We start from the raw sequence: 57,671 nt of genomic DNA, 5'->3' as shown, positions 1-57,671 counted from the left end.
TCCGTCCGCGTCAGGCTCATCTACAACGGCGCACCTGCCGCTGGTCGTCTATGTTCTGACAGTAGGCACGTTTCTCATGGGAACGTCCGAGTTCATCGTCGCCGGCTTGTTGCCCGAGATCGCTGCCGACTACAACGTGTCGGTCGCTCAGGTAGGCATGGCGATTACGCTGTTTGCCATCGGAATGATCTTCGGCGCTCCAACGGTGGCGTTGTTCACCTTGCGGATGCCGAAGCGGATCATATTGATGCTTTCCCTCGTCGTATTCGCGATAGGGCATTTGATTGCAGCGTTCACGACAGACTTCACGGTACTGCTTGTCAGTCGCGTGGTCAGCGCTGTTGCTACGAGTTCGTTCTGGACCGTCGCCGCTGTTGTTGCATCCAAGGCTGCGGGCTCCAAGGCTAGTGGACGGGCGTTAGGCATCGTGATCGGTGGCGGCATGCTTGCTAACGTCTTGGGCGTACCTCTCGGCTCGATCGCCGGGCAGATCGCTGGGTGGCGGGGTCCGTTTTGGGCGCTCGCGATCATTGCCGTCGTCCTTGCCATCGCTATCGTCAAACTCGTTCCCGCAGAGGTGCCGGGGCGGACGATTCCGCGAATCCGCGACGAATTCGCAGGACTGCGCTCGATTCGGCTATGGCTCTCGCTGCTGGGGTGTGTCACCGTCAACGCTGGCGCGCTCTCTGTCTACAGCTTTATCGCTCCTTTGCTGACCGAGCACACGGGTCTGGCAAGCCAGTTCATCCCCATCGCACTGGCCCTGTTCGGTGTGGCCTCGTTGATCGGGTCGATCTTCGGCGGCCGGATTGGCGACCGCCATCCGCACACGATGCCGATGTTCACTGCAGGCATCTCGGCGCTTGCCTCGGCAGGCCTGCTCGCATTTTCATCGATCCCCGCCGCAGCACTGATCATGTTCACGTTGCTAGGCTTGGTTGGTCTGGCAGCAAACCCGGTGCTTACCAGCTTGGCCGTCGGCTACGGCGGAAATTCCCCTACTCTGGCATCGTCGATGGTGGTGTCCTTCTTCAATGTGGGCACCGCCTTGGGCACTTGGATTACCGGCATGCTTATCGAAACGCAGCTTGGCGTGCTCGCCCCTCCGCTGGTGGGTGTCATTTTCGGCGTGCTCACATTCGTGCCGGTGGTGATAATTGCTGTGCTGGAACGCCGCCATCCGATTCTGCGCAACACGATCATGGCTCCCAGCGAAGTCATCTAAAGAGCATTTCTGTCTTGGGTGTCAGCGGCTGCCGGGCACCTACGTCGCGTCCCATATTGCTGTTGCTTCTGGTGATATACGTCAGCATAATTCGGCATTATGGAATCAACGACATCGTCCGGCCGCATAATTCAGTCTGTACAGCGGGCCTTCGACCTGCTGGAGTGCATCGCCAAGCAACCGGAGGGCGTGCGATTGAGCGAACTCGCGGATGGCATCGGTCTTAACCGCAGCACTGCTCATAATCTGCTCGCATCCCTTGAAGAGCTCGGATACATCACGCAGGACAAGAAGGGCGCGGCTTATCGCCTGACCGGAAAACTCAATGGACTCCTGCGGCCGGATGCAGAGGTCGAGCACGCGTTGCGCGCCCGCATTCGGCCCGTCCTGCAGGCCGTAAGCGCTGCATCCGGCGAGTCGGCGTTTTTAGGCTTGGTCAGCGGCAGCGACTACGTGTGCGTGGATGCCGTGCAGTCGGACAAGCCGCTGCACCTAGCCGTCAAACCCGGAGAGCGAGCCGCGCTGCTCGGGCAGGCGCTCGGCCATGCACTGCTGGCGGCCGACACCGACCTTGCTCATTCCATCCGTGGCCACGATCCTGCCGGGTGGAAACACCATGCCAAGGAGATCGACGGAGCGCAGCGCAGAGGTTTCGCACTCGACTTGGACAGCGAGAACGCGGGAATCTCTTGCGTCGCGGTCGCGGTCACTCCACGCGCCGCCATCGCCATAGCAGGGCCGACGAACCGCTTGCCGGAATTGCGTCTGATCGAGATCGCCCAGCAAATCCGTGAGGAACTGGACAAGGTGCGCCCGATGGGACAAGGCTGGTTCTAAGTCCGGCATACCCCACGGCCTGCCACAACCAAAGGCTAAGAGGCTCTGCCGTTGCGCTTGGTTGGGCTGGGCGGGTCCATTGCACGTAACGCTGCAATATCGCGTTTTGGCGGCGCTCCAAACAAGCGGCTGTACTCGCGGCTGAACTGCGAAGGGCTTTCGTAGCCCACCTTGAACGCGGCACTTGCACCATCCATGTGCTCATTCAGCATCAATCGTTTGGCCTCGTTCAATCGTAGCAACTTCTGGTATTGCAATGGACTCATCGCGGTCAGATGGCGAAAGTGATGATGAAAGGTCGGCGTGCTCATCTGCACGCGGGCAGCGAGCTCTTCAACGCTGAACGGTTCGGCATAGTGCAATTTCAGCCAGTCGATGGCTTTTGCGATGCGATGACCTTGGCCGTCGATAGACACCACTTGACGCAAGAGAGAAGCCTGATCACTTGTCAGTAGCCGGTAGTGGATTTCGCGTTGGATGAGCGGCGCGAGCGCTGGGATTGCCTCGGGTTCTTCCAGCAACGCTAAAAGGCGAGCAAACGGTGCCAAGAGGCTCGACGTTGCTTCGCCGATACCGAGCCCTGCGCCACTGGGCCGATCGCGACGGGTCGGTAGATGACCTTGAGCGATCAACTCGGCCACGGTCCGCAAGTCAATTTTCAAGGTCAATCCAAGGCACGGTCGATCCGGACTGGCGTCCATGACCTCGGAATTGGCGGGGACGTCCAATGAAGTGAGCAGGAAGCGAGAGGTGTTGTAGTGATAAGCCTCGCCGCCCACCCACATACGTTTCTCTCCCTGGGCCACCAAGACGACGCTGGGCTCGACCATGCAAATGGATGGCGGTGACGGCAAGTCGCGACGGAAGAAGGTAAGGCCACTGATCGGCGTTGCCACATCGCCCGTTGCAACGGTGGCGTAAGCGCCAATGGCCGTCGCCAGCGTTGCAACGATGGATTCGTGTTGAGTTGTCATTTGCGATTCGTTGCCATAGCTGTTGTAGGCCAGTCTACCGAATGGATATCCTTCCTACCACTTAAAATACGCAACATCCATACTAATAGGCAAGAAAACCAGCGAATTGCTCTATCGGTTGTATGGGGGTCGAGGCGAAGATGCCTTCTATCGCAAGAAAGAAGGAATCCCCATGCTGATTCAAGCCTATGGCGCCCATGCAGGTGACAAACCCTTGGAGCCGCTGCAAATAAACCGCCGCTCGCCTGGCGCGCACGATGTGCAAATCGACATTGCCTTTTGCGGTGTCTGCCATTCAGATCTGCACCAGGTGCGCGCTGAATGGGCAGGCACCCAGTTCCCCTGCGTGCCAGGTCACGAAATCGTCGGACGCGTGACGGCTGTCGGCGCGCATGTATCCGATACCAGCATCGGCGATCTCGTTGGCGTCGGCTGCATCGTCGATAGCTGCAGGCATTGCAACGACTGCGACGCCGGTTTAGAAAATTACTGTGACGGACTGATCGGCACCTACAACTTTCCGACCCCGGACGCACCCGGTCATACCCTGGGCGGTTACTCGCAGCAAATCGTCGTCCATGAGCACTACGTACTGCGTATCCGTCATCCCGAAGAACAACTGGCGGCAGTGGCCCCGTTGTTGTGCGCCGGTATCACCACGTATTCGCCGCTGCGTCACTGGAAGGCGGGGCCTGGAAAGAAGGTCGGCGTCGTGGGCATCGGTGGTTTGGGACACATGGGCATCAAGCTGGCTCACGCGATGGGTGCGCATGTCGTGGCGCTGACCACGTCTGAGTCCAAACGCGAAGAAGCCAAAGCACTGGGTGCCAACGAGGTCGTGGTTTCCCGCAACGCAGAGGAGATGGCCTCGCATGCCAAAAGTTTCGATTTGATCCTCAATACGGTGGCGGCGCCGCACGATCTCGATGCACTGCTGGTGCTGCTCAAACGCGACGGCACGATGGTCCTGGTAGGCGCTCCGGCGACGCCGCATCCGTCTCCCAATGTGTTCAACCTGATCATGAAGCGTCGCTCCATCACCGGCTCGATGATTGGCGGTATTCCGGAAACGCAGGAGATGCTGGATTTCTGCGCAAAGCACGGCATCGTCGCCGACATCGAAATGATCCGCGCCGATGAAATCAACAATGCCTACGAACGGATGTTGAAAGGAGACGTCAAGTACCGCTTCGTAATCGACAACGCCACACTTTCCGCCTGACTTTTTCGGGCTAATTTATGAGGACATATGTATGAGGAAGATCGTTCTTATGCTGGCCCTACTGGCCAGTTCGTTCACCGCTATGGGGCAAGACATGTCCCATGGTGCAGACAACTTCTACAAGAGTGACAAGGTGACTGTTGAGAAAGTCACATTCAAGAATCAGTACCAGATGGATATCGTGGCGAATCTGTTTGTGCCGAAAGGACTGGATCGCAGCAAGAAATATCCGGCCGTTATCGTGGGCCATCCCAATGGCGCAGTGAAGGAGCAGAGCGCGAATCTGTATGCGCAGAAGCTTGCCGAGCAAGGATTCGTGACATTGGCACCTGATCTGTCGTTCTGGGGCGAAAGTTCGGGTACGCGTAATGCGGTTTCGTCCGACATCTACACCGAGGTTTTCATGGCCTCGACGGATTTTATGGGCACGCGGTCATTCATCGACAGGAACCGGATCGGTATTCTTGGCATCTGCGGCAGCGGCGGCTATGCCATCAGTGCAGCCAAGATCGACCCTCGCTTGAAGGCGATCGCCACGGTCAGCATGTACGACATGGGTAGCGTAACCCGCAACGGCCTCAATCACTCTCAATCGATTGAGCAGCGCAAGCAATTCATTGCCGCAGCCGCGGAACAGCGCTACGTGGAGTTCCTGGGCGGTAAGAAGAAGTATTCCGACGGTATGCTCGAAACGCTGCGCCCGGACGCTGGCGCGATCGAGCGCGAGTTCTTCGACTTCTATCGCACCAAGCGCGGCGCATACGTCCCGAAGGGTTCTTCGCTGTATCTCACGACCAATCGCCCGATCACCGCGGAAGTGAAGCAAATGAACTTCTACCCGTTCAACGACATCGAGACGATCTCACCCCGTCCGATGCTGTTTATCACAGGGTCCGAAGCGCACTCCCGAGAGTTCAGCGAAGCCGCTTACAAGCTGGCTGGCCAACCTAAGGAACTGGTCGTCATTCCGAACGCAGGGCATGTTGATCTCTACGATCGCACTGACCTTATTCCGTTCGCCAAGCTGACGGACTTTTTCCAGAAGAACCTGAAGTAAGCAAGCAAGGTCATGACGGTTCATGTCGTCATGACCTTTGCGAGACACCGGCTTCTCAGTGCCTCGCATGGCTCACTTTCCGATAGACAGCGTAGGCATTCTCAATGTCCAGGGGAATGCCTGGTTCGACATTGCATGATCAAGCTATTCAGATGGCTTCTAAGTGCGCCGGAACGTCTTCGAGATCCAATCGCTCCTTGTGAGCTTCACTATTGGGTGAAAATTAAATATGAATAGATTAATCATTGGGATCGCTTTTTCTTTGGCTTCGTTGGCATCGCAAGCGCAAGACTTCAAGCTCTCAAGCAGTGACATAAAGCATGGCGAACAGATTGGTAATGCCTATGTGCAGAATGGATCAGGCTGCTCCGGCGCTGACATTTCACCAGCGCTTGCATGGTCTGGAGCGCCAGAAGGCACCAAGAGCTTCGCTGTGACCATGTTTGATCCCGATGCTCCAACAGGCAGCGGCTGGTGGCACTGGACGGTCGTGAATATACCTAAGGGAATTCATGGCCTTCCAGCGGACGCTGGAAACAGGAATGGATCAAAAGTCCCTTCGGGGGCCGTACAAGGCAGGACTGATTTCGGCAACCCAGGCTACGGTGGTCCATGCCCTCCGCTCGGAGACAAGTCCCATCATTACCATTTCAAAGTTTGGGCCCTCAAGGTGGAAAAGTTACCCATTGATCGCGAGTCTAGTGGCGCACTGGTAGGCTACATGCTCAATGTAAACAGCATTGCAACTGCCGAGCTAATTCCAATTTCGACGCGATAAATAGTAAAACGTCGCCCATGTGTGTCGCTGGAGTTTTACTAAAGTAAATGGTCGTCATACTGATCTTTTCTGTCGGAGTAGTTTCATCCTGTTCCATGCCCTGACGGGTTTTTAGCGTCGCGGGCAAAGGAGCTGATTAGGACACTAGGCGACGGCCAAACAATGGAGGTGGTCTATGGAGTTGCGCCATCTGCGCTGTTTTTTGGCCGTTGCTGAAGAACTTCATTTCGCCCGTGCTGCCGAGCGGCTGCACATCGAGCAGTCGCCACTGTCGCGCGCTATTAAGGAGCTGGAAGAAGAGCTCAGTACCCAGCTATTTGCGCGAACTACACGTAGCACCCGCCTGACTCGTGCAGGCAAGCTATTTCTGGAGCATGTTCCGCGTGTCTTCACTTCATTACAGCAAGCACGCGATAGCGTAAAGGCAGCAGCGAACGGGTTTCACGGGCAGTTGCGTATCGCCTTGTCCGACGGCATCACGCCGTCGCGCCTACCGGCTTTGCTTGCACTCTGCCGGCAGGAAGAGCCCGAGGTCGAAATTCGATTCTTTGAGGTGCCTTTGTCGCAACAAATCAAAGGACTGCATGATGACCTGTACGACGTAGGCTTTGCCCGATCAGATGAGGTCGGGGATGGCATTTCGGCCTTTTCCGTTTGGGACGACCCGATGATGGTAGCCGTTCCGGCGCGACATCCCTTGTTGGCGCATAAGCGCATTCCCTTGGAAGAGCTGCTGCGTTACCCACTGGTGCTGTGCGATCCGCAGGCGTGCGAAGGACATGCAAGGCAAGTGGAGCGGGTATTGCGCAAGGTGCAAATGGAACCGCTGATTGCCGAACGGGTGACATCCTGCGACTTGATGATGGTCCTGGTATCGGCAGGGTTCGCCTTGGGCCTGACCGGTGCCGCGCACATCGCAGCCAGCCGGGAACAAGGCGTTGTCGCGCGTCCACTGACCGGCCGATCGCCGATGCTCACGACCTACCTTTTGCACTCGGCAGGCGAGCCTTCGGAAACACTGGCGCGGTTCATCGAGCGGGTACAGGCCATCGACTCACCTGAAGCCAATAGGTCTGCGCCGGACCTTGATTCCCTTCTAGCGGAGGAACCGAAGTCATGAAGAACGCGGTCCCTTTCGTACTGGCCGTAATGTTGGCAGCCTGCGGCCAGTCCGAAGCACCTCAAAAGACTATCCTGCCGACCGTCGAGGAACTCGCTTCCAACCCCGAACCACTGAAAGAAATGCGTCAGCAGTGCAAGCTGGAACGCGCCAAGCTGGGCGATGAACTCTGCAATCGGGTTGCCGAAGCCACTCGCAAGCGCTTCTATGGTGATGGCAAGGTGCCCTATACGCCGCCGGAGAACCCACCCAAGTTCTAGTCGCGAATGTATTGCCACAGAATTTCCTCTTGATTTCCAAACGCGTCTCAACGCGTCATCGCTTGCGGCGTTCTTATTGGATTCGTCTCCATACGTACCTTGCTTTCTCCGCTGAGTTTCTGCCGATATCGGTCTTTGACCCACCCGTGACCTGACTCCGATCCTCACGGCTACGGCACGACGTTGTGCCGCGTGTCGTGCTGGAGAAATAGGAGGCGACTAACAGAGCGAGGTTGGGGCCACGTTCAACGAAATTTGGTGGCGCTGATTGAGTGACTTATGGCGCAGTTTGCATGCTGCTGGCAGGCTACGGTCTATATACTGAACCTTCTATTTCAGTGTTGAAGAGCCCAGCCGGGAGTATCCCAGTGACACGCAATCAAACCTTCTCGGTGGATATCGGGTGGAAAGCCTTGCTTAAGGACTTCGGTATCCAGCCCAGCCATGTGCTGCGTAGGGCTGGCCTTCCTGAAGACCTGTTCTCGCGTGAGGGACATGGGCTAACTACGGAGGAGTACTTCCGTTTTTGGCGGTCCTTGGAGGCGGAGGCCGGTGATGTCATGTTTCCGTTGCGCATCGTTGAGACCGTCTCGGTGGAATCTTTCGATCCGCCTCTGTTCGCAGCGCTATGCAGCACCAACCTGATGCAAGCGGTGCAGCGCCTGGCGAAATACAAGCAGCTTTTGGCGCCCATGAGTCTCGAAGTCGAGGTAGGCAATGGCGGGGAATTGACGGTTTTGCCTCGCTGGCTGACCGTACAGATGCAGGTGCCGTTTTCATTGCAAGTGGCCGAAATCGCGTTCTACGTGCGGCTCGCTCGGCTCGCTACCCGCGAGCCGGTCAAGGCGTTGCGCGTAGCGCTTCCAGAACTTCCTCCGAGCGCTTATTCGCGGCGCTACGAGAAATTCTTCGGCGTCCCCGTGCAACAGGGGACTGCGCCGAGCATCACCTTTTCGGCCGCGGATATGTTACGCCCGTTCCTCACCGTCAACGCAGGCATGTGGCGCGTTTTCGAGCCCGACTTGCGCCGCAGGCTTAGCGAACTGGATGCGACTTCCACGACAGCCGAACGCGTGCGTGCAGTTCTGCTGGAGCTGCTGCCAAGCAATGCGGCCACCATCGAGAAGGCCGCGGAACGCCTTGGCATGAGCAAGCGCACGCTGCAGCGTCGCCTGGAAGATGAGGGGGAGAACTTCCGCGCCATGGTCAATGCCACCCGAGAAAACCTGGCACGCCATTACTTGACTAACACCAAGATGTCCGGTGGCGAGATCGCCTTCCTGTTGGGCTTCGAGGATCCCAATTCCTTTTATCGCGCATTCCAGGACTGGACTGGGCAGACGCCCGACAGTGCCCGCAACGCCATGCATTTGAACTGAGAAAATCGACCATGGCCACGCATGTTCAACAACGGACGGTGTTGCTCAGTGTGGCCGCAGTCAACGCGAGATCCTCCATGTTCTACAACCGTGTCAAGGCCGAGTTGGATGATGCGCTTAAGGCGATGGATCTCTCGGCGTTGGTGATTGCTCAACCTTCTCTGCTGCTGGACCACCGGGACGGCCTGGGGCAACCGCCGCGCATCGGGGAGATCATTTCGATCCCGATCGCAAAGGTGCTCGCTTCTATTCTTCCCGGCGCCTACCGGCCGGTACACGCGCGCGCTGTGGCGCGGTCTTTGGTCAAGACTGTTCCGACGGCGCAAGGCGTGGTAGTACTCGCATCGAATGTGCTTGCCAAGGTCGGCAGTGAGCATTGAACCGGCCAATTCGTCGATGAAGCGGGTGCCGCGCCGCTTGCTCCCACTGCTGCTGACGGTAGTGCTGCTTGCCGCTTGCGCGGGGACGCCTGAACGGGGCGAGGCCTTGAAAGGGGTATGGCTGGTGGCGTGAATGTTACCTATCAGATGCATGCCTCCCCGGGCGGCTCGATCCCCAAATGGTTGGCCAATCAGATGGTGGTAGATACGCCCTATGGAACGCTCAAGGCCTTGCGAAGCTATTTGCAAGATGCCCGCTGACGTTAGCAACTGACTTTGGCGTGGTTTGCTTGGAGACTGGCGCGAATCGCTAGGGAGCTGACGCCGCCCACTGCGTACTGTGGAGCACAGAAGGCGAACCAAACCCCAAAGCGCCATGCACATCAAATTCTCGAGCCAAGGATTTTAGACATGAATACGAAAGTTGCTCTCGTCACAGGCGCATCGTCCGGCATCGGCGAAGCCACCGCCCTCAAGTTGAAGGCCCTTGGCTACACAGTTTACGCCGCAGCGCGCCGCGTAGACCGGATGCGTGCCCTGGCGGGCGCTGGCATCAACATCTTGGCTATGGACGTGACGGATGACGCCTCGATGCAGGCGGGCCTCCAGGAAATCATCGACAAGTCCGGCCGTATCGACGTCCTGATCAACAACGCCGGTTATGGCTCCTACGGTGCCGTAGAGGACGTACCCTTCGATGAGGCCCGCGCACAGTTCGACGTCAACGTGTTCGGTGCCGTGCGCCTTATTCAGTTGGCCTTGCCGCACATGCGCAAGCGGCGCTCGGGAACCATCGTTAACATCACCTCGATGGGCGGCAAGGTCCATACGCCGCTGGGCGCCTGGTACCACGGCACTAAGTTTGCGCTCGAGGCGATCAGCGACTGCCTGCGCCTGGAGGTGCAGCCTCTCGGCATCGACGTGGTGGTCATTGAACCGGGCGGCATCAATACCGAGTGGGCCGGAATTGCTGCGGACAAGCTGCGCGAGACTTCTAGCGAGGGCGCTTATGCCGGACAGGCCAATGCCTTGTTCAAGACGATGGTGAGCGAAGCCAACCGCAAGCGCATGTCACCGCCTGATTTGATCGCGGATACGATCGGCAAGGCACTCAGCGCCCGCCGTCCAAAAACGCGCTATGCCGTCGGCTTCGGTGCCAAACCCATGATCTTTCTACGCCGCATGCTCTCCGACCGGGCCTTCGACAGTTTCATTCGCATGGCTACGGGGATTCCGCGTAAAGGCGTTTAAAAACGATTCTTGATGAGCAGTTCCCGGGCATCGGGAACGGGTTGCCGTTGGAAACCGGAGGCTCGCCTGCCTCCACGCAGTTCCGGTCCTCGCTGCATCGAGAGGACAAGTTATCTCGATGCTCCTGCGGCGAAAGCACCGATTGCACTGTCTGACCTCGATGTTTCGGAGGAGCGCGAGCAATGAACAAGATCATGCTATTTCTGCTCGTCGTAATACTGACGGCGTGCGGCAAATCCCAACCGAGCGAGACGGTGGAGTCTCTCGCAGGCAATCCCGAACGGTTGAAGGAACTGCGCGAGCAGTGAAAAACAGATCGCGCCAAGCTGGGCGACGAACTCTGTAGCCGCGTAGCCGAGGCAACAAATAGGCGCTTTTTCGGCGGTGGCAAGATGTCCTACAACCCGTCAAAGGGATTCCCAAAGTTCTGATCGTTGGCACTTCAACACGAAGTGCAGATTTTCTGCACGCTATGCCGCAACGCGCCTGCGTTTGCAGTGCATTCCATTGAGTTGCCCTTGCGCGAATTCTTGCTTTTTTCTCGATATTTCTTCCGATAACGGTCTTTGACCGCCTCTTGACCTAGCCCGAATCTCTCGGCTACGGCACGTCCTTGTGCCGCATGTCGTTCAGGAGAAATCGGAGGCCGGGATGCAAGTTCAAGGTGTTCTGCTCGGGCAGGTCGGTGTCGTCTTCGGCATAGTTATCACCGGTGTGTGGGTCGCCACACAATGGACAGCCGCCGCCCTGGGCTATCAGGTACGCCTGGGTTCGCCCTGGTTCGATGTTCTGGGCACGCCGGTCTATCACCCCTGGCGCTTGTTCGAGTGGTGGTTCTTCTTCGACGCCTACGCACCGCGTGTCTTCGACACCGGCGGCATCATCGCGGGCGGCAGCGGCCTAGTAGCCGTGGTGGTCGCCATCGCCATGTCGGTGTGGCGCTCACGCCAATCAAGACTGGTCACGACCTACGGCTCCGCACGTTGGGCCGATGCCACCGACATTCGCAAGGCCGGCCTCACTGGCTCCGCAGGCATCTTCCTTGGACGGCATGAGCGTCAGTATCTGCGCCATGAAGGCCCGGAACACGTCCTGACCTTCGCACCCACGCGGTCCGGCAAAGGTGTGGGCCTGGTAGTGCCTACCTTGCTGTCATGGCCCGCGTCCACTGTGATCCACGACATCAAGGGCGAGAACTGGGCCGTCACTGCGGGTTGGCGTTCGCGCTTTTCACACTGTCTGCTGTTCAACCCCACCGACGCCAAGTCGGTCGCGTACAACCCGCTACTGGAAGTGCGGCGCGGTGCGTACGAAGTACGCGACGTTCAGAACATCGCTGACATTCTGGTCGATCCAGAAGGCGCGCTGGAGAAGCGCAATCACTGGGAGAAGACCTCGCACGCGCTGCTGGTCGGGGCCATCCTGCATGTGCTCTACGCGGGCGAAGACAAGACGCTGCGCGGCGTCGCCAACTTTCTCTCCGATCCGGGGTGCCCGTTCGAGCTGACGCTGCATCGGATGATGACGACGCGCCATCTCGATGACGCGCCGCATCCTGTTGTCGCATCCGCCGCGCGTGAAGTGCTCAACAAGTCGGACAACGAGCGGTCGGGCGTGCTCTCCACCGCGATGAGCTTCTTGGGCTTGTACCGCGACCCCACGGTGGCCGAGGTCACGTCACGCTGCGACTGGCGCATCGCCGACCTGATCGCGTCCGAATCACCAGTGTCGCTATATCTGGTGGTGCCGCCCTCGGACATCAGCCGCACCAAACCGCTGATCCGGCTCATCCTGAACCAGATCGGGCGGCGGCTCACTGAATCGCTCGACGGCAGCGATGGCATCGAACGCCGCCACAAGCTGCTGCTGATGCTCGATGAGTTTCCGGCGCTGGGCCGGCTCGACTTTTTCGAGACGGCGCTTGCCTTCATGGCCGGCTATGGCATCCGCAGTTTCCTCATCGCGCAGTCGCTCAATCAGATCGACAAAGCCTATGGTCAGAACCATTCGATTCTGGACAACTGCCACGTCCGGGTGACGTTCGCCACCAACGACGAACGCACCGCCAAGCGCATTTCCGAAACGCTGGGCACCGCCACCGAGCTGCGTGCGCAGCGTAACTACGCCGGCCACCGGCTCGCGCCGTGGCTTGGGCATCTCATGGTGTCGCGGCAGGAGACGGCCCGGCCGCTGCTGACTCCGGGCGAAGTGATGCAACTCCCGCCCGATGAATCCGTAGTAATGGTGTCCAGCGTCGCGCCGATCAAGGCGAAGAAGCTGCGCTACTACGCCGATGCCAATTTCAAGCAGCGCGTGCTGCCGCCGCCCGCGCTCGCGGTCGGGCAGTACGCCGACGTGCCTCCGGCCCGCGCCGACGACTGGAGCGGCCTGGCGATTCCGGCCGTGCCCGCGGCATCAGCCACAGCCTCCGCCGATGAGCTGAGCGGCTCCGATGGCGGCGGCCCGCGCCGCCAGCCCGAACTCTCCGAAGCCGTCGCCTACGACCCCGAGTTGGATGCGCCCGATGACCTGGCACTGCTCGATGACGACGACCCGCCGCTGCCGCTCCCAGGCCAGCTTGACCCGGCCATGCAGCGCACGGCGCGGCTGGCCTCCCTCGACCCCAACGACGGAATCGACCTATGAGCCAATACCGCCTCAATCTGTTCATCCAACACGAGCACGCCAAGCGGCTAGAAGAACTGGCCGCCAAGAAAGGCGTCTCGAAATCCAGCATCGTCGCGGCGGCGCTTGCGTCTTGGCTGTCACCGGACGCGGGCGACCAGCGCGAAGCCGCCATTGCCAAGCGCCTCGATCGCCTGTCGCGGCAGGCCGAACGCCTGGAGCGCGACCAGAACATCCAGATCGAAACGCTGGCGCTGTTCATCCGCTACTTCCTAACCGTCAGCACGCCGGTGCCCGAGGCGCATCAGGACGCGGCCCGTGCCCACGGCAAGGCGCGTTTCGAGCAGTTCATCAAACAGCTCGGCAGGCACCTGCTGCGCGGCCGCAGTCTGGTGCGCGACGTGGTGGAAGAACTGCACCCGGACACCGCGCGCATGGATGACGCGGCGGCGCTGGCCGAAGCCCATGAACGTGCCGCGGAGCGTGCCTCATGAGCGCCGTTCCACAGATTCCACCCGAACCACGCTCGTCGGCCAGCACTTCACAGGATCGCCGCATCCAGATGCTGCGTACGGCAATGGGGCCGTTGATCGCCGCCGCGCTGGAAGACCCGGACGTGGTGGAAATCATGCTCAACCCTGATCGCACCCTCTGGGTGGATCGGCTGTCGTCGGGCCGTGCGCCGTTGGGCGTCGAACTGCTCGAAGCCGACGGCGAACGCATCATCCGGCTTGTTGCCGCGCACGTCGGCGCGGAGGTACATCGTGGCCAACCGCTCTTGACCGCCGAGTTGCCCGAGACGGGCGAGCGTTTCGAGGGCATCTTGCCGCCCGCCGCACCGGGGCCAGCCTTCGCGCTGCGCAAGCGGGCCGTGAGCATCATCGGCCTGGATCGCTATGTGGCCGACGGCATCCTGACCGCCGGCCAGGCGGACTTCCTGCGCCGCGCCGTGCGCGAGCGCCAGAACATCCTGATCGCCGGCGGCACCAGTACCGGCAAGACCACGCTCGCCAATGCGTTGCTCGCGGAAATCGCGGCCACAGGCGACCGCGTGCTGGTGCTCGAAGACACCATCGAGCTGCAATGCGCCGCTCGTGACCATGTGCCGCTGCGCACGCGCGCGGGCGTGGTGTCGATGCAGGAGCTGGTGCGCGCCACGATGCGTCTGCGCCCTGATCGCGTGATCGTCGGCGAGGTGCGCGGCGGCGAGGCGCTTGATCTCATCAAGGTGTGGGGCACCGGCCACCCCGGCGGCATCGCCACGATTCACGCCGGTTCCGCCTTGGGCGCGCTGCTGCGCCTGGAGCAACTGATTCTCGAAGTGGCGGTGAATCCGCCGCGCGCATTGATCGCCGAGGCCATCAACATCGTCATCCACATCGCCGAGCGTGGCCGCAAGCGCCACGTCGAAAGCATCGCACGCGTCGTCGGTTTCGACGGCGCGGGCTATCGCATGGCGGATGCGCTGGAAACGCCGTTTCCCGAGCTGCCGCCAGTTTCTTCCCCGTCCCCTGAACCCTCTGGAGAACTGCCATGACGCAGATGCACATTCATGCTTTCCGCATTTCCGTAAATCCGGCTTCGGCCTTCGCACGCCTGCGGCACCTGGCCGCGCCGGCGCAGCACGGCCTGCTGCTGGCCGCGGTCATGCTGGTGACGGCTGGCACCGCGCAGGCCGCCGGTTCCTCGATGCCCTGGGAAGGGCCACTGACCTCCATCCTCGAATCCATCCAGGGGCCGGTGGCACGCATCGTCGCGGTCATCATCATCATTTCCACCGGCCTGGCGCTGGCCTTCGGCGATACCAGCGGCGGCTTCCGCAAGCTGATCCAGATCGTGTTCGGCCTGTCCATTGCATTCGCGGCGTCCTCGTTCTTCCTGTCGTTCTTCTCGTTCTCCGGCGGGGCCGTCGTATGAGTGCCCCGGACGCCTTCGCGGCAGGCTTCGAGGTGCCGCTGCATCGCTCACTGACCGAGCCGATCCTGCTGGGCGGTGCGCCGCGCACCGTGGCGATCGCCAACGGCACGCTGGCCGCCGCCGTCGGGCTGGGCCTGCAACTGTGGATTCCCGGTGCGGTGCTCTGGATCGTCGGCCATTCGCTGGCGGTCTGGGGCGCGCGCGTCGATCCGCAGTTCATGCAGGTCTTCGCCCGGCACATCAAGCACAAACCGCTGCTGGACGTGTAGGGGGACGCCGCCATGCTGAACCTTGCCGAATACCGCCAGCGCCCGGCCTTGCTCGCCGACTGGCTTCCGTGGGCGGGGCTGATCGCGCCGGGCGTCGTCTTGAACAAGGACGGCAGTTTCCAGCGCACGGCGCGCTTTCGCGGGCCTGATCTGGACAGCGCGACGCAGGGCGAACTGATCGCCACGTCGGCGCGGCTCAACAACGCGCTGCGCCGATTGGGTTCGGGCTGGGCGCTGTTCATCGAAGCCGAGCGCCGACCGGCGGCGGACTACCCACACTCCGACTTTCCCGAACCGCTGTCCTGGCTCGTGGACGAGGAACGCCGCGCCGCCTTCGAGGAATCGGGGCATCACTTCGAGAGCGGCTATCACCTGACGCTGGCTTACCTGCCGCCGGAGGAATCCCGCGCCCGCGCGGCCAAGCTGCTCTATGAGAACTCGCCGGGCGACGGCGTGGACTGGCGCGGCCGGCTCGATGCCTTCGTGGCGGAAACCGATCGTGTCTTCGACTTGCTCGATGGCGTGATGCCGGAGATCGCCTGGCTCGATGACGCCGAGACGCTAACCTACCTGCACGCCACGGTGTCCACGCGGCGCTATCCGCTGGCGGTGCCCGAAGTGCCGTTCCATATCGACGCGCTGCTGGCCGACTCCGCGCTGGTCGGCGGCCTGGCACCGATGCTGGGCGACCAGCACCTGCGCGTGGTGTCGGTGCGGGGCTTTCCGACCTCGACTTGGCCGGGCCTGCTGGACGACCTCAACCGCCTGGGCTTCGCCTACCGCTGGAGTACGCGCTTTCTCTGCCTCGATAAAGCCGAAGCGGAAAAGGAGCTGGGCCGCCTGCGCCGCCAATGGTTCGCCAAGCGCAAGAACGTGGTGGCGTTGCTGCGCGAAACCATCTTCCAGCAGGAAAGCCCGCTGGTTGATACCGACGCAAGCAACAAGGCGGCCGACGCGGATGCCGCCATGCAGGAGCTGGGTGGCGATCAGGTGGCCTTCGGCCACTTCACTGCAACGGTGACGGTGCTTGATGCCGACCCGGCCGCGGCCGACGAAAAGCTGCGCATGGTTGAGCGCGTCATCCAGGGGCGCGGGTTCGTCACCATTCCCGAAACGCTCAACGCCGTGGATGCGTGGCTGTCGTCCATTCCGGGCAACGCCTATGCGAACGTGCGCCAGCCCATCATCTCGACGCTGAACCTGGCGCACATGATGCCTCTGTCGGCGGTGTGGGCCGGGCCGGAGAAGAACGACCACCTCGACAGCCCGCCGCTGATCGTCACCCGCACCGATGGCGCCACGCCGTTCCGGCTGGTGACGCACATCGGCGACGTGGGGCACACGCTGGTCGCCGGGCCAACCGGCATGGGAAAGTCGGTGTTGCTTGCCATTCTGGTGCAGCAATTCCGCCGCTATCGCGGCTCGCGCGTGTTCGCCTTCGATATGGGCCGCTCGATGCGCGCCACCATCCTGGGCCTGGGCGGCGAGCACTACGACTTGGGTGCCGATGGCGGCATTGCCTTCCAGCCACTCGCGCAGATCGACCGGGAAAGCTATCGCTCCTGGGCGGGGGAATGGGTGGAAGGCCGTCTGCTGCATGAGGGCGTGACGATCGGCCCGGACGAGAAGGCGGTCATCTGGTCGGCGCTGGGCAGCTTGGCTGGGGTGCCTGTTGACCAGCGCACGCTCACCGGGCTTTCGGTGCTGCTGCAATCGAACGCGCTACGGCAGGCACTCGCGCCCTACGTGCTCGGCGGCGCGCACGGCAAGCTGCTGGACGCGGACACCGATCGTCTCGGCTTCGGTGACGTGCAGGGCTTCGAGATGGAAGAACTGATGCACAGCCCCGCCGCCGTGCAAGCGGTGCTGCGCTACCTGTTCGCCCGCTTCGATGAACGGTTCGACGGTGCGCCCACGCTGCTGATTCTGGATGAGGCGTGGTTGTTCCTCGATGAGCCGTCTTTCGCCGCGCGCATTCGCCAATGGTTGAAGACGCTGCGCAAGAAAAACGTGTCCGTGATCTTCGCCACGCAGAGTCTGGCGGACATCAAGGAATCGAGCATTGCGCCCGCAATCATCGAGAGCTGCCCGAGTCGGATTTTCTTACCCAACCCGCAGGCGACCGAACCGCAGATTCGCACAATCTACGAGGGCTTCGGCCTCAACAGCCGGCAAATCGAGATCGTCGCCACCGCCCAGCCCAAGCGCGACTACTACTACCAATCGCGCCTGGGAAATCGCCTGTTCGACCTCGATCTGGGGCCGGCCGCGCTCGCCTTCGCGGGCGCTTCCACACCACAAGACCAACGCGACATTGACCGCGTACTGACGCAGGCCGGCGCTCCCGGCTTCGCCGGCGCGTGGCTGCGCCATCGCGGCCTCGACTGGGCCGCCGACCTGCTGCCGTCCTCGCCGGCGGCGGCTTCGTTCCTCGCTTCTCAACCGCTGGAGGTTTCGCCATGAAGACCCGTGCTCTTTCTGTATCCCTGGCCACCGTGCTGTCGGTGACGCTGCTGACCGCGCAGCCCGCATCGGCGCTCACGTTCATCGACCCCGCCAACCTTGTGCAGAACACGCTGACAGCAATCCGCACGATGGAGCAGATCAACAACCAGATCAATCAACTGCAAAACGAGGCGCAGATGTTGATAAACCAGGCCCGCAATCTGGCGAGCCTCGATTTCAACATCGTCAACCGCCTGCGCTCCACGCTCGCCACCACCGAACGCCTGATCGCCGAGGCGCAGGGACTGGCCTACGACGTGCAGAGCATGGATGCCACGTTTGCCCGTCTGTACCCGGAGCAGTACGCCGCGACCATCAGCGGCGACCGCATGGCGCAAGACGCCCGCGAGCGCTGGAAGAACACGCTCGATGGTTTGCATACCGCGATGCGGATGCAAGCGCAGGTGTCGCAGAACCTGGCCCAAGACGAAAGCGCGCTGGCCGACCTCGTGAGCCAGAGCCAGTCGGCCACCGGCGCCTTGCAGGCGCAGCAGGCGACCAACCAGCTTCTGGCCTTGCAGGCCAAGCAGTCGATCCAGTCCCAGCAGCTCCAGATCACGCAAGACCGGGCGGCCTCGCTGGAACTGGCGCGGCAGGCGGCGGCCACCGAGCGCGCCCGCGAAGTGCGGCGGCGCTTCCTTGGTAGCGGCACGCCGTACACGCCGCAGTCCGTCAATTTCTACAACAACTGACGGAGGCGGCCATGCGATGCGCTCTCGTCTTGTCGGTTTCGCTGCTGGCCGTGCTGCTGACCGCGTGCGGCCAGCAGTCGGCCGAGAACCTGGCCGACGCCTTGACCGCCGATCCCTTGCGGCTCAAGGCGTTGCGTGCGCAGTGCGCGGACAACCGGCAGGCCGTGGGCGAAGACGACTGCCGCGCCGCCGCCGAAGCCTTCCGGCGGCGCTTCTTCTCCGGCAAGGCCGGGCCGGACGAGTACCGGACGCTGGGCGAGCTGCCGCCGATTCCGGCGAGCTTCGATGAACCCCTTGGAGAGGACGCGCCATGAACGACGTGACCATCATTGACCGCTTCCTCGATACGTTCTCGCGCTACATCGACTCCGGTTTCGGGCTGCTGCAAGGTGAAGTGGCGTTCCTGACGGCCACGCTGATCGTCATCGACATGACCATCGCCGGCTTGTATTGGGCCATGAGCCACGCCACCGGCCAGGGCGAGGACGTGATCGCCAAGCTGCTGCGCAAGGTGCTCTACGTCGGTGCCTTCGCCTACATCATCGGCAACTTCAACTGGCTGGCCGGCATCGTCTTCCGCTCGTTCGCCGGGCTGGGCCTGACGGCCACCGGCTCGACCATGACGATGGAGAACTTCCTGCAACCGGGGCGGCTGGCCAAGACCGGCATCGACGCCGGTGCGCCGATCCTCGACCAGATCGGCGACATGGCGGGCTTCCCCGAAGTGTTCGTAAACATCGACCCCATCGTGGTGATGTTCCTTGCCTGGCTCACCGTCATCTTGTGTTTCTTCGTGCTGGCGATCCAGCTATTCATCACACTGATCGAGTTCAAGCTGACCACGCTGGCCGGCTTCGTCCTGGTGCCGTTCGCGCTTTGGAACAAGACCTCGTTCCTCGCCGAAAAGGTGCTCGGCAACGTGGTGTCGTCGGGCATCAAGGTCTTGGTGCTGGCCGTCATCGTCGGCATCGGCTCGGGCCTGTTCGCGGAGTTCCAGATGCATCCCGACGAACCCTCCATCGACCATGCGCTGGTCGTGATGCTGGCCTCTCTCGCCTTACTGGCACTCGGCATCTTCGGCCCAGGCATCGCTACCGGCCTGGTGTCCGGTGCGCCGCAGCTCGGCGCAGGCGCGATGGCCGGTGCCGCGGTCGGTGCCGCCGGCACGGCCGTTGCCATCGGCGCCGCTGCGACCGGCGTCGGCGGCGCCGTGGCGGCCGGAGCACGCATGGCGCCAGCCGCCGCCAAGCTGGCCGGCGCCGGTGCCCGTGCCGCCACCTCAGCGGCCGGCAGCGCCAAGTCGGCATTCCAAGCGGGTGCCGCCGCTGCGGGCGGCAGCGCCAAGGGCGCGATCGCCGGCTTGGGCAATGTCGCCAAGACCGGCGCGCAGGCTGCCGGGCGCAGCGCCGCATCAGGGGCTTCCGGCGCTGCGCACAAGATGACCGGCTCTTTCCGCGCTGGATGGAACGGCACAGAGGCCGGTGGCGGCGCTGCGCCCGGTGCGGCTGGCTCCGGCCAGGCGGCCGCAGGCGAAGCCGCAGACAGCGCTGCCAGCTCGCAGAAGCAAGAGCAGCCCGCATGGGCCAAGCGGATGCACCGCCGCCAGCAGATCACCCATGCCGCGACCACTGCTGCACACACGTTGCGCGGTGGCGACGGTGGCGGCTCCGGGCAAGGCCCGAGCCTGCGTGGCTCCGACGACTAAAGCGATTCACAAGGAGAACTGACCATGCGATTCAAGCGACCGCAGGTGCGCTATGCAGATACGCCGCAGCCTGCCACTCCGTATCAAGCCGCCGCCCAGGTATGGGACGAGCGTATCGGCTCGGCCCGCGTGCAGGCGAAGAATTGGCGGCTGATGGCCTTCGGCTGCCTGGTGCTGGCTTTACTGATGGCCGGCGGCCTGGTGTGGCGCTCGGCGCAGTCCATCGTGACGCCCTACGTCATCGAAGTCGATCAGTCCGGCCAGGTGCGTACCGTGGGTGAGGCCGCCACGCCGTACCGACCCGCCGATGCGCAGATCGCGCATCACCTGGCGCGCTTCGTGACGCTGGTGCGCTCGCTGTCCATCGACCCCATCGTGGTGCGGCAGAACTGGCTCGACGCCTACGACTACACCACCGATCGCGGCGCGGCCGTGCTCAACGACTACGCGAGCAAGAACGATCCGTTCGCCCGCGTCGGCCGCGAGTCGGTGACGGTGCAGATCACCAGCGTCACGCGCGCCAGCGATGCCTCGTTCAACGTCCGCTGGACGGAACAACGGTTCATCAATGGCGCGCCCGCTGGTACTGAACGCTGGAACGCCGTGCTTTCTACCGTCCTGCAAACCCCGCGCACCGAACAGCGCCTGCGCAAGAACCCGCTGGGGATCTACGTCAACGGCCTGTCGTGGAGCCGCGAACTGGATTCTTCCGAAGGAGCCAAACCATGAACGTGCCTTTCCGCTTTTACGCTTTCGTGCTGATGTTCGCGGCCACCACGTCGTCATTGCTGGGCTGCGCCTCGCAAGGCAAGCCGCCGCCGACCATCTCGCTCGATGAGCCGGTGCAGGCGCAGCCGCTGTCCGAGCCGCCCAAGCCGGTCGAAGTCGTCGCGGTGCCCGAGCCGCTGGCGCTGCCGGCGCAGTTGAAGCCGCTGCCGGAGCTGGACGAGGCAGCGACCGTGCCGGAGCCGGCCGACGAGAAGGTACGCGTCTCGCGCGCCAATGCCGAGGCGCGTATCGCGCCGACCCGCGAGGGCTACGTCAATGCGATCCAAGTGTGGCCGTACAGCGACGGCGCGTTGTATCAGGTCTATGCGGCACCGGGGCGCGTCACCGTGGTTTCGCTCCAGCCCGGCGAGGAACTCGTGACGGTCGCCGCTGGCGATACCGTGCGCTGGATCGTCGGTGACACGTCCAGCGGCAGCGGCGAGGCGCTGCGCGTCAATGTGCTAGTCAAGCCCACCCGCTCGGGCCTGAAAACCAATCTGGTCATCACCACCAGCCGGCGGACGTACCTGCTGGAACTGACCTCGACCGAAAAGGCATGGATGGCCTCGGTGTCATGGGACTACCCGAAAGATCGGATGCTGGCCTTGCAACGCCAGTCGCAGGCCGCACAGACAGCCGCGCCGGTCGATACCGGCCTGGCGCTGGAGAAGATCCGTTTCCGCTACGCGGTGTCAGGGAGCAATCCGCCGTGGAAGCCATTGCGGGCGTTTGACGACGGCGAGAAGGTCTATATCCAGTTCCCGCCGGGTATCGCCCAAGGCGAACTGCCGCCGCTGTTCGTCATCGGCGCGCAGGGTGACGGTCAGCTCGTCAATTACCGTTTCCGTTCGCCGTACTACATCGTGGATCGCCTCTTTGGCGCGGCCGAACTGCGCCTGGGCGGCGATGGCGGCGACGTGGTGCGGATCGAGCGCACTGACGGCGTGGCGCGGAGGAACTGACCATGAGCCAGGACGACACTTCCGACCTCGCCGCGCCGCAGGCAGCAGGCAAGATCGCGCCCGAGGCGGTGGCGCTGCGCGCCCAGCCGCGCCCGGTCACGCGCCTGAACCGGCGCACGCTGGCCATTCTCGCCGGCGGCCTGTCGGTCGCCGTACTCGGCGCGCTGATGTGGTCGCTGCAACCGCAGCGGCGCGGGGCCAACGAGCAGACCGAGCTTTACAACGTCGATCGCGTCTCCAAGTCGGAAGGACTGGACGCGTTGCCGGCGGACTACTCCAAGCTGCCGCCGACCTTGCCGCCCACGGTGCCCGAACTGGGGCCGCCGCTGCCGGGTGATCTTGGCCCGGCAATCGTCAAGTCGCAGCAGCCGGTGACGGCCGCCTATGCGGCTCCTGGCCACGACCCGAACGACGCGCTGCGCAAGGAAGCCGAAGCGGCTGCGGCATCGTCCGTGTTCTTCCGCTCTGGCACGCAGAAGGCCGCGCCGGTGACGCAGTCGCAGGCCGCCGCGCCGAGCTTCGCCGCCAATGCGGCGTTCGACCCGATGGCTGCCGGGCCAGCCTCAACGGCGGCGCAGCCTGCCGACCCGACAGCGGTACAGAACCGGCAAGACCAGAAAGAGGCGTTCCAGAAAGCTGGAACCACGGAAACCCGTAATTCCGGCAACCTGACGCTGCCGGCTTCGCCGTACCAGGTGATGGCCGGGACGGTGATCGCTGGCGCGCTGGTGACGGGCATCAAGTCGGATTTGCCGGGCGATGTGATCGCCACGGTGACGGAGCCGGTCTATGACACGGCTACGGGGCGCTTTCTGCTGATCCCGCAGGGTTCGCGCATCCTGGGCAAATACAACAGCCAGGTCAGCTACGGACAAAGCCGCGTTCAAGTCGTCTGGAACCGGATCATCCTGCCCGACACGTCTTCGCTGACGCTCGACAACCTCGCGGGCTCCGACCCGGCCGGCTATGTCGGGCTGGAAGACGACGTGGACTACCACTGGGGCCGCATCTTCGCCGGCGCGGCGTTGACCACGCTGCTGGGCGTCGGCGCCGAGCTGGCCGCGCCGGAGAACCGCCAGGATGGCGACCGTATCGTCATCGCCGGGCGCGACAGCGCGCAGGACAGCATCAATCAGGTCGGCCAGGAGATGACCCGGCGCAACATGAACATCCAGCCGACGCTGACCGAGCGGCCGGGCCTGCCGGTTCGCATCATCGCCAACCGCGATCTGGTGCTGCGACCCTACCAGCCGTTGTTCTTCAACAAGGGGACTTCACGATGACGACGCGCAAGCTGCGGCTCGGGCCGCTGCCGAAAACCGAATCGACGAAGCTGACCTTTGCCTGCCCGGCCAGCCTGAAAGCCGACCTCGATCACTACGCCGCGCTGCACGCGCAGGCGTATGGCGAGGCCGTCGATGCCGTGACGCTGATCCCGCACATGCTGGAGGCGTTCATGGCTGGGGATCGGGGATTCAGGAAGGGAGGGGCGAGCAAGGCGCCGCCGCCGAAGCCAAGTTGATGATGCGGACGCATCCCTCCACCGCCCGGAAGTCGAAAGCGCAGCCCACCGGCTGCGCTTTCGATTTGAGAGGTCGCTTGCGACAAGCCAGGGCTATCATGACGGTACGACCTTGCCCGCTGTTCCGCCCTTGGGCTTGCTACCGCGAAGCGCCTATGCGGCACCTAGCCTGGAAAGCAGCAAGAGCACTCGATGGCCGAAATCTGGCCTAACCTGTTGCCCCATAAGACCTTTGATGCCGCTGCATGATCTCGCAGAAGACTTGACGGCGGCCATTTTTTATCATTGCGCGCCTTGATCAAGGCAAGGCGCTCATCCACGATCCATTGGCTCAGCGCCCTGAAGTGGTGACTTTCGAGGCCTTGCAGGCGCGTTGGACTGGGCAATTGTTGCTCATCCGTTCTGAAGCTGGCACGCCGGGCGAGTCCTCTAGTTTCGATTTCACCTGGTTCATTCCCGCCATTGTCAAATACCGGAAGTTGTTAGGCGAAGTGATGCTGGTCTCTTTTGTCCTGCAGATTTTCTCGCTGATCACTCCGCTGTTCTTTCAAGTTGTCATGGACAAGGTACTTGTCCACCACGGCCTGACCACCCTCGATGTTATCGCTATCGGCCTTGCCGGGGTCATGCTGTTCGAGTCAGCGTTGTCCGGCCTGCGTACTTACATCTTCGCGCACACGGCCAGCCGAATTGACGTTGAACTGGGCTCCAAACTGTTCCGCCATCTGATTACCTTGCCGCTGTCGTACTTTCAGGCCCGCCGCGTGGGTGATTCAGTGGCGCGGGTGCGTGAGCTGGAAAACATCCGCAACTTCCTGACTGGCAACGCCATTACCTTGCTGCTGGATGTGCTGTTCTCGGTGGTGTTCATTGCTGTGATGTTTTATTACAGCGGCTGGCTGACCTTGATCGTATTGTTGTCGCTACCGTTGTACATTCTGGTGTCAGTGCTCATTACTCCGGTTCTGCGCAAACGCCTTAACGACAGCTTTGCCCGAGGCGCTGAGAACCAAGCGTTTCTGGTCGAAACGGTTAACGGCATCGACACCCTCAAATCCATGGCGGTGGAGCCCCAAGCCATACGCAAGTGGGATAACCAGTTGGCGGGTTATGTCGCTGCCGGCTTCAAAACCCAGAACCTGTCGACCATTGCCAACGAAAGTGTCTCTCTTATTGGCAAGCTGGTTACTGTCGCGACGCTATGGTTCGGCGCACGTCTGGTGATTGACGGCCAGCTTTCGGTGGGGCAGTTGATTGCGTTCAACATGCTCGCCGGGCGCGTTGCGCAACCGATTATGCGCCTTGCGCAGCTGTGGACCAACTTCCAGCAGACCGGTGTGTCGGTCCAGCGTCTGGGCGACATCCTCAATACCCGCAACGAACTCTCGCAAGTCAACCGCAGTGCATTGCCGCCGATCAAGGGGCGCATAGAGTTCGATCAGGTGCATTTCCGCTATCGACCGGATGGCTCGGAAATCCTGCGTGGCATCAATCTGGTTATCACGCCAGGCCAGGTCATCGGTGTAGTGGGCCGCTCCGGCTCTGGCAAAAGCACATTGACGCGTCTATTACAGCGCCTCTATGTACCAGAGCGCGGTCGGGTGCTGGTCGACGGCATGGACCTGGCGTTGGCAGACGTGTCTTCCCTGCGCCGCCAGATCGGCGTAGTACTACAGGACAACATGCTGTTCAACCGCAGCATCCGCGAAAACATCGCCTTGAGTGACGCTGGCGCACCTTTGGAAGCCGTGATGCAAATGGCCAAACTGGCAGGCGCCCACGACTTCATCCTTGAGCTGCCGGAAGGCTACGACACAATGGTCGGCGAGCACGGCGCGTCGTTATCCGGTGGTCAGCGCCAACGTATCGCCATTGCCCGCGCCCTGATGGGCAATCCGCGCATCCTGATCTTCGACGAGGCCACCAGTGCGCTGGACTATGAGTCCGAGCGCATTGTTCAGCAGAACATGCAGGCGATTTGCAAAGGGCGCACGGTGATCATCATCGCGCATCGGCTGTCTGCCGTTCGCGACGCCAACCGCATCGTCGTCGTGGATCGCGGGCAAATCGTGGAGCAGGGCACGCATGCCGAGTTGCTGACCCATCAAGCCGGTCATTACTCGCGCCTTCATCGCTTGCAGCAAGGAGGCAGTCATGTCTAACGCCGAATCTACTGGACTGTTGCAGCGCTATCGCCGTGTCTGGCGGCAATCCTGGCGTCAACGTCGCGAAATGGATGCGCCCAAGCGCCTGCCCCACGAAGTGCAGTTTCTGCCCGCTGCGCTGGAGTTGCAGGACAAACCCAGCCACCCCGCACCGCGTATTTTCATATGGGCGATCATGGCGTTCGCGGCACTGGCGCTGCTGTGGGCCTGCCTGGGCAAGATCGATGTAGTCGCCACCGCCAGCGGCAAGATCATCCCCAGCGGCAAGACCAAAACCATTCAGTCCAGTGAAACGGCGGTGGTCAAGGCGATTCATGTGCGTGACGGGCAATCGGTCAAGGTGGGTCAGTTGCTTCTGGAGCTGGACTCCACATCAGCCGATGCCGATGTCGGGCGTGTTCGCAGTGACCTATTGGCTGCACGCGTCGACAGTGCTCGGGCGGCGGCCATGCTCGATGCAATCAACCAGCGCAAACCACCTCGGGATCTGACCGGCACCATCGTCGATGCCGACCCGATGCATGTAATGGCGGCCGAGCGCTGGCTGCAGGGCCAGTATCAGGAATACCGCAGCAGCCTGGACCTGGTCGATGCCGAAATTCAGCAACGTCAGGCCGATATTCAGGCCGCGCGTATTCAAGTCACGAGCCTGCAGAAAACCCTGCCTATCGCCACCAAACTGGCCAGCGACTACGAAAACCTGCTGAAAAAGCAGTACATCGCCCGCCACGCTTATCTGGAAAAGGAACAGGCCCGCCTGGACCTTGAACGCCAACTGAGCGTGCAGCAGGCCAGCGTTCTGCAATCGACAGCCGCTCGCCATGAGGCAGAACGCCGCCGCGAAGGCGTGGTCGCCCAGACCCGCCGCGCCATGCTCGACCTGCTGCAGCAAGCCGATCAGAAGATTGCGTCTTTCAATCAGGACCTGACCAAGGCTCGCTACCAGGAAGACCTCACCACCCTCGAAGCGCCCGTAGACGGCACCGTCCAGCAACTGGCCGTGCACACCGTCGGCGGCGTCGTCACCCCCGCGCAACCGCTGATGGTATTGGTCCCCGACGGCCAGCCGGTGGAAGTAGAAGCTATGCTGGAAAACAAGGACATCGGTTTCGTCCGCGCCGGTCAGCCTGTCACCGTCAAGGTCGAGACCTTCACCTTCACCAAGTACGGCACAATCGAAGGCGAAGTCATCAGCGTCTCCAACGACGCCATCGAAGATGAAAAACACGGGTTGATCTACAGCAGCAAGATCCGCCTTAACAGCGACACGTTGAATGTGAATGGTGTGGACATCAAGTTGTCGCCGGGCATGGCAGTAACGGCGGAAGTGAAGACCAATAAGCGGCGTGTGATCGAGTATTTCCTGAGCCCGTTGCAGCAGCATGCGCAAGAGAGTTTGAGGGAGCGTTAAAGCTGTAGATTCATTTTTAATATTGTTGAGCGGTTTATCTGAATATTTCTGTTTATAGATGTGTTTAAGGAGGGATGATGTTTTTTTTGGGTCTGACGATTTATGCTGTTGGTGGCGCCTCTCTATATTTTTTTGTCGATAATTTAGCAGGCTTAGGCAGTGGGGTTAGCCATATATATTCTTATTTTTTTCTTGTTTTGGATGCTCGAATTTCCACCTATAGTATCATGGGTTTTTTTTGGTCGACGTTTTGTCATGCAGTTTGGATTATATTATTCTCGGAAAAAACTGAAGGTTGGGTAAGCGAAGTTAGGCTGTCGAATGTTATGTATTTATTTGTTAGAGTGCTCGTCTTTTTGTTTTTTAGCTTTGTAATTCTCGGCGTGGTTGGGATCGGAGTGGCAAAAAAACCATTTTCCGATTTCCATCAGTTTTTTTCTATATTGGTGCCTTGTTTACTGTTGGGCGGATGGGTTTGGTCTGTCCGAGATTTTTTGATTGCAGCATTTAACTACGGAAAAGGAAACGTTGTATGAATGTGCCAACATCGGTTTTAAAGAAAGCTGGTCTCGGAACTTATCTATATGAAAAAATTGACAATGCAATAAAGTGGTATGGTATTGCTAAAGATGCTATTGATCCTGCTACTAGAGAAAACGCTTATTATAAAGTGGCAGAAGAGCTTTCAAAGGCTGCAGGCGTGGGTGCTGCAACTTTTTTATTTGAAAAGGCTACTGAGAGAACTGGCTTGGATCGAGTGTTTGACTCAATGCAAAATAACCAGACGCTTCAGGAATATCTCAAACGCCAAGGTTTTAAAACCGAGCTGATGAAATTTGGTTTTGCTAAGATGCTTGAAGGAGGTATTGATTGGTCAGCAGGGGAGATATCAAAGAGAGGTTGGCTGGATCCGATATTTGACGCGGTAAACGGAAAGTTTTCGTCTGCCCGAAACTTTGTGCCACGTGGAGATCCTCTCGCCCTGGATCTTGATAATGATGGGATAGAAACAGTTGGTGTTGCAGCAGGCGTGAAGTTTGATTTTAACGGTGACGGGGTAAAAACTGGTACTGGCTGGGTAGGTAAGGATGATGGCTTTTTAGTGCTGGATAAAAATGAAGATGGTCTGATCGGCAGCGGCGCAGAGCTATTTGGCGTAGATACAATAAAAGCGGACGGAACCAAGGCTGTAAATGGTTTTGACGCGCTTTCAGATTTGGATTCAAATAAAGACGGTGTTTTCGATAGAAGAGATACTCTTTTTGATAGTGTTAAGGTGTGGCAGGATTTTAATCAAGACGGTATTTCTCAGGTAAATGAGCTTAAAGGCCTTAAGGACCTAAATGTTAAGTCTATAAGTTTGAATGCAAGCGCCTCTAATGAGATGCAAAACGGTAACGTAATTTCAGCTATCGGAAAGTTTACTTATGAAGATGGTCATGTTGGTCAGTTAAATGGTAACCAAAGCTCGGCGGCAAATTTGGATCTGGTTTCAAATCCATTTTACAGTGAGTTTGCAGATATCTACGTTAGCGATTCTGCTGCGCAATTAGTAAATATGTCAGGTTCAGGTGCAGTTAGGGACTTGGCAGCTGCTGCAACTATGAGTCAGGAACTTTACCAGTTACTTGAGACGTACTCAAAGGCAAACACGCGGGCGCAGCAGTTGTCCATGTTGGATGATCTTTTAAATGTTTGGAGTTCGACGTCAAGCTTTGATACGTTCAAAGAACGTATTGGAGATCTGGTTGTAGGTAATAATAGCTTTAAATTTGAGTACTCATGGGATGTTAAAGAGGGTGTCGTCGCTTCGGAAAATGGTGGTGGCGAAGGAGGAAGCGGCGGCTCAAGAGATTCAACTCCTACTTCTGAACAGCTGGAGCAGATGAGGATTTTGGAGCGTATCTCCATATTGGAGATTTTCAATGGTCAGGTTTTTTTTGATTTTTCTTCATCTACGGACGCGTCGAAAAACTCTTCGGTTAGCTTAATAGTAGGTAGCATTAATACTTCTAAGTCACTAGGGTTGTTGCTTGGCGGTCAAGTTATAACTTTGACTGAAAAAGACTTTATATTAAACTCTACTCAGGTTGCGCTTCTGAATGAATCATATGCTGAGCTTCTTGATTCGGTCTATCAAGGGTTGTTGTTGCAGACGCGGCTAAAATCCTACTACGATGCTGTGGTTCTGTCTGAAGACTTGGAGTATTTAGATTATAGTAAGGTTTTTGAGCTGATCGATAGTAGGTTTTTGTTTTCTAAGGTTGACGCTTTAGTTGATTTGGTTGAGCTTATGGGTACATCGTTGGGGCGCGAGATACCCACCGAGTTAGCGGCTGAGTTTAATTCATATTATGAGTCTCTCACACAGTCTGAGCAAAAGCTTCTTAAGCTGGAGCTGTCGGGTCTGTTTATAGGTTCTAGCAGTAACGATACATTGCAGGTCCAGTTGGAAAAAGCCTATATTTTTGGTCAGGCGGGTAATGACTATCTTTATGGGGGGGAACGCAATGATGTATTAAATGGCGGTGAAGGCACTGACTACCTGAGTGGTGCTGGCGGTAATGATGTACTCATAGGTGAAATTGGTAATGACACTATTTCTGGTGGTTTAGGTGATGACTTCATTGAGGGCGGGCAGGGTAATGATCAACTTGATGGAGGGGCTGGTTCTGACAGTTATCGTTTTAGCCGTGGCTGGGGTCAGGACTCGATAAATAATTATGACTCAAGCGCGGGAAAGCTCGATATTATTGAGTTTGCTGCAGATATTCTTCCTATAGATATAGTTGTTACTCGCGCATATGCCGATTTAGTTCTGTCGCTAAAGAGCTCATCTGACAAGATTACTATTTATGGGTATTTTCAGAACGACGGCATTACCCCATATATATTGGAGCAAATCCGCTTTGCTGATGGCACCACTTGGACCCTAGACCAAATCAAAACCATGGCTGTTGTCACCACAGATGGCAATGACAATGTCTGGGGCTACGCCACCGACGACATCCTGAATGGCGGTCTGGGCGATGACAGTCTTTATGGCCAAGCTGGCAATGACATCCTTGTGGGCGGAGCCGGCGCTGATAGCCTCTCGGGTGAAAGTGGTGACGACACTCTGCTCGGCGATGCCGGAAATGACTACCTGTATGGTGGCGCAGGCACCGACCAACTAGCCGGTGGCGACGGTTCGGATTACCTAATGGGTGGCGAGGGTAATGACACACTGCTAGGCGATGCAGGCAACGACACTCTGTACGGCGATTCAGGTAACGATCAACTGGATGGCGGTACCGGAAACGATTACCTCACGGGTGGCGATGGCTCTGACGTCTATCACTTCAGTCGTGGTTGGGGCCAGGACTCGATCAATAACTATGACTCAAGTGCAGGCAAATCGGATTCGATCGAATTTGCAGCAGACATCCTTCCAGCCGATGTCATCGTCACCCGTTCGTACACTGACCTGATCCTGTCGCTGAAAAACTCTGCTGATCGAATCACGATTTCTGGCTATTTCCAGAATGATGGTGTTACCCCTTATGCGTTGGAGCAGATCCGATTTGCTGATGGCACCACTTGGGCTCTCGACCAAATCAAAACCATGGCTGTTGTCACCACAGATGGCAATGACAATGTTTGGGGTTACGCCACCAACGACGCTCTGAGCGGCGGTTCAGGCGATGACAGTCTTAATGGTCAGGGGGGTAACGATACTCTTGAGGGCGGAGTCGGTGATGACAGTCTCTCGGGTGAAAGTGGTGACGACACTCTGCTCGGCGATGCCGGAAATGACTACCTTTACGGCGGTTCCGGCATCGATCAGTTGTCAGGTGCTGAGGGCGCGGACTATCTGGCTGGCGGTGAGGGCAATGACACCCTGGCAGGCGATGCAGGCAACGACACTCTGTACGGCGATTCAGGTAACGATCTGCTGGACGGTGGTACTGGCAATGACTACCTGACGGGTGGCGATGGCTCTGACGTCTATCGCTTCAGTCGTGGCTGGGGTCAGGACTCGATCAATAACTATGACACCAGTGCCGGAAAGGTAGACGCTATCGAGTTCGCGGCGGATATTCTTCCGGCCGATATCATTGTTACCCGTTCGAACTCTGAACTGATCCTGTCGCTTAAAAATTCGACTGACAAAATCACTATTGCTGGCTATTTCCAGAATGACGGCATTACTCCTTATGCTCTGGATCAGATCCGATTTGCTGACGGCTCCATCTGGGGGCTTGATCAGATCAAGACATCCTCCGTTATTACCACAGAGGGTAATGACAATATCTGGGGTTACGCCACCGACGACTCTCTAAACGGCGGTTCAGGCGATGACAGTTTGTATGGTCAGGCGGGCAACGACGTTCTTGTGGGTGGGGCCGGAGCTGATAGCCTTTCGGGTGAAAGTGGTGACGACACTCTGCTCGGCGATGCCGGAAATGACTACCTTTACGGCGGTTCCGGCATCGATCAGTTGTCTGGCGGGGAGGGCGCGGACTACCTGACGGGTGGAGAAGGCAATGACAGACTGCTAGGTGATGCAGGCAACGATACTCTGTACGGTGATTCAGGTAACGATCAACTGGATGGCGGTACTGGCAACGACTACCTCACGGGTGGCGAGGGTTCTGACATCTATCGCTTCAGTCGAGGGTGGGGTCAGGACTCGATCAATAACTACGATTCGAGCGCTGGAAAGACAGACGCTATAGAGTTCGCGACGGATATTCTTCCGGCCGATATCACTGTCACCCGCTCATACAATGATCTGGTCTTGTCACTTAAAAACTCCACGGACAAGGTAACGATTTCCGGCTATTTCCAGAATGACGGCGACACCCCCTATACCGTAGAGCAGATTCGATTCGCTGACGGTACTCAGTGGAACGTTGAACAAATCAAGAACATGGCGGCCTTTACCTTCACCGATGGTAATGATGCCCTTACCGGTTACGCGTCCGACGACCGTATTGTTGGTGGTATGGGGGATGACGTCCTCAATGGCCTTGCCGGCAACGACGTTCTGAATGGCGATGAAGGCAACGACAACTTGTACGGTGGCACTGGCCAGGACACATTGAGCGGTGGTTCCGGCTCAGACTACTTGTATGGCGAGGAAGGGAACGACGTGCTGGCTGGCAACGCCGGTAGCGATACTCTCTATGGTGGTGATGGTAACGACATTCTGGATGGCGGCACCGGCAACGATACGCTCGATGGTGGTCGTGGCTCTGATACTTACCGCTTTGCAAAAGGGTATGGTCAGGACAGCATCAACAACAGCTCTTACGGAGAAACAGCTGCCGATAAGGTTGATGTCATTCAGATGGATGGCTTGAATCCGGCCGACCTGCGCTTTTCTCGGTCGGGTGACGATCTTGTCATTCAGATCAAGGCAACAGGTGACACCCTTACTGTGCGTTCGCATTTCAGCCAGGATGGCGTCACCGCCTACGCGATTGATCAACTGAAATTCGCCGACGGCTCCGTATGGGATGGCGCACAGGTCAAAGCTGCCGTTGTTCTGCCATCGGAAGGGGCCGACACTCTCACTGGTTATGCCACGGCAGATAGCCTGTCTGGCCTGGATGGAAACGATTCGCTCAGTGGCCATGCAGGCGATGATGTGCTCGACGGCGGCAATGGTGCGGACACGTTATACGGTGAGGAGGGCAATGACACTTTGCTGGGGCGCGCAGGCAATGACTCGCTCAGTGGTGGCTATGGCGATGACGTGCTGGATGGTGGTTCGGGCAACGATAGCCTTGATGGTGGTTATGGTTCTGACACCTACGTTTTTCGTAAGGGCTCTGGCCAGGACACCATCAGCAACGGTGTCTATAGCGAGGGTACGGTTGGCAAGCAAGATGTCATTCGCCTTGAAGGGCTTACCCTTAGCGACATCAGCCTGCGTCGGGAATACAGTGATCTGATTATCCAGATCAAGGAAACCGGCGATACCCTGCGTGTTTCCTCGCACTTCTCTCCTTCCAGCACCTACTACAACTACGCCATTGATCAACTGCAGTTTGCTGACGGCACAGTCTGGGGTGTGGATCAAATCAAGGAGTCGTTGCTGACAGGTGGCGAGTTCAACGACACGCTTACCGGTTATGACACCGACGATGTCCTTGAAGGTTTGGCCGGCAATGACACGCTTTCTGGCGGTCTTGGCAACGATACTCTTCGCGGAGGCACGGGCCGCGACACTTTATATGGCGATGATGGTGCCGATATGCTGCTCGGGGGGGCCGACAACGACAGCCTGTCGGGTGGTAACGGTGATGATGTCCTGGATGGCGGTACCGGAAACGACACGCTGGAGGGCGGCAAGGGGTCGGACACCTATATCTTTGCTAAAGGCTCTGGCTCCGACGCAATCGATAACTCCAGTTACAACGATACAACCGCCAACAAACTAGACATTGTACGTCTCGATGGCCTGAACGGTGATGACGTCAGTCTGCGCCGGGAGTCCGACGACCTGATTGTGCAGATTCGTCAGACCGGCGAGTCTCTGAGAATCCGTTCGCATTTCACCTCTGAATCCGGCAGTTGGAGTTATGCCATCGATCAGTTGAAGTTTGCCGATGGCACTGTCTGGGATCGCGCAAGCATCACTGCTGCGCTTCTTGATGGTACCGACGGCAACGACACTATCACGGGCTACGACACTGCCGACACGCTCTTGGGGCTGGCGGGCAATGACACACTTAACGGCCGCAATGGCAATGATCTGCTTGATGGTGGCGACGGCAAGGACAGTCTCAACGGAGAGGCTGGCGATGATTCGCTTTTGGGGGGCGCGGGCAATGACACCCTCTCCGGTGGCGAAGGTAACGACACTCTCGACGGTGGCACCGGTAACGATTCGCTTGAGGGTGGTAAAGGCTCAGATACTTATATCTTCCGCAAGGGCTCGGGGCAGGACATCGTCTACAACTATGCTTACAACGAAAGTACTCCGAACAAGCTTGATGTGGTGCGCCTGGAAGGTTTGACCGCTGAAGAAGTCAGTATCCGTCGCGAGTCCGATGACCTTGTCATTCAGATTCGTCAGACGGGCGAAGCCCTACGGGTCAGCTCACATTTTGCAGTTGATCAAACGTATGGTTATGCAATCAATCAGTTGCAGTTTGCTGACGGTACTGTCTGGGACCGGGCCAAAATCACTTCGGCGCTTTTGATAGGCACTGAAGGCAGCGACAGTATTATCGGTTATGCCACTGCCGATGAGCTGGCAGGGCTTGAGGGTGACGATGTACTCAATGGTCGTGCTGGCGATGATCTTCTCAGTGGTGGTGAAGGCCGCGATACGCTCAACGGTGAGGACGGTGATGACGCCCTGCTCGGTGGTCTCGGCAACGATACCCTGAACGGTGGCGCGGGCAACGATACCCTTGATGGCGGTGCTGGTAATGATTCGTTGGAGGGTGGCAAGGGCTCGGATACTTATATTTACCGAAAGGGTTCTGGGCAGGACACCATCAGCAACTACTCCTATAACGACCTCACAGCCAACAAGCTGGACGTCGTTCGTCTGGAGGGACTGAATACCAGCGATGTGAGTATTCGTCGTGAATCCGATGACTTGCTTATTCAGATTCGTCAGACGGGCGAGACGCTGCGTATCAGTTCGCATTTTTCCGTGGATCAGTCCTACGGTTATGCAATCAACCAGCTGCAATTTGCCGATGGCACCCTTTGGGACGAGGCGCAGATTACGGCTGCCTTGTTGATCGGTACTGAAAGTGACGACAGCATCACGGGTTATGCCAGCGGCGATAAACTGTCAGGTCTGGTCGGTAATGACATTCTCAGCGGCCGCGGCGGCGATGACGTACTCGACGGGGGCGATGGCAAGGACACGCTCAATGGTGAGGACGGAAACGACACGCTGCTGGGCGGTGCAGGAAACGATTCGCTTAGTGGCGGCGCTGGCAACGATGTTCTTGATGGGGGTACCGGTAACGATACGCTCGATGGCGGAAAAGGCTCCGACACGTATGTGTTCGGCAAGGGCTATGGCCGAGATACCATCAGTAACTATGCCTACAACGACACCACTGTCGACAAACTCGATGTTATTCGGCTTGAGGGGCTGACCTCAGAGGATGTCAGTATTCGCCGTGAGTCTGATGACCTGGTTATTCAGATCAATCAGACGGGCGAAACAATAAGGGTCAATTCGCACTTCTACGCAGACCAGAGCTATGGATATGCGATCAATCAGTTGCAGTTCGCCAATGGCATCGTTTGGGACCAAGCGCAGATCACAGCGGCATTGCTGATAGGCGCAGAGAGCGACGACAGCATCACAGGCTACGCGAGCGATGACCGCTTGTCCGGCGGAGACGGTAATGACACCCTCGCTGGCCGAGCTGGCAACGACGTGCTTGAGGGTGGGCGGGGCAAGGACACTCTCAATGGGGAGGAAGGCAACGATACGCTGCTGGGCGGTGCAGGCAATGACACGCTGAATGGCGGTTATGGCAACGACACTCTGGACGGCGGCAGTGGCAACGACTCGCTGGATGGTGGATTCGGCTCAGACACTTACGTATTCCGCAGGGGCGCGGGCCAGGACACTATCAGCAATTATGCTTACAACGACACAACGCTCGATAAGCTGGATGTAATCCGCCTTGAAGGGCTGAACGCTTCGGATGTTCTGATACGGCGCGAGTCCGATGATCTGGTTATCCAGATCAAAGGCACAGACGAAACCCTTCGCGTCAGCTCGCACTTCTCAACCGCCGTTCTTTATGGCTATGGCATTGATCAGGTGCAGTTTGCAGATGGCTCGGTGCTGACCAGTGCGCAAATCAAGACAACTTTGCTGATCGGCACTGAAGTCGATGGAACGATAGTGGGCTATGACTCGGCGGACAGTCTGTCTGGACTGTCCGGGAATGACACGCTTTACGGTCGTCAAGGTGACGACTCACTTGATGGCGGTGATGGCAAGGACACTCTCTACGGAGAGGATGGTAAAGACGCACTGTCAGGCGGTGCAGGTAATGACACGCTGAGCGGCGGTTACGGCAATGACCTTCTCGATGGCGGTAGCGGCAATGACTCGCTGGACGGTGGCTATGGTTCCGACACCTATGTGTTCCGCAAAGGTTCGGGCCAGGACACCATCAACAACTACGCCTACAACGACACCACCGTCGATAAGCTGGACGTAATCCGTCTGGAGGGACTGAATGCTTCTGACGTAGTGATGCGTCGTGAGTCGGATGATCTGGTTATCCAGATCAAAGACAGTGGTGAAACCTTGCGCGTCAGCTCGCACTTCTATGCCAATGCAACCTATGGATATGGCATCGATCAGGTGCAGTTTGCGGATGGCTCGGTGCTGACCAGTGCGCAAATCAAGACAGCATTGCTGACCGGTACTGACATCGATGAAAGCGTAGTGGGCTACGACTCGGCTGACAGGCTTCTTGGATTGTCTGGCAACGACATGCTTTACGGTCGCCAAGGCGATGACGTTCTTGATGGTGGTGACGGCAAGGACACGCTTTACGGTGAGGAAGGCAACGATACGTTACTGGGCGGTTCAGGCAATGACACGCTGAGTGGCGGCTATGGTAACGATCTTCTGGATGGCGGCAGCGGCAATGATTCGCTGGACGGTGGTTTCGGCTCCGATACTTATGTGTTCCACAAGGGCTCCGGCCAGGACTCCATTAGCAACTACGCCTACAACGACACCACAGTCGATAAGCTGGATGTTATTCGTCTGGAAGGGCTGAATGTTTCGGATGTCGTGATGCGTCGTGAGTCGGATGATCTGGTTATCCAGATCAAAGACAGCGGCGAAACCCTGCGTGTCAGCTCGCACTTCTATGCCAACGCGACCTACGGCTATGGCATTGACCAAGTGCAGTTCGCGGATGGCTCGGTGCTGACCAATGCACAGATCAGGACGGCGCTGCTGACTGGCACCGAAGGTGATGAGTCCATTTCGGTTTACGACTCTGCCGATAATCTGTTGGGTCTGTCTGGCAACGATTTGCTCTACGGCCTGCAAGGTGACGATACCCTCAAAGGTGGCGATGGCCGAGACACCCTTAGTGGTGGCGACGGTAACGACACCCTTGATGGCGGAGCCGGTAACGATTCGCTGGACGGTGGCTATGGTTCCGACACTTATGTGTTCCGCAAAGGCTCGGGCCAGGACACCATCAACAACTACTCCTACAACGACACCACGGTTGGCAAGCTGGATGTGATTCGCCTGGAAGGCCTGAATGCGTCTGATGTGGCGATGCGCCGCGAGTCCGATGACCTGATTATCCAGATCAAGGATAGTGGCGAAACCTTGCGTGTCAGCTCGCACTTCTATCCCTATGCCAACTATGGCTATGGCATTGATCAGGTGCAGTTTGCAGACGGTTCGGTGCTGACCAATGCGCAGATCAGGTCAGCAATGCTGTCGGGCTCTGAAGGTGATGACACTGTTTCGGGTTACGACTCGGCTGACAGTCTGTTCGGGAAGTCTGGTAACGACGTGCTTAGTGGTCGCCAGGGAGATGACATTCTCGACGGCGGCGACGGCAAGGATACGCTCTATGGTGAGGATGGCGACGACACGCTGTTGGGCGGCGCAAGCAGTGACACGTTAAGTGGCGGCTACGGAAATGACCTACTTGATGGTGGCAGCGGCAATGATTCGCTGGACGGTGGTTTCGGCTCCGACACCTATGTGTTCCGCAAAGGTTCTGGCCAAGACACCATCAGCAATTACGCCTATAACGACGCCACGGTCGGCAAGCTGGATGTCATTCGTCTGGAGGGGCTGAATGTTTCTGACGTAGTGATACGTCGTGAGTCGGATGATCTGGTTATCCAGATCAAGGACAGCGGCGAAACCCTGCGTGTCAGCTCGCACTTTTATGCCAGCGCGATCTACGGTTATGGCATTGATCAGATACAGTTTGCGGATGGGGTGGTTTGGAGCAAGGACGATATCAGCACCAACCTCTCCACAGTTGTGCCGGTCAGTTCCTTGACCGTTACAGGTACAGAGGCAAATGAAACACTGACGGGTGGTGCGGGGAACGACACTCTTTACGGTAATGGTGGCGATGACGTATTGGAGGGAGGTGCGGGTAATGATCGTCTGGATGGCGGTTATGGCAATGACACCTATGTCTTTGGGAAAGGTTCGGGCCAGGATACTGTTTTGGCCTATGACCCTGTCTCGACCAGAGTTGACGTCGTCAAGCTGACAGGGCTGAACAGCAGTGATGTGGTGATCACCCGGGAAAGTAGCGATCTTTTAATCAGAGTTAAAGGAGCGACCGACACTCTTCGAGTCAGTAATCACTTTATCAACGACTCTACTTACGGCTACCAGATCAATCAGATTCAGTTTGCCGACGGCGACGTATTGAGTCTTGCAGCGATAAACGCCCTTGTACTGCAATCCAGTAACGCTGATGAAACATTAACCGGTTTTGCCAGCGACGATGTGATCGATGGGTCCGGTGGAGACGATACGCTCAACGGTGCTGCCGGAAATGACAGTCTGTCTGGCGGCACGGGCTCCGATACGTTGAATGGCGAAGACGGTAATGATTTGCTTCAAGGCGGATCAGGGAACGATGTTCTCAACGGTGGTGCCGGGAACGACGTACTGGATGGTGGGGCTGGTAACGATCGTCTGGATGGCGGCGCTGGAGACGATATTTATCTCTTTGGCAAAGGGTCAGGTCAGGACGTTATTTACTACGCCAATGAAGCTCGAACAGGCAAGGTGGACACGATCCAACTGGTCGGCCTCAATGCAGGAGATATAAGCATTTCGCGAGCTGGCTATGATTTGGTTCTCCGGGTCAACGGCACTACCGACAACCTGAGAGTGGTGTATCACTTCCTGAGCGACGCGACATCGGGGTATCAGATTGACCGCATCCAGTTCGCCGATGGAAACATCTGGGGGCAGGAAACCATCAAGTCTCTCGCACTGCAAGGCACTGATGCTGATCAATATCTCGAAGGTTACGGCACTGATGATCTGATCGAGGCCGGTGCCGGAGACGATACTGTTTACGGTGCTGCTGGCAACGATAAGCTTTTTGGTAAGTCAGGGGATGATGCCGTCAATGGCGATGACGGCGACGATCTTGTGCAAGGCGGATCGGGCAATGACACCCTTAACGGTGGCGCGGGCAACGATGTGCTTGATGGAGGAGCAGGTAACGACATCCTGAACGGTGGTGCAGGCAATGATTTGCTAGACGGTGGTGCTGGTAACGACCGTCTGGATGGTGGTGCGGGTGACGATACTTACCTGTTCGGCAAAGGATCAGGCCAGGACACCATCTACTATGCCAATGAAACCCGCGCAGGCAAGGTTGATACGATCCAGCTTGTTGGCTTGGGCGCAGCAGATATAAGTGTTTCACGAGATGGCAGTGATCTGGTTATTCGGGTCAACGGTACTACCGACAGTTTGCGCGTGGTTTATCACTTTGCAGGTGATGCAACATCGGGCTATCAGATTGACCGCATCCAGTTCGCAGATGGCAGCGCCTGGGATCAGGAAGCGATCAAGTCTCAAGTATTGCAAGGCAGTGACGCCGACCAGTACCTGGCGGGCTATGGTACTGACGATCTAATCGACGGCGGTGCCGGGGACGACACAATCGTCGGTGCCGCTGGCAACGATAAACTCGTCGGTGGGTCAGGTGCCGATACCTTGAATGGCGATGATGGTAACGATCTGCTGCAAGGCGGATCGGGTAATGACACCCTCACCGGCGGTTCGGGTGATGACGTGCTTGATGGTGGTGCCGGTAATGATCGTCTTGATGGCGGAGCCGGTGACGATACCTATCTGTTCGGTAAAGGATCTGGGCAAGACACCCTTTACTACGTCAATGAAACCCGTGCAGGCAAGGTCGATACGATTCAGTTGGTCGGTCTCGGCGTTTCGGACGTCAGTGTTTCGCGAGATGGCTATGACCTGGTGGTTCGGGTCAATGGCACGACCGATACCCTGCGGGTCATGTATCACTTCATGGGCGATGCCACTTCCGGTTATCAGATTGATCGCATCCAGTTTGCCGATGGCAACATTTGGGGGCAGGACACAATCAAGATCCAAGCCTTGCTGGGCAATGACGCGGACCAATATCTGGCAGGTTACGCTACCGATGACTCGATCGATGCGGGTGGCGGGGACGACACAATAAACGGCGCTGCTGGCAATGACACCCTGATGGGTGGCTCCGGAGCCGATACGTTGAGTGGTGAAGAGGGTAACGATCTGCTGCAAGGCGGGTCGGGCAACGACATCCTCAACGGCGGTGCTGGCAACGATGTGCTCGATGGCGGTGCCGGGAACGACCGTATGGATGGCGGAGCCGGCGACGATACCTACCTGTTCGGCAAAGGCTCGGGCCAGGACACTATTTACTACGCGAACGAAAACCGTGCGGGCAAGGTTGATCAGGTCAAGCTCAATGGTCTCAATGCTACCGATGTCAGTGTGATGCGTGACGGCTATGACCTCGTAATCCGTATCAACGGCACGACCGATACACTACGTGTGATGTATCACTTCATGAGTGACGCCACCGCCGGCTATCAGATCGACCGTATCGAATTTGCCGATGGCAGCAATTGGAATCAGTCGGCCATCAAGGCGCAAGTGCTCACAAGCAGTGATGCTGCTCAGGTTCTGACGGGTTTCGCCAGCGACGATCTGATCGATGGTGGCGCCGATGACGATACGTTGTATGGCGCCGCCGGGCAGGACCGGTTGTTGGGTGGCGACGGTGCCGACTCGCTCAATGGCGATGAAGGTGACGATTACCTCAATGGCGGCGCTGGAAATGACAGCCTCGCAGGCGGCAGCGGTAATGACGTACTTGATGGCGGTACCGGCAATGATCGTCTCGATGGCGGTGCGGGTGACGATACCTACCTGTTCGGTAAGGGCTCGGGCCAGGACACCATCTACTACGCCAACGAAAGTCGTGCAGGCAAGGTTGATCAAGTCAAGCTGGTTGATCTCAATGCTGCTGATGTAAGTGTTGCTCGTGACGGCTATGACCTGGTCATCCGTATTCTCGGCACGACCGATACTCTGCGAGTTGTTTATCACTTTATGGGCGATGCAACAGCTGGCTATCAGATAGACAGAATTGCGTTCGCGGACGGCAGCTTCTGGGATCAGACCGCAATCAAGGCGCAGGTGTTGCAAGGTACTGAGGCTGACGAAACGCTATCGGGCACCGGTAGTGATGACGTCATCGATGCGGCAGCGGGCGACGATTCGGTCAATGGGGGAAGTGGCAACGATACTCTCTCCGGTGGCAGCGGTGCCGACACGTTGAATGGCGAGGATGGTAACGACGTGTTGAATGGGGGCGACGGTAAGGACTCTCTCTACGGCGGTAACGGTAACGACCAACTGGACGGCGGTGCTGGTAATGACATGCTGGACGGCGGCAACGGTGACGATACTTACCTGTTCGGTAAAGGATCGGGCCAGGACAGTATTTACTACGCCTATGAAGGTCGTGCGGACAAGCTCGATACGGTGAAGCTGATCGACTTGAATGCTGCGGACGTAAGTGTGCGCCGTGACGGTAATGATTTGCTCATTCGTGTGCTGGGTACCACCGATAGCCTGCGAGTTGTAGCTCACTTCACCAATGATGCGACTTATGGTTACCAGATTGATCGAATCCAGTTTGCCGACGGCAGTAGCTGGAATCAGGCGTCGATCAAATCTGCGGTTCTACAGGGAACGGATGCCGACGAGACGTTGGCAGGTACGGCCATCAGCGACAGTATTGACGCAGGTGCGGGAGACGATACCGTTAATGGTGGTAGTGGCGACGATACGTTGTCAGGCAGCAAAGGTGCAGACACTCTCAATGGCGAGGCCGGTGACGATCTGTTGCTGGGTGGTGTGGGCAATGACACCCTGAACGGTGGCCTCGGTAACGACATCCTTGATGGCGGTGCCGGTAACGACCGTCTTGATGGCGGTGATGGTGATGACACCTATCTCTTTGCCAGAGGCGCTGGTCAGGATACGGTCTACTACGCCTACGAAGGCCGTATCGGTAAGCTCGATACCGTAAAGCTTACTGACCTTAATGCAGTAGACGTCAGTGTGCGTCGCGACGGAAGTGACCTACTCATTCTAGTATTAGGTAGCACTGACAGCCTTCGTGTGATGAGCCACTTCACCAATGATGCGACTTATGGCTATCAGATTGATCGCATTCAGTTCGCCGATGGGAGTTTCTGGGATCAGTCTGCCATCAAGAACCATGTTCTGCAAGGTAGCGACGCGGACGAAACATTATCGGGTACCAGCGGCAACGATGTTATCGATGCGGGAGCAGGTGATGACGTCATCAATGGCGCTGCCGGTAATGACACTCTGACAGGCAATGCCGGAGCCGATACGTTGAACGGTGGCGAGGGCAATGACGTGTTGCTCGGCGGCGCAGGGAATGACAGCCTCAACGGTGGTGTGGGTAACGACTCCCTGGACGGCGGCGCTGGCAACGATCAACTGGACGGTGGCGAGGGTGACGACACTTATCTGTTCGGTAAGGGCGCTGGACAAGACACGATTTACTACGCCTATGAAAGTCGTGAAGGCAAGCTGGACACGATCAAACTTACCGATCTGAATGCTTCCGATGTCAGCGTACGCCGCGACGGTTATGATTTGATCATCCGTGTGTTGGGCAGTACTGACACCCTGCGAGTTGTTTACCACTTTCAGGGTGATGCTGCTGGAGGTTATCAGATCGACCGTCTCGTGTTCGCCGATGGCAGTTTCTGGGATCAGGCGCAAATCAAATCTCAGGTACTTCAGGGCTCGGACAGTGATGAAACGTTATCGGGTACCTCCAGCAATGATGTCATCAACGCAGGTGCTGGCGACGATACTGTGAACGGTGGCAGCGGCAACGATACCTTGTCTGGCGGTGCTGGCGCTGACGCGCTTAACGGCGATGGTGGTAACGATTTGCTGCAGGGTGGAACGGGCAATGACACCCTCTATGGCGGAGAGGGCAATGATGTTCTGGACGGTGGTGCCGGGAACGATCAACTGAACGGTGGTGACGGAGACGATATCTACCTGTTTGGCAAAGGCGCTGGCCAGGACACCATCTACTATGCCAATGAAGCCCGCGTCGGAAAGCTTGATACCGTCAAGTTTGCCGACCTGAATGTCAGTGATGTCAGCATCACTCGCGACAGCAGTGATCTGCTCATTCGTGTCAACGGTACAACAGACAGCCTGCGCGTGATGAATCACTTCGCTGAGGACGCAACAAGCGGGTATCAGATCGATCAGTTGCAGTTTGCTGATGGCACCCTCTGGAATCAGTCGAGCATCAAGTCACAAGTACTGCTTGGAAACTCATCTGACCAGACCCTCCGCGGTTACGCGAGTGACGATGTCATCAACGCTGGCGATGGCGATGACTCAATCTTCGGCGCTACTGGCAAGGACAGCCTCTATGGCGGCAAAGGCGTTGATATGCTGTATGGCGAAGAGGGCGACGACAGGTTGTATGGAGAAGCGGGTAACGACACACTTTATGGCGGGTCGGGTAATGATGTACTCAACGGCGGTACTGGCAACGATAGCCTTATCGGGGGCGATGGCAGTGACATCTACGAGATCAACATCGGTTCAGGGCGAGACGTTATCAACAACTACGACGTCAGCAGTGGCACCGACGTGCTGCAATTTGGTACTGATGTAAGCCTTGAAGACCTCTGGTTCCGTCGCAGCGGCAGCGACCTGGAAGTCAGTATCATCGACACCAACGATAAGGTGCTGGTGAGCAATTGGTACGCCGCCAATGACTATCAGGTGGATCAATTCAAAACTGCCGACGGCAAAACGCTGCTTGATAGCCAAGTACAAAGCCTGGTCGACAAAATGGCTTCATTTGGAGTGGATGCAGGGGCAGAGCGTAATCTGACTGCCGCACAGCAAACGCAGTTAGATACCGTGCTGGCTGCGAACTGGCAGTAAGGTAGGTGGAAAGAGGTGTATCGATTATCGATGCATCTCTTTTTCTAACTGATTTAGTGGTAGTCGTATTCAGATCGATCTTCTGGGTAATGAGAGTTGCGCAATGCGCTGACTTATTCTGTTTTTGGAAATCAAGGAGGGATTTATGCAAGCGGGAAACGTTAACGGATACGATGTTGTGTCTGAGGTCTGGTGTGACAAATGCGCAACAGAAGGCGCGCGTCGAGGGGGCTTTACGGTTACAGGTGCAGGTCCCGTGCCGGCTCAGCCCTGTCAACGATCAAGTTGTGGCGATCCACTGGCGGAACTGAACAAGGTCAAGAAAAAATAGTGTCTCTGGTGGTGGGGCATCACAGCCGCTTGGAATCAGGCGGCTGTGTGATCGCCTTTGTGAGTAATGCGGATCTCCGCCCCGGTCACTCCGGCGCCCGTTGGGCAGAATCAGAGTTGCCTTCGCATTGAGGGCTATCAATGCCCCCGATGCGGAGCCTCTAAATCACCCGAAAACATCTCATCCTCAGCATCCGGGCTTACCGGAATCGCATGCTCTTCAGAAGCCCACGCCCCAAGATCAATCAGTTTGCAGCGCTCTGAGCAAAACGGGCGACTCGGGCTGGCTGCGCTCCATTCCACTGGGGTGTCGCAGGTTGGGCATTGAACGGTCATTGGTTGGCTCATGATTGGCCTCCACGCAAAGTAAGGTAAAAGTGGTGCAGCCGCTCGACTTCGCTGTTCAGCCAGGCGTGATCGCGGTCGTTGACCAGCACATCGTCGGCATGGCGCAAACGGTCTTCACGCTGGATCTGCACTTTGAGAATGGCTTCGACCTGCTCCTGGCTGGAACTGTCGCGCAGCATCGTGCGCTCTATTTGCAGGTGTGCCGGAGTATCAATAACCAGCAGGCGCTGCACCATGCGGTATTGCCCGGATTCGATCAGCAGCGGCGAAACCAGAATGGCATATGGCGATTTGGCCTTGGCCAGATGGCTGACGATTTCCTGATTGATCAGCGGGTGCAGCAACGCTTCGAGCCAGCGTCGCTGCTCCGGGTTTTCGAAGATCAGCTTGCGCAGCGCGCCGCGATCCAGCGCGCCGCTGGCCTGCAATACGCCGTTGCCGAAATGTGTGGCGATCTGCTCCAGCGCCGGACGCCCGGGCTCGACCACCCAGCGGGCAGCGTGGTCGGCATCCACGGTGTCGATGCCCAGGTCGATAAAGCACTGTGCCGCTGCACTTTTACCGCTACCAATGCCGCCAGTCAGGCCAAGAATCCAGGGTTTTTGATCAGGGTGAGTCATCTGAAACCGGCAAACTGCATATAAGAGTCGGTTATTTGACCACCCCAGAGCAAAGCGATCCACCCCGCAATGGCCAGATAAGGACCAAAGGGGATCGGCGTACCACTTTCGACCCTGCGCACGCGCATCATGATCACCCCAAGCACCGCACCCACCAGTGACGACAGCAGAATGGTCAACGGCAGAATCTGCCAGCCACCCCACGCGCCAAGCATGGCCAGCAACTTGAAGTCGCCATAGCCCATGCCTTCCTTGCCCGTCACCAGCTTGAACAGCCAGAACACCGACCACAGCGTCAGATAACCGGCCGCTGCACCCCACAGCGCGTCGCTCAGCGAGGTGAACAGCCCAAAGGCGTTAACGATCAGGCCCAGCCAAAGCAGTGGCAGCACCAAAGAGTCAGGTAACAGCTGATGATCGGCATCGATCAGACTCATCGCCAGCAAACCCCAGCTCAACACCAGCATCGCAGCCGCCTGCCAGCCGAAGCCGAAATGCCAGGCGACGTAGGCCGACAACACTGCGCAGGTCAGTTCTACCAACGGGTAGCGCTTGCTGATGGAGGCTTTGCAGTGTGAGCATTTGCCCCGCAGCAACAGGTAGCTGATGACCGGCAAGTTTTCCCATGGGCGGATCTTGTGCGCGCAGTGCGGGCAACTGGAGTGGGGGAGTATCAGGTTGAAGACCGGTTGGTCCGGTTCGGCAGGGAGGCCGAGCATTTCCCGTGATTGCGCTTTCCAGTCGCGCTCCATCATTTTTGGGAGCCGGTAGACGACTACGTTGAGGAAGCTTCCGACGATCAGGCCAAGTAGGCAGCAGGTGATGACGAAGGCCAGGGGAGAGCTGGCCAGGAGGTCGAGGAGGGGCATTTCAGACGACGCTTCCAAGTTTGAAGATGGGGAGGTACATGGCGATAACCAGGCCGCCGACGATGACACCCAGTATCGCCATGATCATCGGTTCCATCAGGCTGGTCATATTGTCGACCATGTTGTCGACTTCTTCTTCATAGTAGGTCGCGACTTTATCGAGCATGGCATCAAGCGCACCGGACTCTTCGCCGATTGCTGTCATTTGTATCGCCAGACTTGGAAATACACCTGTTGAACGCATCGAGAAATTTAATTGCATACCCGTGGAAACATCCTGTTTGACCTGGTTGACTGCGTTCCTGAATACGACGTTACCGGTGGCGCCGGCGACCGAATCAAGTGCCTCCACCAGCGGGACACCTGCGGCAAAGGTTGTCGCAAGGGTCCGCGCATAGCGCGCGACGGACGACTTGAAAATCAGTGGTCCGATAATGGGGACTTTCAGAAGGAAGCGGTCGAGGCTGTCACGAAACTTTTGAGACTGTTTGTAAGCCCGCTTGAACATGAAAAAGCTGACAAAAAATAACGCAACTATTGCCAGCCACCACTGTTGAACGACTTCCGAAAGGGCAATGACCATCAGCGTGAATGCTGGTAATTCTGCGTTAAAACCAGCGAAAACAGACTGGAACTGCGGAACGACCTTAATCAGCAAAATGCCTGACACGATAAAAGCAACAATTAATACTGCGGTAGGATAAGTCATCGCCTTCTTGATTTTGGCCTTTAGCCTTTCCGTCTTTTCCTTGTAGCTCGCCACGCGGTCCAGCAGGCTTTCGAGCGCCCCCGCTTGCTCACCTGCATCGACTAGGTTGCAGAACAGGTCGTCGAAATATTCCGGTTTCTTTCGCAGAGCCGTCGCAAAGCTGTTCCCTGCTGAAACCTCCTGCTTTAGAGAGCCGACCAGCGCACGCATGTTCGGGTTTTCTGCACCCTCGGCAATGATGTCAAATGACTGCAGCAGTGGCACACCTGCCTTCATCATGGTAGCCATCTGCCGGGAAAAGAATGCGATGTCCAGCGGCTTGATCTTCTTACCTTTGCCAAAAATCGATACGGGCTTTTTACGTACCTTGGTGAAATTGATTCCTTGCTTGCGTAACTGAGCCTTCACGAGCGCGAGGTTGTGCCCGCTCACTTCTCCACTGAGTTTGCCGCCTTTCTTGTCCACACCTTCCCATGTGTAAGTACTGACTTTAACTGCCTTGCTGGCCATGCTTAATCCTTGGTCACGCGGTTAACTTCCTCAAGGCTGGTGATGCCTTGCATGGCCTTCGACAGGCCGGAGGTCCTCAAATCGTTGAAGCCGTCCTTTCGCATCTGCCTGGAAATCTCCAGCGAATTGCCTTCTTCCATGATGATGCGTTCCAGTTCAGGTGTTTTCTTGACTACTTCGTAGATCCCGACCCTGCCCCTGTAGCCGCCATTGCAATGCTCACAGCCAACAGGGCCGTAGATTTTGAACGTACCTATCTTTTCTTCCGGGAAGCCCTCTCGTATGAGTGTTTCACGAGGTATGTCGAGTTCTTTCTTGCAATGACTGCATAGCTTGCGTGCCAGCCGCTGGGCAATGATAAGGTTGATTGCCGTAGCGATGTTGAACGCTGCGACGCCCATATGGTGGAGGCGAGTCAGGGTTTCTGCAGCGCTGTTGGTGTGCAGGGTCGATAACACCATGTGACCGGTTTGCGAGGCTTTGATGGCAATTTCGGCCGTTTCCAGGTCTCGAATTTCTCCAACCATGATCACGTCGGGATCTTGACGCAGAAAGGCACGCAATGCCTGGGAAAAGTCCAGGCCCTGTCGCGGATTGACATTGACCTGGTTGATACCCTCCAGGTTGATCTCTACCGGGTCTTCAGCTGTGGAAATGTTGATGTCTACAGTATTGAGAATGTTCAGACCGGTGTATAGCGAAACGGTTTTGCCTGACCCGGTTGGGCCGGTGACAAGAATCATGCCTTGGGGCAGTTTCAAGGCCTCCATATAAAGCGCCTTTTGCTCCGGTTCGTAGCCCAGTGCATCAATACCTATCTGCGCGCTGGTCGGGTCGAGAATCCGCATCACGATCTTCTCGCCCCACAGTGTGGGCAGCGTGTTCATGCGGAAGTCGATCGCTTTGTTTTTTGACACTCGCAGCTTGACCCTGCCGTCCTGCGGTTTGCGCCGCTCAGAGATATCGAGACTGGCCATTACCTTAAGCCGTGCAGCAATCCGGTTGGCCAGATGGATCGGTGGCCTGGCCACTTCATGCAAAATGCCGTCGGTACGCAGGCGCACGCGAAAGATCTTTTCGTAGGGTTCAAAGTGCAGGTCGGACGAACCGAGCCGTATGGCGTCCATCAGCATCTTGTTGACGAAGCGCACGACCGGGGCATCATCGGCATCACTCTGATTTGCCAGCGACGTTTCCTTGTCACTCGCAGGCTCGATATCAAGGCCAAGGTCGATGTCTGCCAACTCGCCAAGGCCGCTTTCAGTGTCAAAAAAACGGTCTATGGCAACGGTCAGCTTGTCATCTTCAACCAGAATCGCTTCGGTATTCAGGCCGGTGCTGAACTGTATGTCTGTGACGGCCTGGTGGTTGGTCGGGTCCGAGATGCCTATAAACAGCTTGTTACCGCGTCGCCACAGCGGCAACGCATGATGCTGACGGACCAGCTTTTCACTGACCAGCCCCTTGGGCTGGCTTTCCTTGTCCAGACCGGCAAGGTCCATGAAGGGCACGCCAAACTGGTCAGAGGCCATTTCTGCAAGCGTCAGGCTTTTGACCAGTTTGTTCTGGACCAGATAGCTCACCAGTGAAACCTTGTCGCGGCGTGCCTGTTGGTAAGCCTGCTGCGCAGCGGTTTCAGTAAGTAGCTCGGCCAGGACCAATTGTTTGGCCAAACCGGTGAGGACAGCATCAGACATATAACCACCAGACACAGACAATGTGAGGGTTATAGCTTAGTCAGGCGATGCTGCCAATTGGCAGTGAGCCATATGACAAAAATTGTCAGTTTCTGCTGATTTCTGATGGCGCCCGATCGTAAGTGAAGCGAGTTGAACCGGTGGTTAGCGACTCACCCAATATTGGCACGGGCTATGCTTCTCCTTAGTCAAGGCACTACCTTATTGACGCCTGGAGAAGTACGCATGCAAACACAAAAAGGTTTTACGTTGATCGAGCTGATGATCGTTGTTGCGATCATCGGGATTTTGGCTGCGGTAGCCATTCCTTCCTATCAAAACTACACGTTGCGCGCGCAGGCCTCTGCTCTGCTCGCTGGCTTGGATTCCGCCAAGTTGGCGGTAGCAGAGAATTACTCCAATGGCTCGGCTGCCGCAGACGTATGCGGTACTATTGCAAACTGCACTGGGTCTGGTGTGCTTTCAGTTAGCCGAACTACTCCGGCTGTTACAGTTAGGCTCACACCAACCTTCCCCGCGGCAACAGTCGTTGGTGGTAGTGTGACTTGGCAATGCGTAGTCGTCCCGGTCTCTGCTGCACCTAGTGGCTGTACAGGGGCAGCTTCTTAATAACCAGTATGCTGCAATGAGAAAGGCGCTTGTGGCGCCTTTTTTGTAAAAAAAGTTTCAGTGGGATTTCATGATTTTCTTTCTTTGCTGTTGTGCTGTTTTGATAGTTAGTTCATGTTTTTATGGGTTTTCTGGACATGATTGTCAGAGGGTTTCACAGTTTTTTATTGGTTTTTCATCACTTTTTTTCTTGTTAAAATATTCGGCTAAACAGTTAAGTTTTTGCACTATGTCTTCCCAGGTAAAGTTACTTTTTTTTAGTGCTGTGGTGATGGGGTTCGTCTCCAGTCTCATGGCTCATCGTCCCCTTTGGGCGTTAACTGAACTGTCCGTCCTGCTGCTTTCTTGCGGTATCAGCTACGCATTCGCTTTGCAACGAAAGTTTTACGGTGTTCGGCTTGATCAACTATTTATGGGCTTCGTTGTTCTAATTTGCTTACTTAAAACAACCCAGTTTCTTGGGGCTGCCGCAGCAGCATTCCTAAGTCTAGCCCCTACCCTGGACACCGACCTCCTACTCGACGGTTTTTCCAACAAGCGCTTTTACGGCCAATTCCAGACCTTCACACTGCCCTTACTGGTGCTGCCACTACTACTGACCTCTACACGACGCTCGATCAAGGTCAGCCTGTTCTGCCTGACCAGCCTCTGGTGGATGATCGCGATCAGTGGCGGTACTCGCGGCACATGGCTGGGCATGGCGGCTGCGGTTGCCGTAACGTTTTGCCTCGGGCGTGCCGGACGCCGCTGGGCCGGGTGGCAACTGGGCGCGGCCTCGACAGGGCTCCTGCTGTTCAGTCTGCTATTCAGCGTTCTACCAGGCCTGCTGGGTATCGAAGTCAGCAATTTCGCAGGCGACCGCCTGACGACCTCGCTGTCCGCACGCGAAATTCTCTGGCAACAAGCATGGGAAATGATCAAACAGCGCCCGCTTCTTGGGTTTGGTCCCATGCATTTCGCTGATATATGGAATGCCGTGGCGGCGCACCCACATCAGGCCATTCTGCAATGGGCCTGTGAATGGGGAATCCCCTCGACGTTATGCGTGGCAGGCCTTGCGTTATATGGGTTGAGCACCACCGCGGTGCTATTGCACAAGCGTGCGCTGTCTCTTGAGCCTGTTGACCTGATGCGCTTGTGCCTGTTCGCCAGTCTTGTTGGTGCCCTGACCCAGTCGATGGTCGACGGCGTGATCGTCATGCCCTATTCGCAACTCTGGCTGGCGATCATTGTAGGCTGGCTGCTGGCGTTGCATGAATGGCAAACAGCCCCTCGTCCGGCCAGTGTTGCGCTCAGTCGTGCTTGGCTGCTTTGCCTGACGCTTGCGACAGGCATGATTTTCTACACCATTGTTCGCGACCTACCCGACATGGACACACGCAGACAGCAATTTAGTGAAGATTTCGGTGGGCGATACCTTCCTCGCTTCTGGATGCAGGGCGTTATTGCGCAACCTCCCGCAAGATGACTACGACACCTGTGCTAGCATTTTGTGTACGAGGCTCAATCCTGAGACGAGTGGGTAGAGACTAGTCTTGGTAAGCGGTAGATAAAGTATTTTCTTTCGGAGTATTCAATGGCTGCAAAGATGCCTTTACAGGGCACTGAAACTCCATCGAATTTCTCGGTATTTTCTCTGTTGAGGAAAGGCAGTCCTCTGATCGTTCAGTGGATGTCAACGATTTATGGCGCTGCGATGTCGCTTGGAATCTCGGTTCTCCTGGCGAGAAGCATGGGGCCGGACGCATTTGGCGCTTACACCTACATTTATGTTCTCGCCATGTTTCTGGCACTGATTCAGGACGCGGGACTTAAAACCCTTTTTCTACGTGAGCGAGCTTCTCCTACGGCAGCCCTGCAGGCGTTGAATCAAACGTTGCCGCGCCAGGCGTTATTGCATCTTGTGATCAGCAGCCTGGTGTTGATGCTGCTCGCCTGCCTGGCTTCCCGCTGGGTAGAGGGTGTGGCGCTGGCTGCGGCAGTGTTCTGCTTCGGCGCAATAACACTGGTTACATGGTTATCGTCCTGGCTCAAAGGCGCGGGAGAGTTTTCTAAGGACGCGTTTTTTCAGGTTTGTGCTCGGAGTCTGAGCGCGCTGATGATCCTGTCCAGCATAGCTATCTTCGGCCTTACACCCGTAGCGATTTTTTCTGCCTGGGGACTTGGCCTGCTGCTGACATTCGTCTGGTTTCGGCGAGATTTGCCTGTGCTGATCAAAGCGCCCTTGGTGTTGCCTGTATGGGCTTACCGCAGCGCGTTCGTCTTTCTGTTACTAGACCTGCTTACAACGATCTACCACCGCGTAGACATCGTCATTTTGCATAGCGTGCTGGGCTATGTCCCGCAGGTGGGTTCCTATGCCGTTGCTTGCCGTTTGATCGACGGTGTCATGCTCTTGGCAACTCCCGTAGCGTTAGTCATGTTCCGACGCATGCGGCATCTGGCGGAGACGCCCGGCGGTAGCGTTAATTTCAGTCGCAAGGCGATACTGATTGCTTTTGCGATTGGGGCATTGCTGGCGGGTGGGGGCTGGATGTCAGGCGGATGGGGGGTTGGCTTGCTTTTCGGTAGTGCTTACGTAGATGAAACGCAGCCGATCATGGGTTGGTTGTCGATTTCGTTGTTCTTCGCTCTCCCAAACTTTGTTCTTACGCAATGCGCAGTCGCAACTCATCGAGAGCGTTTTTTCTTGATCAGCGCTGCATTTTCGTTACTGGTAAACGTGTGCCTTAACGCCTGGCTTGTCCCGCTGTATGGAGCTCTGGGAGCGGCATGGGCAACCGTCTCCTCAGAGGCGATACTTACTCTCTGTCTGTTGTTAGGCGGTATGCTCGCGGCCAGTTCTGGTACTTCTGCCCGATAAGGCCCTTTTATTGGAGGCATTCCGCCGAGGGCCGGAAGCTATAAAGCCATAAACGTATGCAGTGCGTTCAAGCATCCAGTATTTATCCCCCAACCTCCTGCTCCAACCTCAACCGATACCCAATCTTTGCAATCGCCTCAATCGCCGGCAGCAACTCCAGCCCCAGCTCCGAAAGACTGTACTCCGCAGAAGGCGGCGAGGTCGCCAGCACCGTCCGAACCACCACACCTTTCTCTTCCATCTCTTTAAGCCTTACCGACAGCATCTTTGCCGAAATACCGGGGATGTCGACGCGCAGTTCGCCGAATCGCCGAGGCCCGCCACTCAAACTCCACAGCAGATTTGGAGTCCAGACGCCGCCCAGCAACCACATGCACGCTGCCACCGCGCACTCAGGTACGGGATGGTTGACTTTGCTTTTGCGCATTTTCAATGACATTGCCGGGGGTGTTCCTTTGTCGGATCGCGAGTTTCCAGCGCGTAACCAGGTTACAGAACGGTAACCGGAGAATGAGAGTAACCTTAAGTTACCAGCTATACAAAAGTTATCCGGGTGCTAGGATCGGTTCATTCTCAACCACCGGAAGAATCGTCCTTATGAAGCTCTATTACTCGCCTGGTTCCTGCTCGCTCGGCGCTCACATCGTGTTGCACGAAGCGGGTGTCGCTCACGAATTGGTCAAGGTGAACCTGCGCCAGCACACGCTTGAATCCGGCGAAGACTATTACGCGATCAACCCCAAAGGGGCTGTTCCTGCGCTGGGGCTGGATGACGGTGCTGTTCTGACCGAAGGCGCTGCCGTGCTGCAATATCTGGGCGACCACTTCGTACCAGCGCTGGTGCCAGCCAATGGCACGCTTGCGCGTGCAAGGTTGCAGGAGATACTCAATTACCTGGCCGCTGAATATCACAAGGCATGGACACCGCTTTTCTATCTGGCAAAAAGGGGCCGATGCCACCGACGGCCAGCGCCCGGTCATTGCCAAACAAACCTACCTGAATGGCCTGCTGGCGGATGGTCGTGATTACCTGCTGGGTAATGACTTCAGCGTTGCCGACACGTACCTGTTCGCGGTAACCCGCTGGTCTGTCAATTTTGGCATTTCGCTGGAAGCGCTGCCTGCTCTGCAAGCGTTCATGGCTCGAGTCGAAGCGCGTCCATCCGTCAAGGCGGTACTGAAAGCGGAAGGTTTGCCCGAACTGTTCAATAAGGCCTGAGCCCGCTAAAAACCCAGGCCAGACTCACCTGTCGAAACGATAACGCCCCCGGTGGATGTGCTCCGCCGGGGGCGTTTTGATTCGATTGCTCGGTGTTATCGCGGTCGCATCGTAGGACGTTTCAGCTTTTACGTTAGGCCACTTCCTAATCCACTTTGGTGACCAAAACGCCCGTTGATTGATATCCGAATCGAGCCCAGAATCACCCACCTGATGACTCCACACATAAAGGGAGGGGCTATGAACACCACCGCATCACCCAGTCGCCTCCTCGGCGTTGGGCTGTACACCGCTTCGCAAGCGTCCTCATACACCGGCATTCCGGCAAAGGACATTCGTAGATGGATGTTTGGCTACAGCGCCTCAGGGGTTGAACATCCAGGCCTCTGGGCTCCGGAAATTGCATTTCTTGACGACAAGCTGCTCGGCTTCCACGACCTGCTGGAAATTCGCTTTGTCCATGCGTTTCGCCAGCATGGCGTCAGCTTGCAAGCGATCCGCAGCGCTTCGTTACAAGCCCGAGAGATGTTCGGCCAGCGCTATCCGTTTACGTGCAGACGCTTTCAAACCGACGGGCGGGATATATTTGCAACCGTTTTGGACGAAACCGGCGACGAGGCGCTGCTGGATCTGGTCAAGCGACAATATGCCTTCAAACAGGTCATCACCCCGTCGCTGTATGAGGGCATTGATTACGCTGGTGAAGAGTCGGCAAAACGTTGGTATCCGGTCAAGCGCAGCAAGGCGGTGGTGTTGGACCCTGCAAGAAACTTCGGCAAACCAGTACTGACAATCACCGGAATCGACACCGCCGCTATTTACCATTCCTATCTGGCTGAAGGTCAGAGCGCGAAGCGCGTGGCACTACTCTATGAGATTCCGCCAGCAGCAGTGGAAGCCGCAGTCAATTTTGAGCACAGGATCGCGGCTTGAATTTTCTGATTGATAACAATCTGCCGCCTGCTATTGCCAGAGCGCTTAACGAGTTGACCAAATGTGAAGGCCATTCTGTAGTCTCGTTGCGCGAAAGGTTTCCTGCAAACGCTGCAGATATTGACTGGGTCACCCACCTCAAAAAAGAAGGCGGGTGGGCAGTCGTCTCACAGGATAAATTCTCCAAGGGAGACGCTGAGCGCTTTGCATTCAGGGAATGCGGCCTCCCGATCTTCTGCCTTGCCAGGCAGTGGGGGCAAATGAACTACTGGAACAAGGCGGAGAATCTGGTCCGGTGGTGGCCATCAATTACCGAGCCGGCTCTGTTGGTAAAAGGCGGCGCAGCGTTTCGTGTGCCGTGGAGATTCTCTGCGACAGGCAAGTTCCAGCAACTCAAAATATAGCCCGATCACAGATCGGGCTTTTCTTAACGGTTAAGGTACAAGAATTACCGAGGCGTCCCATCAACCCGCGGCTGCCTGCGAAACCTCCTCCTAACCCCAACCACCACAATCACCACCAGCAACCCAACCACCACAAAAAACACCGTATTGAAAACCGGAAACGGCTGATCACGACTCGTCACAGCCTCAATCTCTGTCACGTTAGGAAACATCGACAGGATCGTTATCCGCCAGCCGTAATAGCGAATCAGCGCCAGTTGCTGTGCATCACGTGAGTAGCCCTGGGCTTTGGCCTGGATGTCGGCGGAGTCGAATTTGAAGTACCACGGGAAGCTCCAGGCGGTGTCTTCGTTGCGGTAGACCACGACTTTCTTGGTGTCCGGGTCTTCGGTGTTGATGAAGTACACGTCACGGGTCGGGCCGTCTGCCGGGTTTTCGGCGTTGACCACGCCGTCGGCGTCCATTCTTTTGACTTCCACGCCGGTGATCATCACGACATCATGGCGCGGCAGGACGTAGTAGAGGCTTAATGCGCCGATCCCGAGTGCAACGAATACCACAAGCCAAATCGACCTTTTAAGCCACTTCATACCAGCGTCCTCTGTTTAAAATTGCGTGACTTTGCCCTAATCCGAACGTATTCGAAGCAAAACAGTTATTACAAAATTCGACAAGGCCGTTTCAAGCGGCGCAGTCTTCCGGAGATTGACATGATTTGGTTCCTTGAAGGGCAATCCAGCCAGCGTGAAGTGATCATCGGTGCGCGTGATGCGCTGCCTGCTTCGGTGAAAATTATTGCGTCCCATCGTCAGCAACGCTCCGAAATTACCGGGCAGGCCGACGTGGCGCTGCAAGAGCCGCTCGACAATGAAGAGCGCATCGACTGGGTGCTTGAAACCGCTCGCTCGCTGGGTGTGAAGACGATCGTCGCCGGGCGGGTCGGTGGCATTTATGAAGCGCAGCGTGCTCGTTTTGTCGCCGAAGGCTTGGACCTCGTCACTGGCGGAACGTCCCTGCAAACGTTTCTGGATGTCGATGACAAGAGTCGTTTCACGGCGGCGGCCGAGGCAGCGGGGCTGGCGTGTATCCCGGCAATCACTGCCTGCAACACCGAGGAGCTGCAAGCGGCCTATGACGCGCTGTCGGTCTCGGGCGAGGTGTGTATCAAGCCGGTAGTCGGGATTTATGGCCGTGGTTTTTGGCGGTTCAAGACCGATGTCGACGATTTTCGCTGTTTCGCAAACCCGGATGCGCGCGAAACGACGTTTCAGGCGTACCTTAATGCCTATCGTCAGGCCGATGAGCGCCCGGCGATGCTGCTCATGCCTTATATGCCGGGTAACGAGTGCTCGGTGGACATGGTCTGCGAACACGGCAAGGCGGTCGCGTTTGTCGGGCGGCGCAAGGTGGGTTTGAATCAGACATTTGAACGCGACAGCGAAGCCGTGCAACTGGCGGTGCGAGCCGCTGAGCATTTTGCCTGTGACGGGCTGATCAATGTGCAGACCCGCGACGACGCTGACGGCACGCCGCGCTTGCTGGAAATCAACCCGCGCTACTCGGGCGGGATCGGTTACACGCGTGAAACCGGCGTTAACCTGCCGGGCATTTTCGCCGCGCGGCGTCTCGGCTTGAAAGAACCGGAAACACATTGGCTTGAGGATATCTGCATCAAGGCCATCACGGTCGCTGTACGGGCTACGGTTTGATCAGGATAATAGATTTTTGCTATCAATAATCGCTCTTATCAAGGAGGATCGGGCATGCAGCTTCTGGCGCCAGGTGCAAACACTGCTTTAGCTAACGCCCACTGCTCCTGGAACCTGGAGAGCGGTACATCTTCGGTGTTCGGTGAATACGCCGCCGTGGCGCTGCTGGCAGTCAACGAAAAACGCCAGCCCATGGGCGACCCGGCGCTGTTGCATCAGGAACAGAGCTGGATGGAGTGGAGCGGCGGCCCTCAGGATGTTGGCTGCACGCTCAAGCTGGACAGGCTCCCGGCGGGCAGTGATCGCGTATTGCTGATGGTTTACGTGTACGCCGCGATGGGCCCGATCCGCGATTTTGCCAGCCTGCGTCTCAAAGTGGATGCCAATATCGAGCATCGCCTGGACCTGCGCGATAACGGCGAAGCAGCGATCATCATCGGCGAGTTCTACAAGCGCAACGACCAATGGAAATTTCGCGCGCTGAGCGAAGGCTCGGCGTATGGGCTGTCGGCGTTCGGCCGCAAGATCGGTCTGGAAGTGGACGATCGTCATCCGCGTCGTCCGTCTGGCGGGTCGGGTGGGCCGGCGGGTGGTCCACGGCACGAGTCGGCCACCGGCACCGCGTTTGTGGTCGGGCCGGCGCACGTCATGACCTGCGCGCATGTCATCGAAGACATGGGCGTGTTCTATATCAATTCGCTGGAAGGCCGCTACAAGGCCGAGGCGGTGGTGATCGACCGCCGCAACGATATCGCCTTGCTGCGGGTGCAAGGCGCGCCGCCGTTG

General features: G+C 57.6%; 41 protein-coding genes and 4 pseudogenes (2 of these 45 cut by a window edge). 37 read left to right on the top strand and 8 right to left on the bottom strand.

Annotated elements, in window-relative coordinates; translation table 11 throughout:
• Positions 1-1,225 carry the 3' portion of an MFS transporter gene (locus QRN38_RS18405; RefSeq protein ID WP_057418760.1) on the top strand. It extends 20 nt beyond the left edge of the window, so only the last 1,225 of its 1,245 coding nucleotides appear in the window; the start codon falls outside the window, past its left edge; the stop codon is at positions 1,223-1,225.
• A 99-nt stretch (positions 1,226-1,324) separates the two neighbouring features.
• The gene (locus tag QRN38_RS18400; RefSeq protein ID WP_057418761.1) at positions 1,325-2,062 is read left to right on the top strand and encodes an IclR family transcriptional regulator; all 738 of its coding nucleotides are present in this window, start codon (positions 1,325-1,327) and stop codon (positions 2,060-2,062) included.
• A gap of 35 nt (positions 2,063-2,097) precedes the next feature.
• On the opposite strand, the gene QRN38_RS18395 is transcribed toward QRN38_RS18400, so the two are convergent.
• Positions 2,098-3,036 carry an AraC family transcriptional regulator gene (locus QRN38_RS18395; protein WP_057418762.1) on the bottom strand — a complete coding sequence of 313 codons (939 nt, stop codon included), beginning with the start codon at positions 3,034-3,036 and terminating at the stop codon, positions 2,098-2,100.
• Positions 3,037-3,208: 172 nt separating this feature from the next.
• Here QRN38_RS18395 and QRN38_RS18390 point away from each other — a divergent pair, with 172 nt between their 5' ends.
• From QRN38_RS18390 to QRN38_RS18265, 27 genes and pseudogenes are all read left to right on the top strand, one after another.
• Positions 3,209-4,258 carry an NAD(P)-dependent alcohol dehydrogenase gene (locus QRN38_RS18390; protein WP_057418763.1) on the top strand — a complete coding sequence of 350 codons (1,050 nt, stop codon included), beginning with the start codon at positions 3,209-3,211 and terminating at the stop codon, positions 4,256-4,258.
• Between the two features lie 31 nt (positions 4,259-4,289).
• Positions 4,290-5,315 carry an alpha/beta hydrolase gene (locus tag QRN38_RS18385; protein ID WP_057418764.1) on the top strand — a complete coding sequence of 342 codons (1,026 nt, stop codon included), beginning with the start codon at positions 4,290-4,292 and terminating at the stop codon, positions 5,313-5,315.
• Positions 5,316-5,544: 229 nt separating this feature from the next.
• Positions 5,545-6,093, top strand: a complete 549-nt coding sequence (locus tag QRN38_RS18380) for a kinase inhibitor (RefSeq protein WP_081025464.1) — start codon at positions 5,545-5,547, stop codon at positions 6,091-6,093.
• 175 nt (positions 6,094-6,268) lie between these two features.
• Positions 6,269-7,213, top strand: coding sequence for a LysR family transcriptional regulator (locus tag QRN38_RS18375; protein ID WP_057418765.1), 945 nt, complete (start codon positions 6,269-6,271; stop codon positions 7,211-7,213).
• On the top strand, positions 7,210-7,473 hold the full coding sequence (locus QRN38_RS18370; RefSeq protein WP_057418766.1) for an EexN family lipoprotein: 264 nt from the start codon (positions 7,210-7,212) through the stop codon (positions 7,471-7,473). Before QRN38_RS18375 ends, QRN38_RS18370 begins: the two co-directional genes overlap by 4 nt.
• A gap of 368 nt (positions 7,474-7,841) precedes the next feature.
• Positions 7,842-8,852, top strand: coding sequence for an AraC family transcriptional regulator (locus tag QRN38_RS18365; protein WP_057418767.1), 1,011 nt, complete (start codon positions 7,842-7,844; stop codon positions 8,850-8,852).
• 11 nt (positions 8,853-8,863) lie between these two features.
• On the top strand, positions 8,864-9,232 hold the full coding sequence (locus QRN38_RS18360; RefSeq protein ID WP_057418768.1) for a Rossmann-fold NAD(P)-binding domain-containing protein: 369 nt from the start codon (positions 8,864-8,866) through the stop codon (positions 9,230-9,232).
• 129 nt (positions 9,233-9,361) lie between these two features.
• A pseudogene (locus tag QRN38_RS28340) lies at positions 9,362-9,493 on the top strand (hypothetical protein); the annotation flags it as partial.
• A 150-nt stretch (positions 9,494-9,643) separates the two neighbouring features.
• A complete protein-coding gene (locus tag QRN38_RS18355; protein ID WP_057418769.1) occupies positions 9,644-10,483 on the top strand; it encodes an oxidoreductase in 840 nt (279 codons plus the stop codon).
• A 182-nt stretch (positions 10,484-10,665) separates the two neighbouring features.
• Positions 10,666-10,914 (top strand): annotated as a pseudogene (locus QRN38_RS18350) (EexN family lipoprotein).
• A gap of 220 nt (positions 10,915-11,134) precedes the next feature.
• Positions 11,135-13,129, top strand: coding sequence for a conjugal transfer protein TraG (locus tag QRN38_RS18345; protein WP_057418770.1), 1,995 nt, complete (start codon positions 11,135-11,137; stop codon positions 13,127-13,129).
• On the top strand, positions 13,126-13,602 hold the full coding sequence (locus QRN38_RS18340) for a CopG family transcriptional regulator (RefSeq protein WP_057418771.1): 477 nt from the start codon (positions 13,126-13,128) through the stop codon (positions 13,600-13,602). Before QRN38_RS18345 ends, QRN38_RS18340 begins: the two co-directional genes overlap by 4 nt.
• On the top strand, positions 13,599-14,645 hold the full coding sequence (gene trbB, locus QRN38_RS18335) for a P-type conjugative transfer ATPase TrbB (RefSeq protein WP_057418772.1): 1,047 nt from the start codon (positions 13,599-13,601) through the stop codon (positions 14,643-14,645). Before QRN38_RS18340 ends, trbB begins: the two co-directional genes overlap by 4 nt.
• A complete protein-coding gene (locus tag QRN38_RS18330; protein ID WP_122247890.1) occupies positions 14,642-15,025 on the top strand; it encodes a TrbC/VirB2 family type IV secretion system protein in 384 nt (127 codons plus the stop codon). The genes trbB and QRN38_RS18330 overlap by 4 nt, the downstream gene beginning before the upstream one ends.
• Positions 15,022-15,294 carry a VirB3 family type IV secretion system protein gene (locus QRN38_RS18325; protein WP_057418255.1) on the top strand — a complete coding sequence of 91 codons (273 nt, stop codon included), beginning with the start codon at positions 15,022-15,024 and terminating at the stop codon, positions 15,292-15,294. The genes QRN38_RS18330 and QRN38_RS18325 overlap by 4 nt, the downstream gene beginning before the upstream one ends.
• Before the next feature lie 12 nt (positions 15,295-15,306).
• Positions 15,307-17,757, top strand: coding sequence for a conjugal transfer protein TrbE (trbE, locus tag QRN38_RS18320; RefSeq protein ID WP_057418256.1), 2,451 nt, complete (start codon positions 15,307-15,309; stop codon positions 17,755-17,757).
• On the top strand, positions 17,754-18,491 hold the full coding sequence (trbJ, locus tag QRN38_RS18315) for a P-type conjugative transfer protein TrbJ (protein ID WP_057418257.1): 738 nt from the start codon (positions 17,754-17,756) through the stop codon (positions 18,489-18,491). The genes trbE and trbJ overlap by 4 nt, the downstream gene beginning before the upstream one ends.
• 11 nt (positions 18,492-18,502) lie before the next feature.
• Positions 18,503-18,805 (top strand): hypothetical protein, encoded by a 303-nt coding sequence (locus QRN38_RS18310; protein WP_057418258.1) that lies wholly within the window; start codon positions 18,503-18,505, stop codon positions 18,803-18,805.
• Complete coding sequence (gene trbL / locus QRN38_RS18305; RefSeq protein WP_057418259.1) at positions 18,802-20,196, top strand: P-type conjugative transfer protein TrbL; 1,395 nt, start codon at positions 18,802-18,804, stop codon at positions 20,194-20,196. The genes QRN38_RS18310 and trbL overlap by 4 nt, the downstream gene beginning before the upstream one ends.
• Positions 20,197-20,220: 24 nt before the next feature.
• On the top strand, positions 20,221-20,925 hold the full coding sequence (trbF, locus tag QRN38_RS18300; RefSeq protein ID WP_057418260.1) for a conjugal transfer protein TrbF: 705 nt from the start codon (positions 20,221-20,223) through the stop codon (positions 20,923-20,925).
• On the top strand, positions 20,922-21,926 hold the full coding sequence (trbG, locus tag QRN38_RS18295; RefSeq protein WP_057418261.1) for a P-type conjugative transfer protein TrbG: 1,005 nt from the start codon (positions 20,922-20,924) through the stop codon (positions 21,924-21,926). The genes trbF and trbG overlap by 4 nt, the downstream gene beginning before the upstream one ends.
• A gap of 2 nt (positions 21,927-21,928) precedes the next feature.
• A complete protein-coding gene (locus tag QRN38_RS18290; protein ID WP_057418262.1) occupies positions 21,929-23,209 on the top strand; it encodes a TraB/TrbI/VirB10 family type IV secretion system protein in 1,281 nt (426 codons plus the stop codon).
• Positions 23,206-23,448 (top strand): DUF2274 domain-containing protein, encoded by a 243-nt coding sequence (locus QRN38_RS18285; protein ID WP_057418263.1) that lies wholly within the window; start codon positions 23,206-23,208, stop codon positions 23,446-23,448. The genes QRN38_RS18290 and QRN38_RS18285 overlap by 4 nt, the downstream gene beginning before the upstream one ends.
• A 275-nt stretch (positions 23,449-23,723) precedes the next feature.
• Positions 23,724-25,610, top strand: a pseudogene (locus QRN38_RS18280) (type I secretion system permease/ATPase); the annotation flags it as partial.
• Entirely contained in the window at positions 25,603-27,024 is a 1,422-nt protein-coding gene (locus tag QRN38_RS18275; protein ID WP_057418264.1) for an HlyD family type I secretion periplasmic adaptor subunit, read from the top strand. The pseudogene QRN38_RS18280 and the gene QRN38_RS18275, both read left to right, overlap by 8 nt.
• A gap of 77 nt (positions 27,025-27,101) precedes the next feature.
• Entirely contained in the window at positions 27,102-27,560 is a 459-nt protein-coding gene (locus QRN38_RS18270; RefSeq protein ID WP_057418265.1) for a hypothetical protein, read from the top strand.
• Positions 27,557-44,065 (top strand): calcium-binding protein, encoded by a 16,509-nt coding sequence (locus QRN38_RS18265; RefSeq protein WP_122223067.1) that lies wholly within the window; start codon positions 27,557-27,559, stop codon positions 44,063-44,065. The genes QRN38_RS18270 and QRN38_RS18265 overlap by 4 nt, the downstream gene beginning before the upstream one ends.
• A 468-nt stretch (positions 44,066-44,533) precedes the next feature.
• On the opposite strand, the gene yacG is transcribed toward QRN38_RS18265, so the two are convergent.
• From yacG to pilB, 5 genes are read right to left on the bottom strand one after another with little or no spacing between them, the layout of a single operon-like run.
• Positions 44,534-44,743 carry a DNA gyrase inhibitor YacG gene (gene yacG, locus QRN38_RS18260; RefSeq protein ID WP_003381207.1) on the bottom strand — a complete coding sequence of 70 codons (210 nt, stop codon included), beginning with the start codon at positions 44,741-44,743 and terminating at the stop codon, positions 44,534-44,536.
• Complete coding sequence (coaE, locus tag QRN38_RS18255; protein WP_057418267.1) at positions 44,740-45,363, bottom strand: dephospho-CoA kinase; 624 nt, start codon at positions 45,361-45,363, stop codon at positions 44,740-44,742. The genes yacG and coaE overlap by 4 nt, the downstream gene beginning before the upstream one ends.
• Positions 45,360-46,232, bottom strand: a complete 873-nt coding sequence (locus QRN38_RS18250; RefSeq protein WP_057418268.1) for a prepilin peptidase — start codon at positions 46,230-46,232, stop codon at positions 45,360-45,362. The genes coaE and QRN38_RS18250 overlap by 4 nt, the downstream gene beginning before the upstream one ends.
• Position 46,233: 1 nt before the next feature.
• Positions 46,234-47,451 carry a type II secretion system F family protein gene (locus QRN38_RS18245; protein ID WP_003381202.1) on the bottom strand — a complete coding sequence of 406 codons (1,218 nt, stop codon included), beginning with the start codon at positions 47,449-47,451 and terminating at the stop codon, positions 46,234-46,236.
• A 2-nt stretch (positions 47,452-47,453) separates the two neighbouring features.
• Complete coding sequence (gene pilB / locus QRN38_RS18240; RefSeq protein ID WP_057418269.1) at positions 47,454-49,148, bottom strand: type IV-A pilus assembly ATPase PilB; 1,695 nt, start codon at positions 49,146-49,148, stop codon at positions 47,454-47,456.
• A 225-nt stretch (positions 49,149-49,373) separates the two neighbouring features.
• On the opposite strand from pilB, the gene QRN38_RS18235 reads away from it, so the two are divergent.
• The 3 genes from QRN38_RS18235 to QRN38_RS18225 all read left to right on the top strand — a co-directional run bounded on the left by QRN38_RS18235 (position 49,374) and on the right by QRN38_RS18225 (position 52,620).
• Entirely contained in the window at positions 49,374-49,757 is a 384-nt protein-coding gene (locus QRN38_RS18235; RefSeq protein ID WP_080395286.1) for a pilin, read from the top strand.
• A gap of 229 nt (positions 49,758-49,986) precedes the next feature.
• Complete coding sequence (locus QRN38_RS18230) at positions 49,987-51,225, top strand: O-antigen ligase family protein (protein WP_081025387.1); 1,239 nt, start codon at positions 49,987-49,989, stop codon at positions 51,223-51,225.
• A gap of 108 nt (positions 51,226-51,333) precedes the next feature.
• Positions 51,334-52,620: an oligosaccharide flippase family protein gene (locus QRN38_RS18225; RefSeq protein ID WP_057417282.1), complete on the top strand. Its 1,287-nt coding sequence runs from the start codon at positions 51,334-51,336 to the stop codon at positions 52,618-52,620.
• A gap of 82 nt (positions 52,621-52,702) precedes the next feature.
• Here QRN38_RS18225 and QRN38_RS18220 read toward each other — a convergent pair whose 3' ends face one another.
• Positions 52,703-53,059 (bottom strand): winged helix-turn-helix transcriptional regulator, encoded by a 357-nt coding sequence (locus QRN38_RS18220; RefSeq protein ID WP_057417281.1) that lies wholly within the window; start codon positions 53,057-53,059, stop codon positions 52,703-52,705.
• 158 nt (positions 53,060-53,217) lie between these two features.
• Here QRN38_RS18220 and gstA point away from each other — a divergent pair.
• The 3 genes and pseudogenes from gstA (at position 53,218) to QRN38_RS18200 (ending at position 55,176) form a co-directional block, all read left to right on the top strand.
• Positions 53,218-53,839 (top strand): annotated as a pseudogene (gene gstA / locus QRN38_RS28035) (glutathione transferase GstA).
• Between the two features lie 240 nt (positions 53,840-54,079).
• On the top strand, positions 54,080-54,772 hold the full coding sequence (locus QRN38_RS18205) for a DUF433 domain-containing protein (protein ID WP_007246128.1): 693 nt from the start codon (positions 54,080-54,082) through the stop codon (positions 54,770-54,772).
• The gene (locus QRN38_RS18200) at positions 54,769-55,176 is read left to right on the top strand and encodes a PIN-like domain-containing protein (protein WP_057418271.1); all 408 of its coding nucleotides are present in this window, start codon (positions 54,769-54,771) and stop codon (positions 55,174-55,176) included. Before QRN38_RS18205 ends, QRN38_RS18200 begins: the two co-directional genes overlap by 4 nt.
• A 44-nt stretch (positions 55,177-55,220) precedes the next feature.
• Here the strand turns inward: QRN38_RS18200 and QRN38_RS18195 are convergent, their stop codons facing one another.
• Positions 55,221-55,766, bottom strand: coding sequence for a DUF1523 family protein (locus tag QRN38_RS18195; RefSeq protein WP_003383227.1), 546 nt, complete (start codon positions 55,764-55,766; stop codon positions 55,221-55,223).
• A 120-nt stretch (positions 55,767-55,886) separates the two neighbouring features.
• Between QRN38_RS18195 and QRN38_RS18190 the strand changes: the two genes are divergently transcribed.
• Together QRN38_RS18190 and QRN38_RS18185 are read left to right on the top strand one after the other, a co-directional pair.
• Complete coding sequence (locus QRN38_RS18190) at positions 55,887-56,885, top strand: ATP-grasp domain-containing protein (RefSeq protein WP_024668369.1); 999 nt, start codon at positions 55,887-55,889, stop codon at positions 56,883-56,885.
• A gap of 54 nt (positions 56,886-56,939) precedes the next feature.
• Positions 56,940-57,671, top strand: partial view of a trypsin-like peptidase domain-containing protein gene (locus QRN38_RS18185; protein ID WP_007246125.1) — the 5' portion only. The gene runs 417 nt beyond the window's last position; 732 of the gene's 1,149 nt are visible here — the first part of the coding sequence; the start codon lies at positions 56,940-56,942; its stop codon lies off the right edge, out of view.

Origin of the sequence: Pseudomonas sp. CFBP2511, from assembly GCF_030209255.1 — a bacterium.
Classification (GTDB): domain Bacteria; phylum Pseudomonadota; class Gammaproteobacteria; order Pseudomonadales; family Pseudomonadaceae; genus Aquipseudomonas; species Aquipseudomonas avellanae.
This window is presented reverse-complemented; position numbering and strand designations above follow the sequence as displayed.

Bases quoted from the DNA above. Each gene is read 5' to 3' on its own strand.
- QRN38_RS18330 (WP_122247890.1), top strand. From the start codon at position 14,642: ATGACGCAGATGCACATTCATGCTTTCCGCATTTCCGTAAATCCGGCT.
- QRN38_RS18395 (WP_057418762.1), bottom strand. From the start codon at position 3,036: ATGACAACTCAACACGAATCCATCGTTGCAACGCTGGCGACGGCCATT.
- QRN38_RS18390 (WP_057418763.1), top strand. From the start codon at position 3,209: ATGCTGATTCAAGCCTATGGCGCCCATGCAGGTGACAAACCCTTGGAG.
- QRN38_RS18375 (WP_057418765.1), top strand. From the start codon at position 6,269: ATGGAGTTGCGCCATCTGCGCTGTTTTTTGGCCGTTGCTGAAGAACTT.
- QRN38_RS18225 (WP_057417282.1), top strand. From the start codon at position 51,334: ATGGCTGCAAAGATGCCTTTACAGGGCACTGAAACTCCATCGAATTTC.
- trbG (WP_057418261.1), top strand. From the start codon at position 20,922: ATGAACGTGCCTTTCCGCTTTTACGCTTTCGTGCTGATGTTCGCGGCC.
- QRN38_RS18370 (WP_057418766.1), top strand. From the start codon at position 7,210: ATGAAGAACGCGGTCCCTTTCGTACTGGCCGTAATGTTGGCAGCCTGC.
- QRN38_RS18345 (WP_057418770.1), top strand. From the start codon at position 11,135: ATGCAAGTTCAAGGTGTTCTGCTCGGGCAGGTCGGTGTCGTCTTCGGC.
- QRN38_RS18400 (WP_057418761.1), top strand. From the start codon at position 1,325: ATGGAATCAACGACATCGTCCGGCCGCATAATTCAGTCTGTACAGCGG.
- QRN38_RS18285 (WP_057418263.1), top strand. From the start codon at position 23,206: ATGACGACGCGCAAGCTGCGGCTCGGGCCGCTGCCGAAAACCGAATCG.
- QRN38_RS18290 (WP_057418262.1), top strand. From the start codon at position 21,929: ATGAGCCAGGACGACACTTCCGACCTCGCCGCGCCGCAGGCAGCAGGC.
- QRN38_RS18380 (WP_081025464.1), top strand. From the start codon at position 5,545: ATGAATAGATTAATCATTGGGATCGCTTTTTCTTTGGCTTCGTTGGCA.
- QRN38_RS18250 (WP_057418268.1), bottom strand. From the start codon at position 46,232: ATGCCCCTCCTCGACCTCCTGGCCAGCTCTCCCCTGGCCTTCGTCATC.
- QRN38_RS18190 (WP_024668369.1), top strand. From the start codon at position 55,887: ATGATTTGGTTCCTTGAAGGGCAATCCAGCCAGCGTGAAGTGATCATC.
- QRN38_RS18265 (WP_122223067.1), top strand. From the start codon at position 27,557: ATGAATGTGCCAACATCGGTTTTAAAGAAAGCTGGTCTCGGAACTTAT.
- pilB (WP_057418269.1), bottom strand. From the start codon at position 49,148: ATGTCTGATGCTGTCCTCACCGGTTTGGCCAAACAATTGGTCCTGGCC.
- QRN38_RS18270 (WP_057418265.1), top strand. From the start codon at position 27,102: ATGTTTTTTTTGGGTCTGACGATTTATGCTGTTGGTGGCGCCTCTCTA.
- QRN38_RS18385 (WP_057418764.1), top strand. From the start codon at position 4,290: ATGAGGAAGATCGTTCTTATGCTGGCCCTACTGGCCAGTTCGTTCACC.
- coaE (WP_057418267.1), bottom strand. From the start codon at position 45,363: ATGACTCACCCTGATCAAAAACCCTGGATTCTTGGCCTGACTGGCGGC.
- trbF (WP_057418260.1), top strand. From the start codon at position 20,221: ATGCGATTCAAGCGACCGCAGGTGCGCTATGCAGATACGCCGCAGCCT.
- yacG (WP_003381207.1), bottom strand. From the start codon at position 44,743: ATGAGCCAACCAATGACCGTTCAATGCCCAACCTGCGACACCCCAGTG.
- trbL (WP_057418259.1), top strand. From the start codon at position 18,802: ATGAACGACGTGACCATCATTGACCGCTTCCTCGATACGTTCTCGCGC.
- trbJ (WP_057418257.1), top strand. From the start codon at position 17,754: ATGAAGACCCGTGCTCTTTCTGTATCCCTGGCCACCGTGCTGTCGGTG.
- QRN38_RS18310 (WP_057418258.1), top strand. From the start codon at position 18,503: ATGCGATGCGCTCTCGTCTTGTCGGTTTCGCTGCTGGCCGTGCTGCTG.
- trbB (WP_057418772.1), top strand. From the start codon at position 13,599: ATGAGCGCCGTTCCACAGATTCCACCCGAACCACGCTCGTCGGCCAGC.
- QRN38_RS18325 (WP_057418255.1), top strand. From the start codon at position 15,022: ATGAGTGCCCCGGACGCCTTCGCGGCAGGCTTCGAGGTGCCGCTGCAT.
- QRN38_RS18195 (WP_003383227.1), bottom strand. From the start codon at position 55,766: ATGAAGTGGCTTAAAAGGTCGATTTGGCTTGTGGTATTCGTTGCACTC.
- QRN38_RS18245 (WP_003381202.1), bottom strand. From the start codon at position 47,451: ATGGCCAGCAAGGCAGTTAAAGTCAGTACTTACACATGGGAAGGTGTG.
- QRN38_RS18340 (WP_057418771.1), top strand. From the start codon at position 13,126: ATGAGCCAATACCGCCTCAATCTGTTCATCCAACACGAGCACGCCAAG.
- QRN38_RS18220 (WP_057417281.1), bottom strand. From the start codon at position 53,059: ATGTCATTGAAAATGCGCAAAAGCAAAGTCAACCATCCCGTACCTGAG.
- QRN38_RS18360 (WP_057418768.1), top strand. From the start codon at position 8,864: ATGGCCACGCATGTTCAACAACGGACGGTGTTGCTCAGTGTGGCCGCA.
- QRN38_RS18230 (WP_081025387.1), top strand. From the start codon at position 49,987: ATGTCTTCCCAGGTAAAGTTACTTTTTTTTAGTGCTGTGGTGATGGGG.
- QRN38_RS18275 (WP_057418264.1), top strand. From the start codon at position 25,603: ATGTCTAACGCCGAATCTACTGGACTGTTGCAGCGCTATCGCCGTGTC.
- QRN38_RS18355 (WP_057418769.1), top strand. From the start codon at position 9,644: ATGAATACGAAAGTTGCTCTCGTCACAGGCGCATCGTCCGGCATCGGC.
- trbE (WP_057418256.1), top strand. From the start codon at position 15,307: ATGCTGAACCTTGCCGAATACCGCCAGCGCCCGGCCTTGCTCGCCGAC.
- QRN38_RS18205 (WP_007246128.1), top strand. From the start codon at position 54,080: ATGAACACCACCGCATCACCCAGTCGCCTCCTCGGCGTTGGGCTGTAC.
- QRN38_RS18235 (WP_080395286.1), top strand. From the start codon at position 49,374: ATGCAAACACAAAAAGGTTTTACGTTGATCGAGCTGATGATCGTTGTT.